This window comes from Cupriavidus sp. UYPR2.512 (genome assembly GCF_000379565.1).
GTDB lineage: Bacteria > Pseudomonadota > Gammaproteobacteria > Burkholderiales > Burkholderiaceae > Cupriavidus.
In genome coordinates this window covers 56,434-112,514 of sequence record NZ_KB902876.1, presented here as the reverse complement: position 1 = coordinate 112,514, position 56,081 = coordinate 56,434, and the positions used below count along the sequence as shown (strand labels likewise).

The 56,081-nt window shown below is 68.3% G+C and carries 53 protein-coding genes and 2 tRNA genes (2 of these 55 only partly in view); 34 read left to right on the top strand and 21 right to left on the bottom strand.

Annotation, left to right across the window (positions count from 1 at the left end):
- On the bottom strand, nt 1-874 hold the 5' portion of the coding sequence (locus A3A5_RS0107480; RefSeq protein ID WP_018309985.1) for a serine hydrolase. 677 nt of this gene lie to the left of the window's left edge; only the first 874 of its 1,551 coding nucleotides appear in the window; its start codon is at nt 872-874; the stop codon falls past the left edge of the window.
- 88 nt (nt 875-962) lie between these two features.
- On the opposite strand from A3A5_RS0107480, the gene A3A5_RS43055 reads away from it, so the two are divergent.
- On the top strand, nt 963-1,145 hold the full coding sequence (locus A3A5_RS43055; RefSeq protein WP_232431285.1) for a DUF1484 family protein: 183 nt from the start codon (nt 963-965) through the stop codon (nt 1,143-1,145).
- Nucleotides 1,146-1,206: 61 nt separating this feature from the next.
- Here A3A5_RS43055 and A3A5_RS0107475 read toward each other — a convergent pair.
- The 4 genes from A3A5_RS0107475 to A3A5_RS0107460 form a co-directional block, all read right to left on the bottom strand.
- Nucleotides 1,207-1,293 (bottom strand) — tRNA-Leu (locus A3A5_RS0107475).
- 126 nt (nt 1,294-1,419) lie between these two features.
- Nucleotides 1,420-2,232, bottom strand: coding sequence for a MetQ/NlpA family ABC transporter substrate-binding protein (locus tag A3A5_RS0107470; protein ID WP_018309984.1), 813 nt, complete (start codon nt 2,230-2,232; stop codon nt 1,420-1,422).
- A 241-nt stretch (nt 2,233-2,473) separates the two neighbouring features.
- Nucleotides 2,474-2,881, bottom strand: coding sequence for a VOC family protein (locus tag A3A5_RS0107465; RefSeq protein WP_018309983.1), 408 nt, complete (start codon nt 2,879-2,881; stop codon nt 2,474-2,476).
- 117 nt (nt 2,882-2,998) lie between these two features.
- Nucleotides 2,999-3,673, bottom strand: a complete 675-nt coding sequence (locus tag A3A5_RS0107460; RefSeq protein ID WP_018309982.1) for an SGNH/GDSL hydrolase family protein — start codon at nt 3,671-3,673, stop codon at nt 2,999-3,001.
- A gap of 135 nt (nt 3,674-3,808) precedes the next feature.
- Here A3A5_RS0107460 and A3A5_RS0107455 point away from each other — a divergent pair, with 135 nt between their 5' ends.
- Entirely contained in the window at nt 3,809-4,285 is a 477-nt protein-coding gene (locus tag A3A5_RS0107455; protein WP_018309981.1) for an SRPBCC family protein, read from the top strand.
- Complete coding sequence (locus tag A3A5_RS0107450; protein ID WP_018309980.1) at nt 4,282-5,763, top strand: DHA2 family efflux MFS transporter permease subunit; 1,482 nt, start codon at nt 4,282-4,284, stop codon at nt 5,761-5,763. The genes A3A5_RS0107455 and A3A5_RS0107450 overlap by 4 nt, the downstream gene beginning before the upstream one ends.
- Before the next feature lie 25 nt (nt 5,764-5,788).
- On the opposite strand, the gene A3A5_RS0107445 is transcribed toward A3A5_RS0107450, so the two are convergent.
- Nucleotides 5,789-6,058, bottom strand: coding sequence for an acyl-CoA-binding protein (locus A3A5_RS0107445; RefSeq protein ID WP_018309979.1), 270 nt, complete (start codon nt 6,056-6,058; stop codon nt 5,789-5,791).
- A 129-nt stretch (nt 6,059-6,187) separates the two neighbouring features.
- Between A3A5_RS0107445 and tsaB the strand changes: the two genes are divergently transcribed.
- Genes tsaB through A3A5_RS0107425 form a run of 4 tightly spaced genes read left to right on the top strand, consistent with a single transcriptional unit; the run spans nt 6,188 to nt 9,471 of the window.
- Complete coding sequence (tsaB, locus tag A3A5_RS0107440; RefSeq protein WP_026200547.1) at nt 6,188-6,946, top strand: tRNA (adenosine(37)-N6)-threonylcarbamoyltransferase complex dimerization subunit type 1 TsaB; 759 nt, start codon at nt 6,188-6,190, stop codon at nt 6,944-6,946.
- The gene (rimI, locus tag A3A5_RS0107435) at nt 6,943-7,503 is read left to right on the top strand and encodes a ribosomal protein S18-alanine N-acetyltransferase (RefSeq protein WP_018309977.1); all 561 of its coding nucleotides are present in this window, start codon (nt 6,943-6,945) and stop codon (nt 7,501-7,503) included. Before tsaB ends, rimI begins: the two co-directional genes overlap by 4 nt.
- A complete protein-coding gene (locus tag A3A5_RS0107430) occupies nt 7,500-8,357 on the top strand; it encodes a uracil-DNA glycosylase family protein (protein ID WP_018309976.1) in 858 nt (285 codons plus the stop codon). Before rimI ends, A3A5_RS0107430 begins: the two co-directional genes overlap by 4 nt.
- Nucleotides 8,332-9,471 carry a DUF1853 family protein gene (locus A3A5_RS0107425; RefSeq protein WP_018309975.1) on the top strand — a complete coding sequence of 380 codons (1,140 nt, stop codon included), beginning with the start codon at nt 8,332-8,334 and terminating at the stop codon, nt 9,469-9,471. Before A3A5_RS0107430 ends, A3A5_RS0107425 begins: the two co-directional genes overlap by 26 nt.
- 44 nt (nt 9,472-9,515) lie before the next feature.
- Here the strand turns inward: A3A5_RS0107425 and lplT are convergent, their stop codons facing one another.
- A complete protein-coding gene (lplT, locus tag A3A5_RS0107420; protein WP_018309974.1) occupies nt 9,516-10,835 on the bottom strand; it encodes a lysophospholipid transporter LplT in 1,320 nt (439 codons plus the stop codon).
- 591 nt (nt 10,836-11,426) lie between these two features.
- Between lplT and alr the strand changes: the two genes are divergently transcribed.
- From alr to A3A5_RS0107400, 4 genes are all read left to right on the top strand, one after another.
- Complete coding sequence (alr, locus tag A3A5_RS0107415) at nt 11,427-12,548, top strand: alanine racemase (protein WP_018309973.1); 1,122 nt, start codon at nt 11,427-11,429, stop codon at nt 12,546-12,548.
- Nucleotides 12,549-12,643: 95 nt separating this feature from the next.
- A complete protein-coding gene (gene radA, locus A3A5_RS0107410) occupies nt 12,644-14,005 on the top strand; it encodes a DNA repair protein RadA (RefSeq protein ID WP_026200546.1) in 1,362 nt (453 codons plus the stop codon).
- 3 nt (nt 14,006-14,008) lie between these two features.
- Complete coding sequence (locus tag A3A5_RS0107405) at nt 14,009-14,575, top strand: GNAT family N-acetyltransferase (RefSeq protein ID WP_018309971.1); 567 nt, start codon at nt 14,009-14,011, stop codon at nt 14,573-14,575.
- Between the two features lie 144 nt (nt 14,576-14,719).
- On the top strand, nt 14,720-15,205 hold the full coding sequence (locus A3A5_RS0107400; RefSeq protein ID WP_018309970.1) for a disulfide bond formation protein B: 486 nt from the start codon (nt 14,720-14,722) through the stop codon (nt 15,203-15,205).
- Between the two features lie 87 nt (nt 15,206-15,292).
- Here A3A5_RS0107400 and A3A5_RS0107395 read toward each other — a convergent pair whose 3' ends face one another.
- Complete coding sequence (locus A3A5_RS0107395; protein WP_018309969.1) at nt 15,293-17,227, bottom strand: ATP-binding cassette domain-containing protein; 1,935 nt, start codon at nt 17,225-17,227, stop codon at nt 15,293-15,295.
- Between the two features lie 284 nt (nt 17,228-17,511).
- Between A3A5_RS0107395 and A3A5_RS0107390 the strand changes: the two genes are divergently transcribed.
- The 16 genes from A3A5_RS0107390 (at nt 17,512) to A3A5_RS0107315 (ending at nt 34,872) form a co-directional block, all read left to right on the top strand.
- On the top strand, nt 17,512-18,474 hold the full coding sequence (locus A3A5_RS0107390) for a MurR/RpiR family transcriptional regulator (protein ID WP_018309968.1): 963 nt from the start codon (nt 17,512-17,514) through the stop codon (nt 18,472-18,474).
- Between the two features lie 8 nt (nt 18,475-18,482).
- Nucleotides 18,483-19,457, top strand: a complete 975-nt coding sequence (locus A3A5_RS0107385; protein ID WP_018309967.1) for an isoaspartyl peptidase/L-asparaginase family protein — start codon at nt 18,483-18,485, stop codon at nt 19,455-19,457.
- 55 nt (nt 19,458-19,512) lie between these two features.
- Nucleotides 19,513-21,396 carry a dipeptide ABC transporter ATP-binding protein gene (locus tag A3A5_RS0107380; RefSeq protein ID WP_018309966.1) on the top strand — a complete coding sequence of 628 codons (1,884 nt, stop codon included), beginning with the start codon at nt 19,513-19,515 and terminating at the stop codon, nt 21,394-21,396.
- A gap of 50 nt (nt 21,397-21,446) precedes the next feature.
- The gene (gsiB, locus tag A3A5_RS0107375; protein WP_018309965.1) at nt 21,447-22,991 is read left to right on the top strand and encodes a glutathione ABC transporter substrate-binding protein GsiB; all 1,545 of its coding nucleotides are present in this window, start codon (nt 21,447-21,449) and stop codon (nt 22,989-22,991) included.
- Nucleotides 22,992-23,148: 157 nt separating this feature from the next.
- The gene (gsiC, locus tag A3A5_RS0107370) at nt 23,149-24,069 is read left to right on the top strand and encodes a glutathione ABC transporter permease GsiC (RefSeq protein ID WP_018309964.1); all 921 of its coding nucleotides are present in this window, start codon (nt 23,149-23,151) and stop codon (nt 24,067-24,069) included.
- 7 nt (nt 24,070-24,076) lie between these two features.
- Nucleotides 24,077-24,991, top strand: coding sequence for a glutathione ABC transporter permease GsiD (gene gsiD, locus A3A5_RS0107365; protein WP_013956996.1), 915 nt, complete (start codon nt 24,077-24,079; stop codon nt 24,989-24,991).
- A 2-nt stretch (nt 24,992-24,993) separates the two neighbouring features.
- Nucleotides 24,994-26,040, top strand: a complete 1,047-nt coding sequence (locus A3A5_RS0107360) for a P1 family peptidase (RefSeq protein ID WP_018309963.1) — start codon at nt 24,994-24,996, stop codon at nt 26,038-26,040.
- Nucleotides 26,040-26,858 carry a M55 family metallopeptidase gene (locus A3A5_RS0107355; RefSeq protein WP_018309962.1) on the top strand — a complete coding sequence of 273 codons (819 nt, stop codon included), beginning with the start codon at nt 26,040-26,042 and terminating at the stop codon, nt 26,856-26,858. The genes A3A5_RS0107360 and A3A5_RS0107355 overlap by 1 nt, the downstream gene beginning before the upstream one ends.
- A 79-nt stretch (nt 26,859-26,937) precedes the next feature.
- On the top strand, nt 26,938-27,702 hold the full coding sequence (locus A3A5_RS0107350; RefSeq protein ID WP_018309961.1) for a hypothetical protein: 765 nt from the start codon (nt 26,938-26,940) through the stop codon (nt 27,700-27,702).
- Nucleotides 27,703-27,765: 63 nt separating this feature from the next.
- Entirely contained in the window at nt 27,766-28,836 is a 1,071-nt protein-coding gene (locus A3A5_RS0107345) for a M14 family metallopeptidase (protein ID WP_018309960.1), read from the top strand.
- Between the two features lie 234 nt (nt 28,837-29,070).
- The gene (locus tag A3A5_RS0107340; RefSeq protein WP_026200544.1) at nt 29,071-29,697 is read left to right on the top strand and encodes a CDP-alcohol phosphatidyltransferase family protein; all 627 of its coding nucleotides are present in this window, start codon (nt 29,071-29,073) and stop codon (nt 29,695-29,697) included.
- A 4-nt stretch (nt 29,698-29,701) separates the two neighbouring features.
- Complete coding sequence (locus A3A5_RS0107335) at nt 29,702-31,471, top strand: bifunctional alpha/beta hydrolase/class I SAM-dependent methyltransferase (protein WP_018309958.1); 1,770 nt, start codon at nt 29,702-29,704, stop codon at nt 31,469-31,471.
- A complete protein-coding gene (locus tag A3A5_RS0107330) occupies nt 31,468-32,859 on the top strand; it encodes a phosphatase PAP2/dual specificity phosphatase family protein (RefSeq protein ID WP_018309957.1) in 1,392 nt (463 codons plus the stop codon). Before A3A5_RS0107335 ends, A3A5_RS0107330 begins: the two co-directional genes overlap by 4 nt.
- Nucleotides 32,846-33,280, top strand: coding sequence for a hypothetical protein (locus A3A5_RS0107325; protein ID WP_232431284.1), 435 nt, complete (start codon nt 32,846-32,848; stop codon nt 33,278-33,280). Before A3A5_RS0107330 ends, A3A5_RS0107325 begins: the two co-directional genes overlap by 14 nt.
- A gap of 6 nt (nt 33,281-33,286) precedes the next feature.
- Nucleotides 33,287-33,913, top strand: a complete 627-nt coding sequence (locus A3A5_RS0107320; protein WP_018309955.1) for a 1-acyl-sn-glycerol-3-phosphate acyltransferase — start codon at nt 33,287-33,289, stop codon at nt 33,911-33,913.
- Nucleotides 33,910-34,872, top strand: a complete 963-nt coding sequence (locus tag A3A5_RS0107315) for a phosphatidate cytidylyltransferase (RefSeq protein WP_018309954.1) — start codon at nt 33,910-33,912, stop codon at nt 34,870-34,872. Before A3A5_RS0107320 ends, A3A5_RS0107315 begins: the two co-directional genes overlap by 4 nt.
- A gap of 12 nt (nt 34,873-34,884) precedes the next feature.
- Here A3A5_RS0107315 and A3A5_RS0107310 read toward each other — a convergent pair whose 3' ends face one another.
- Both A3A5_RS0107310 and A3A5_RS37835 read right to left on the bottom strand, forming a co-directional pair.
- Entirely contained in the window at nt 34,885-35,784 is a 900-nt protein-coding gene (locus A3A5_RS0107310) for a LysR family transcriptional regulator (protein WP_018309953.1), read from the bottom strand.
- Between the two features lie 60 nt (nt 35,785-35,844).
- Nucleotides 35,845-36,099 carry a MarR family winged helix-turn-helix transcriptional regulator gene (locus A3A5_RS37835; RefSeq protein ID WP_018309952.1) on the bottom strand — a complete coding sequence of 85 codons (255 nt, stop codon included), beginning with the start codon at nt 36,097-36,099 and terminating at the stop codon, nt 35,845-35,847.
- Nucleotides 36,100-36,234: 135 nt separating this feature from the next.
- Between A3A5_RS37835 and A3A5_RS0107300 the strand changes: the two genes are divergently transcribed.
- Genes A3A5_RS0107300 through A3A5_RS0107290 form a run of 3 tightly spaced genes read left to right on the top strand, consistent with a single transcriptional unit; the run spans nt 36,235 to nt 39,420 of the window.
- A complete protein-coding gene (locus tag A3A5_RS0107300) occupies nt 36,235-37,233 on the top strand; it encodes a tripartite tricarboxylate transporter substrate binding protein (RefSeq protein WP_018309951.1) in 999 nt (332 codons plus the stop codon).
- Nucleotides 37,234-37,244: 11 nt separating this feature from the next.
- A complete protein-coding gene (locus tag A3A5_RS0107295) occupies nt 37,245-38,258 on the top strand; it encodes an NADPH:quinone oxidoreductase family protein (RefSeq protein WP_018309950.1) in 1,014 nt (337 codons plus the stop codon).
- A gap of 13 nt (nt 38,259-38,271) precedes the next feature.
- Complete coding sequence (locus A3A5_RS0107290) at nt 38,272-39,420, top strand: CaiB/BaiF CoA-transferase family protein (protein ID WP_018309949.1); 1,149 nt, start codon at nt 38,272-38,274, stop codon at nt 39,418-39,420.
- A 64-nt stretch (nt 39,421-39,484) separates the two neighbouring features.
- Here the strand turns inward: A3A5_RS0107290 and A3A5_RS0107285 are convergent.
- The 3 genes from A3A5_RS0107285 to A3A5_RS0107275 all read right to left on the bottom strand — a co-directional run bounded on the left by A3A5_RS0107285 (nt 39,485) and on the right by A3A5_RS0107275 (nt 42,274).
- Nucleotides 39,485-39,561, bottom strand: a tRNA-Val gene (locus tag A3A5_RS0107285).
- Between the two features lie 98 nt (nt 39,562-39,659).
- Nucleotides 39,660-41,210 carry a class I adenylate-forming enzyme family protein gene (locus tag A3A5_RS0107280; protein ID WP_018309948.1) on the bottom strand — a complete coding sequence of 517 codons (1,551 nt, stop codon included), beginning with the start codon at nt 41,208-41,210 and terminating at the stop codon, nt 39,660-39,662.
- Between the two features lie 65 nt (nt 41,211-41,275).
- A complete protein-coding gene (locus A3A5_RS0107275) occupies nt 41,276-42,274 on the bottom strand; it encodes a tripartite tricarboxylate transporter substrate binding protein (protein ID WP_018309947.1) in 999 nt (332 codons plus the stop codon).
- A gap of 315 nt (nt 42,275-42,589) precedes the next feature.
- On the opposite strand from A3A5_RS0107275, the gene A3A5_RS0107270 reads away from it, so the two are divergent.
- Together A3A5_RS0107270 and A3A5_RS0107265 are read left to right on the top strand one after the other, a co-directional pair.
- The gene (locus A3A5_RS0107270; protein WP_018309946.1) at nt 42,590-42,907 is read left to right on the top strand and encodes a helix-turn-helix domain-containing protein; all 318 of its coding nucleotides are present in this window, start codon (nt 42,590-42,592) and stop codon (nt 42,905-42,907) included.
- On the top strand, nt 42,900-44,222 hold the full coding sequence (locus A3A5_RS0107265; RefSeq protein WP_018309945.1) for a HipA domain-containing protein: 1,323 nt from the start codon (nt 42,900-42,902) through the stop codon (nt 44,220-44,222). The genes A3A5_RS0107270 and A3A5_RS0107265 overlap by 8 nt, the downstream gene beginning before the upstream one ends.
- Before the next feature lie 6 nt (nt 44,223-44,228).
- On the opposite strand, the gene A3A5_RS0107260 is transcribed toward A3A5_RS0107265, so the two are convergent.
- The 7 genes from A3A5_RS0107260 to dapC form a co-directional block, all read right to left on the bottom strand.
- Entirely contained in the window at nt 44,229-45,491 is a 1,263-nt protein-coding gene (locus A3A5_RS0107260) for an MFS transporter (protein ID WP_018309944.1), read from the bottom strand.
- Between the two features lie 233 nt (nt 45,492-45,724).
- A complete protein-coding gene (gene prmB / locus A3A5_RS0107255; protein WP_026200543.1) occupies nt 45,725-46,618 on the bottom strand; it encodes a 50S ribosomal protein L3 N(5)-glutamine methyltransferase in 894 nt (297 codons plus the stop codon).
- Nucleotides 46,619-46,644: 26 nt separating this feature from the next.
- Nucleotides 46,645-47,796, bottom strand: coding sequence for a succinyl-diaminopimelate desuccinylase (gene dapE, locus A3A5_RS0107250; RefSeq protein ID WP_018309942.1), 1,152 nt, complete (start codon nt 47,794-47,796; stop codon nt 46,645-46,647).
- A gap of 19 nt (nt 47,797-47,815) precedes the next feature.
- Nucleotides 47,816-48,163 carry an ArsC family reductase gene (locus tag A3A5_RS0107245; RefSeq protein ID WP_018309941.1) on the bottom strand — a complete coding sequence of 116 codons (348 nt, stop codon included), beginning with the start codon at nt 48,161-48,163 and terminating at the stop codon, nt 47,816-47,818.
- Nucleotides 48,164-48,185: 22 nt separating this feature from the next.
- The gene (locus A3A5_RS0107240; RefSeq protein ID WP_011615476.1) at nt 48,186-48,569 is read right to left on the bottom strand and encodes a hypothetical protein; all 384 of its coding nucleotides are present in this window, start codon (nt 48,567-48,569) and stop codon (nt 48,186-48,188) included.
- 91 nt (nt 48,570-48,660) lie between these two features.
- Entirely contained in the window at nt 48,661-49,488 is an 828-nt protein-coding gene (gene dapD / locus A3A5_RS0107235; protein WP_018309940.1) for a 2,3,4,5-tetrahydropyridine-2,6-dicarboxylate N-succinyltransferase, read from the bottom strand.
- Nucleotides 49,489-49,557: 69 nt separating this feature from the next.
- Nucleotides 49,558-50,757 carry a succinyldiaminopimelate transaminase gene (gene dapC / locus A3A5_RS0107230; protein WP_018309939.1) on the bottom strand — a complete coding sequence of 400 codons (1,200 nt, stop codon included), beginning with the start codon at nt 50,755-50,757 and terminating at the stop codon, nt 49,558-49,560.
- 193 nt (nt 50,758-50,950) lie between these two features.
- Between dapC and A3A5_RS0107225 the strand changes: the two genes are divergently transcribed.
- Nucleotides 50,951-51,919 carry a DMT family transporter gene (locus A3A5_RS0107225; RefSeq protein ID WP_018309938.1) on the top strand — a complete coding sequence of 323 codons (969 nt, stop codon included), beginning with the start codon at nt 50,951-50,953 and terminating at the stop codon, nt 51,917-51,919.
- A 13-nt stretch (nt 51,920-51,932) separates the two neighbouring features.
- Here the strand turns inward: A3A5_RS0107225 and A3A5_RS0107220 are convergent, their stop codons facing one another.
- Nucleotides 51,933-52,760, bottom strand: coding sequence for a ferritin (locus A3A5_RS0107220; protein WP_018309937.1), 828 nt, complete (start codon nt 52,758-52,760; stop codon nt 51,933-51,935).
- A gap of 437 nt (nt 52,761-53,197) precedes the next feature.
- On the opposite strand from A3A5_RS0107220, the gene smc reads away from it, so the two are divergent.
- Nucleotides 53,198-56,081: the 5' portion of a chromosome segregation protein SMC gene (gene smc, locus A3A5_RS0107215; RefSeq protein WP_018309936.1), read on the top strand. Its footprint extends 632 nt past the window's final position; the window shows 2,884 of its 3,516 coding nt (coding positions 1-2,884); the start codon lies at nt 53,198-53,200; its stop codon lies beyond the right edge, outside the window.

Sequence of the window (56,081 nt, the reverse complement as noted above, 5' to 3'; positions counted from 1 at the left end):
CTTTGGCGAGCAGCATCGCCAGCCAATTCGCCATGTCGTTGACGGACGAGCTGACGCCGCCGGCGGGCGATTGCGCATCCGGCATCGTGCCCAGGCCTTGCACCCAGCTGCCGTTGAGCTTGACATGACCCACCGCGCGGTTGTCGCGCGCGGCAAAATCGGCGTAGCGCGAACTGGTGCGCGTCATGCCCAGCGGCTGGTAGATGGCCCGGTCGGACAGCGTGGCCCAGTCGATGCCGGCGGCGGTGGCCACGGCCTCGGCGGCGGCGGTCATGCCGAAGTTGGTGTAGGCATAGGCCGCCCGGAACGGATGCAGCGGCAGGTAGCGCAGGCGCGTCAGCACTTGCTGGCGGTTGTAGCCCATGTCTTCCAGGCGGTCGCCGGCATGGTCGGGCAGGCCGGAGCGATGCGCGTAGAGGTCGCCAATGGTGATGGCTTCCGTGACCTCCGCATCCGAGAGCGTGAACCAGGGCAGGTGCCTGCGCACGGGCGTATCCCAACTGATGCCGCCGCGGCCGACCTGGCGCGCCACCACGGTCGCGCCGATGGGTTTTGACACCGACGCAAGCTGGAACACAGTGTCGGCATCGACAGGCGCGGGGTCGGTCACCAGCCGGCGGCCGAAGCCTTTGGCGAAAACGGTTTGATTGCCGCGCACCACGGCAACGGCCATGCCCGGCACGCCGGAGCTGGCCATCAGGCCGGCGGCCAGCTTGTCGACCTGGGCGATGGCCAGGGTGATCTGGGCTTCGGGAACGGGATCGGGCGGTGGGTTTGGATTGTCGTCATCGCCACCGCAGGCGGGCAGAGCGGGGGCGAGCAGGCCGCCCAGCGCGGCTCCCAGGAAACGGCGACGGTCTTGCAGTTTGCCCACGGTGGTTCTCCGCAGTTCTTTAGTCAGGCGTCAGACGGCGCCTCCGCGCCCTTGGATAGGGATACTGTAGGCGATCAGTGGCGGAGTGGTGAATGCGAAACGTCTTATCGCCGCCCGATGGCGGGAGCGGGAAGCCGGGCTCAGTGCCATCCTGTTGTTGGCTGAAATCGAGAGCGAGCGTGCGGAAGGTTGCCGCAACGTGTATTCGCTGCTGGCAATGGCAAAGGCGCAACTGGACCAGACGGCAGCAAGGCTGTGTCCGGATGAATGAGGAGTCCGTCTCGGCAAAACAAAAAGCCCGCACTTTCGTGCGGGCTTTTTGCCTGAAACTCTGGTGCCCAGGAGAGGACTCGAACCTCCACAGTGTTGCCACCGCTAGGACCTGAACCTAGTGCGTCTACCAATTCCGCCACCTGGGCCGGTGGTGAGCCGCGAATTCTACCGAAGGCGGCGGAATTTGCAAGCCCCTGTGAGGGCCTCACGCAAAAAATTTTGCCGGACCGATGTCAGCAGCGATCCGGTCGCGTCATCCGCGCCATCGGCAATCAGAACGACGGCACCATCGCGCCCTTGTACTGGGCCTTCATGAACTGGCGCACGTCTTCAGACTGGTACGCTGCCACCAGCTTCTTGATCCACGGCTTGTCCTTGTCCTGCGTGCGCACGACGATGATGTTGGCGTACGGGCTGTGGATGTCTTCCAGCGCGATGGCGTCCTTGGTCGGCTGCAGGCCGGCGGCGAGCGCGTAGTTGGTGTTGATCACGGCGGCGCTGACATCGGGCAGGGCGCGGGCCAACTGGGCTGCATCCAGTTCCACGAGCTTCAGCTTCCTGGGGTTCTCGGCCACGTCCAGCGGGGTGGCGTTGACACCGTTGGTGCCGGCGCCTGCCTTCAGCTTGATCACGCCTTGCGACTGGAGCAGCAGCAGGGCGCGGTTCTCATTGGACGGATCGTTGGGCACGGCCACCTTGGCGCCTTGCGGCAGGTCCTTCGGCGACTTCAGGTTCTTCGCATAGATACCCAGCGGCGAAATATAGGTGTAGCCCACGCTCTGCATCTTGTAGCCGCGCTGCTTCACCTGGCTGTCCAGGTAGGGCTGGTGCTGGAAGCTGTTGGCGTCCAGGTCGCCAGCATCCAGTGCGGCGTTGGGCTGCACGTAGTCGTTGAACTCCACGACCTTCACGTTCAGGCCATTGCGCTTGGCCACCTTCTGGACGACTTGCCAGACCTCGGCATCAGGGCCGCTGACGGTGCCGACGCGGATAGTCTGTTCCTGGGCCGAGGCGCTGCTGGCGGCGATTAAACCAAGGGCGGACACTGCGACCGCCAGACGCTTGATGAGAGACGTGCTGCGCATAGGAGTTCTGGAGATATTCTGGTTATGTGGCGAGTGAGACAGTCGCCTGGGCAGGGATCGCCTGACCGGGGCGAGGGCCACAGATTAACGCAATTGCGTCCAGATGGCGCAGCGGGAATGAATCTGGCGTCTATTTCTTTTTCATATGCTTATGAATCCAGGCGAGACCAGAATAACGGCATTTAAATGCTTTTGTGTCCCGGCTCAGTCTGCAAAGAGACGCACTGCCGGCGCCACTGGCTCAGCCGGCCACCGCCCCATACCCCTGACTCTTCCACTCGACAAAACACAACCCATGCCCGAACGGGTCCGACAGCGTTGCCTGCCGCCCCCAGTCAAAGTCCTGCGGCCAGTCTTCGATCTCTGCGCCGGCTTCCAGCGCGCGTTCGATGGCCTGTTCCAGGTTGGCGACGACAAAGTCGAGGTGGACCGGGGTCCAGTGGCGGCGGTAGTCGCGCCGGGTGCCGGCGCGGGTGGTGGGGCGGGTGCCGGCGGGCTTGGCGAGCAGGTAGATCGGGGTATTGCCGCCCAGCATTTCGGCGACGGTGCCGTCGAACAGCTTGCGGTTCAGCCTCAGCCCAAGCCCCTGCGCGTAGAAGTCGATGCCGCGCGGCAGATCGTCGACATCGATATTGATCAGCAACTCCATGACAGCCTCCTGGCGGCGTTCCGTGTGAGAGCGGCCGCATTGTGCGCCGGGTCTCCTGACACCTGCTGTCAGGAGTGATGTTTCAGCCGGCCGCAGGCAGGTGTCAGGAACGGCGCGCTAGCCGCGCAACAGCTGCCGCACGACCGGGCGCAGCGCGTCGCCGAGTGCCAGGTGCGCGTCGGCATCCAGGTGCACGCCGTCGACCTCGCTGCTCTGGATCACGGCGCCGGCGTCGAACAGTGGACAGCCCAGTTGCGTGCAGACCTCGGCCACAGCTTGAGGCAGGCCCGTCCACTTATGTTCGCCGCCAGCAAACTTGGGCGCCAGCGGCCCGCACGGGGTGCGGATCGGGGGTGGGGTCACGACCAGCACCGGCGGCACCGGCATGCCCGGCTCGATCGGCGCGCTACGGATGGCCTGCACCAGCGTGGCGATGCCCTGGGCGGCGTGCCAGGCGTTGTGCGGGTGCATCGACTGGAAATCGTTGTTGCCCAGCATCAGGACCACCAGTGCCAGCGGCGAGTGGATCTCAATGCGCTGCGCCAGCCCGTGCAGGCCGTTGCGGCCGGGTTTGAAGGGATCGTCCCAGACCGTGCGGCGGCCGTTCAGGCAGTCTTCGATGATGCGCGCCGGGGTGCCGCCGTCGGCGTTCAGGCCCAGCTCCAGGCGGCCGGGCCAGCGCACCGGGAACGGCAGGCGCCGGCGCGTGCCGGGCACGATGCCCCATGACAGCGAGTCGGCGTAGACAAGGATCTGCAGGGGATCGGCTTCGGCGAGCGGCGCGGCGGTCATGCGGGGCTCCAGTTGGCGTGGATATTGGTCGATAAAGGGCAATGGCCCGTGTCAAGCCATGTTGCACCGCGCAGACAAAAAGGCCTCCCGGACACGCGGAGACTTCATAATATCGACTTACTGCAGACAGGGAGAATGAAGTTGCGTTTCGAGCACTTGGTTGAGATCAACGATCCGGGCAATCCTCAACTGGATCCGCTGACGCCTGACCAGCTGTGGCAAGGGCTGGTGCTGCGCGCCGAGTCGCCCGAACTCTTCGTGCTGGGCCTGGACCGCGCCGAGGTAGTCGGCCGCGGCGACTACTGGATTGATCGCGTGCTGCATTTTGGCAAGGCATCGATCCAGGATCATGTGGTGTTCGAGCCGCGCCGGCAGGTGCGCTATGAAACCGCGGCCACGGCCGAGCATGCCGGCGGCACGCTGACCATGGCGATCGAGACCCCGGCCCCGGGCGCGCTGCTGCTGCGCTTTGTCTACGACACCACCATGCCGGCGGTCGACGCCAGCGGCGATGACCGCTACGCCGAGATCGTCAAATCCGCCTATCACGAGGCCGATATCGACACCGTCCGCAAGATCCGCGAGATCGCTGACACCGGACGGCTGGGGTGAGCGAGGGCCCCGTCACGCCGGAGGGTTCCGGCCAGCGGCCGGGTCTGCCGACCCGGCTGGCGCTGCGCGCACGCTACGGCGAACGGCTGCGCTGGCTGGTGCTGGTGACGCTGATGCTGGGCACGATCTCGTCGATCGTCTCGTCCACCATCATCAACGTAGCGATTCCGGACCTGAGCCGGCACTTCGTGCTGGGGCAGGAGCGCGCGCAATGGGTGGCGGCCAGCTTCATGGTTGCGATGACGCTGTCGATGCTGCTGACGCCCTGGCTGCTGAATCGCTACGGGCTGCGCCGCACCTTCCTGGGGGCCTCGCTGCTGCTGGGCGCGGGCGGGCTCTTTGGCGGCTTTTCACCGACCTATGGCGTGATGATCGCGATGCGCGTGGCCGAAGGCATCGCCGCGGGCATCATGCAGCCGCTGCCCAATATCCTGATCCTGCGCGTCTTCGAAGAGCGTGAGCAGGGCAAGGCGATCAGCATGTTCGGCTTTGGCGTGGTGCTGGCGCCCGCGCTGGGGCCCAGCCTGGGCGGCTTCCTGGTCGAGGCCTTCGGCTGGCGCTCGATCTTTTTCGTGGTGGTGCCGCTGACGCTGATCGGCGTGCTGATGGCGCGGCGCTTCATGGCGGTGGACTCGATCATGATGGGCGAGCGCCAGCCGCTGGACTGGCGCGGGCTGGGCCTGGCCGGCATTGCCACGGTAAGCCTGCTCAACGGCGTGGTCGAGATGCGCAACAGCGTGCCCGCGGGCCTGGCGCTGTCGGGCTTCGGCGTGCTGATGCTGGCGGCGTTCGTGCTGTGGCAGCTGCGCGCGGCGCATCCGCTGATGAATCTGCGGCTCTACAGCTACCGGCAGTTCGCGGCCGGGGCAGTGGTGGCCTTTATCTACGGTGCCGGGCTGTTCGGCTCGACCTACCTGCTGCCGGTCTATATGCAGATGGCGCTGGAATACACGCCGTCGCGCGCGGGCCTGGTGCTGTTCCCGGCGGGCGTGGTGCTGGCGCTGACGATTGCCGTATCGGGGCGCTTCACGCACCGGATCGCGCCGCATATCCAGGTGTCGTTCGGGCTGTCGCTGCTGTCGCTGTCGTTCCTGCTGATGGCCCTGGGCTCGCGCTCCACGCCTTATCTGGCGCTGGTGGCGCTGGCGGTGCTGGGGCGGATCGGGCTGGGCTGCATCCTGCCGTCGCTGACGCTGGGGGCAATGCGGGGGGTGGACTTCACGCTGATCGCGCAGGGCTCAAGCTGCATCAACTTCCTGCGCCAGCTGGGCGGCGCCATCGGTGTGAGCCTGGCGGGCGTGGGGCTGCAATGGCGTCTGGCGGAGCACGGCGCGGTGCTGGGCCAGGCCGGCGACGCCGCCGTGCAGGCGGCGCGTATCCGTGCCTTCGATGAAACCTTCCTGGCGGTCGGCATGGTGATCGCCAGTGCGATGTTCGCGGCGTGGCGGATCCGGCCGCGGCCGGTGCCGGCGGCCTGAAGCCGCCAGGCCTGGCTGCGCTGGCTTAGCTGGCTGCGCCGCTGCGCAGTTCTTCCACCAGCGCGATGTACTGCTCCATCGCCTGTTCTTGCGCGGTGCCGCGCAGGGCTTCCCAGGCTTCAAACTTGTAGCGGCCGACAAAGTCGGTCATGCCGGGCTTGTCGCCGTGGGCATCGCCTTCGCTGCCTTGCTTGAACAGGGCGTACAGGCGCAGCAGGGACATGTTGCTGGGGCGCTCGCTCAGTTGCTTGACGTCGATCTGGGCCTGTTCGAAGCGTGCCTGCAGGTCGCTCATGGGGTTCCTCCGTGTGTGCAGTCTGGATTGCGAAAGTGCAGGCCGATGATAGCCGCCCGGCGGCGCCGCGCCGTCCGTATAAAACCGAAGAAGCCCTCGATTCCGGGCGCCACCGGATACAATCGCGCCATGTCCTGGATTCTTGCTGTTGAAACTTCTACAGAGTGGTGCTCGGTCGCGCTCGGACGTGCCGTGCCGGGTGCCGGAGTCGAGTGCCTGGTGCGCCATGAGCACACTGGTGCACGCTCGTCGGCACGCGTGCTGCCGGCTGCCGGCGAGCTGCTGGCCGAAGCCGGCATCGCGCTGGCGGACTGTGCTGCCATTGCCTTTGGCGCCGGCCCGGGCTCGTTCACCGGCCTGCGCACCGCCTGCGGCGTGGCACAGGGGCTGGCCTTCGGCGCCGGGTTGCCGGTCGTTCCGGTCAATACCCTGATGACCTGCGCCGAGCGCGCGCGTGCCGCCACCCCGGCGCTGCCGGACGACACCGCGGTGCTGGTGGCGCTGGATGCGCGCATGGATGAATCCTATTGCGCGGCTTTCCGCTGGCATGCCAGCGTGCAGGAATGGGCAGAAATCACCCCGATGCAGGTCAGCGCGCCGGAAACCGTGCCGCTGCCCGACGGCGATTTCTGGCTGGCCGGCAACGCAGCCACCGTCTTCGGCGAGCGGCTGGCGGGCCTGGCGCGCGCCGCGCGCGTGCTGCCGGAGGCGATGCCCCATGCGCAGCCGATGGTCGCCATTGCACTGCGCGCACTGGCGCGTGGCGAGGCCATCGACGCCGACCAGGCCATGCCGATCTACCTGCGCGACAAGGTCGCGCAGACCATCGCCGAACGCGAAGCCGCCGCTGCCGCCCGTGCCGCGGCCCAGGCCGGGAGCACATCGTGAGCGCAGCCTATCCGCTCGATGACCGCAACCACTGGCCGGCCGTGCCGGCCATGCCGGCGCTGCCGGACGGCTGGGCACTGGGCCGCATGAGCGCGCTCGACCTGCAGGCCGTGGCGGGCATCGAGGCACGTGCCTATAGCCATCCGTGGACCCGCGGCAATTTCGAGAACTCGGTCAAGTCCGGCCATCTCGGCCTGACGCTGCGCGACCCGGCCGGCACGCTGGTGGCCTACGCCGTGCTGATGCCGGTGGTGGATGAAATGCACCTGCTCAATATCACCGTCGAGCCGCAACGCCAGCGCCAGGGGCTGGGGCGGCTGATGCTGGCGGTGGTGCTGGCGACCTCGCACGCGCACCGCATCCATACCATGCTGCTGGAAGTGCGGCCGTCCAATACCGGCGCGATCGCGCTGTACCAGGCGGCGGGGTTTGCCGAGATCGGGCGCCGCAAGGGCTATTACCCGGCCCTGGGCAGCAAGCGCGAGGACGCGCTGGTGCTGCGCCGCAGCTGGCCGGCGGAGTCCGCCGCCAATGAAGGCACGGAGGGCAGGGCATGAACCGCCGCGCACAGTTCCTGGAAGTCCTGGGCATTCCGACCGAATGGGTGCCGCGCGAGCGCGCGGATGCGCAGGCAGAAGCCGCGCCGGAGGCGGCCGTGGCGCAGGCAGCGATGCCTGTCGCCGAGGTGACTGTGGCGGAGGTTGCCGCAGTGGTCGCGGAACCCGCCGTGCCGGTGCCGGCGCCAGTGGCGCCGCCTGTCTCCAGGGCACCGGTTGCACCGCCGCTGGTCCCCGCCGGCCCGGAACCCGGCCTGGCGCAAGCGGGGCGCGAAGCTGCCATCGCCAGCATGGAATGGCCGGCGCTGGACGCCGCCGTGGCAAGCTGCACCGCCTGCGGCTTGTGCCAGGGCCGCACCAATACCGTATTCGCCGTGGGCGACCGCCAGGCCGAATGGATGCTGGTGGGCGAAGCCCCCGGCGAGAATGAAGACCAGCAGGGCGAGCCCTTCGTGGGCCAGGCCGGCAAGCTGCTCGACAATATGCTCGGCTCGCTCGGGCTGGCGCGCGGGCGCAATGTGTTTATCGCCAACGTGCTCAAGTGCCGCCCGCCCGGCAACCGCAACCCGGAGCCCGAGGAGGTGGCGCAGTGCGAGCCGTTCCTGCGCCGCCAGATCGCGCTGGTGAAGCCCAGGGTGATCGTGGTGCTGGGCCGCTTTGCGGCGCAGTCGCTGCTGCGCACCACCACGCCGATCGGCAAGCTGCGCGGCACCGTACATAGCTATGAAGGCATCCCCGTGGTGGTGACCTACCATCCGGCTTACCTGCTGCGCACCCTGACCGACAAGGCGCGCGCCTGGGAAGACCTGTGCCTGGCCAGGGAGGTCCATGACCGTGCGGGAGCTGGGGCCTGATCTCTCACTGACCCGCGGCGGCGACGGCAACAGGCCGTCGGGCCTGCCGCTGTGGCGCCGCGCCGCGTCGGCGCGCACGCGCGACCTGGCCTGGGCCACGCTCTCGCCGCCGCTGCTGGCGGCGGTGCCGGGCGCGGCCCCGGCGCGCTGGCCCGCCGGCACGCTGGCCGCCTGGCAGCGCTGGCTGGAAGCCGCGGATCCCGCCACGCTGCCCGCCACCATCGACGAACTGGCCGACGGCAACGCCGCCCCCTCCGCTGGCGATCCCGACCAGGACCCCGCCAGCCGCAGCCTGCGCCTGGGCCGCCATGCCGAGCGGTTGCTGCATTTTGCGCTGCGCCATATGCAGGGGCTGTCGCTGCTGGCTGCCAACGTTCCGGTGCGGCGCGCAGGGCGGCAGGGTATCCGCACGCTGGGCGAGCTGGATTTTGTCTGGCGCGAGCAGGCGTCGGGCGCAGTGGTCCACTGGGAGATGGCGGCCAAGTTCTACCTGATGGCGCCTGGCGATAGCCAGGTGCCGCGGGCGCAGGATTTCGTCGGCCCGAACCTGGTCGATCGACTTGGCGACAAGCTGGGCCACATCGTGCACCGCCAGCTCCCCCTGGGCTGCACCGCGGAGGCACAGGCCTTGCTGGGACATACGGTGGATCGCAGCGAGGTCTACCTGCTGGGCTGGCTGTTCTATCGCGATGGCCGGGTGCCGCCGGGGCTGGATGCGCTTGGCATCGCGCCAGACCATCTGCACGGCTGGTGGTCCACGCTCGACGGCTGGGCTGCCCGCGCTGCCGCGCGGCCCGGCTTGCGCTGGTGCCGCCTGCCGCGTACCGGGTGGTTGTCGGGCGCGCTGGTGCCCGAATCCGGCACGGAGGATGTCGGCGCGCTGCACGCGATGCTGACGCAGCGCTTTGCCGACCCGCGCCATGATCACGGCTGGCGGCGCGAATCGCCGGTGATGCTGTGCGAACTGGAACCGGCCGGGCCAGAGGCGCCGGGCTGGTGGCGCGAATGCTCGCGCGGGTTCGTGGTGCCGCCGGGGTGGGAGGAACGGGCGCTGGCGCGGGCAGCCGAGCCGTCCAGGCCAGGGCAGCAGGCGGCGCCGGGCGACACGGCCTGAGCATCCCGCGCCGGCTGCACCAGGGCGCGGGACAGGGGGCAGGACTAGTGGTGCTTGTCCTCGCCGATCATCGCCAGCGAGTTGAAGGTGCGCGCGTTGTACTTGTGCAGCTTGAGCACCAGCGCCATGGTCACGCAGATAAACAGGCCCAGCGCGACGATGACCACGCCGATCGGCACGTTCAGCTTGATCAGCAGCGCATACAGGCACAGCATCAGCAGCACCGAGACGTTCTCATTGAAGTTCTGCACCGCGATGGAGTGGCCGGCCGACAGCAGCACGTGCCCGCGGTGCTGCAGCAGCGCATTCATGGGCACTACGAAGTAGCCCGACATGGCGCCCACCACCATCAGGAAGACATAGGCGATGGCCATGTACAGCGGCATATGCATGCCCAGCACGTCAAGCGCGACATGGGGCATCGCATCCTTGGTGTAGAACGCCATGATCATCACGGTGGCGCCCATCGCCACGCCAAAGGGCAGTACCGACAGCGACTTGCGCAGCGGGATACGCGCCGCGGCCAGGATCGCGCCCACGGCCACGCCCACGGCCACCACGGCTTGCAGCAGCGCGCCCTGCGACAGGTTCAGGCCCAGCGATTTCTCGGCCCACTTCAGCACGATGAACTGCAGCGTGGCGCCCACGCCCCAGAACAGCGTGGTCACCGCCAGCGAGATCTGGCCCAGCTTGTCGCGCCACAGCGCCACGAAGCAGTCGCCGAACTCTGCGATCAGCTTGATCGGGTTCTTTTCCTGCTGCGGGTAGCGCGCGCCGGTTTCGGGGATGAACAGGTTGAAGACCGAGGCGATCACGTAGAACAGCATGATCACCACCATCGCGGCTTCGGCCGGGGTATCGATGCCGGTGTTCACGTAGGGGAGGTCGAACCGCAGCAGGATCTGCGACACGTGCACGGAAATCAGTGCGCCCCCCACCACGGTACCCAGGATGATCGAGCCCACCGTCAGCCCCTCGATCCAGCCGTTGGCCATCACCAGTTTCTCGGGCGGCAGCAGTTCGGTCAGGATGCCGTACTTGGCCGGCGAGTAGGCCGCCGCGCCGAATCCCACTATGCCATACGCCAGCAACGGGTGCAGCCCGAACATCATGATGGCGCAGCCGACCACCTTGATGGCGTTGGTGATGAGCATCACCCGCCCCTTGGGCATGGAGTCGGCAAAGGCGCCGACGAAGGCGGCGAGGACGACGTAGGAAAGTACGAAGAACAGCTTGAGCAGCGGGGTCATCCACTGCGGGGAATGCAATTCGGTGAGAAGGGCGATCGCGGCGATCAGTAAGGCGTTGTCGGCCAGCGAAGAAAAAAACTGCGCGGCCATGATGGTGTAAAAACCCTTCTTCATGCTGTCGACTTTTTCTCCATCGCGAACTCCGCTCAGTCCATCGCGAACTCCGCTCAGGCTGGCCAGGCTAGCGCCCACCGGGGAGGCCATGGTTTGCAGGGAACCTTGTGCCGCGGCCGTGTCGAATTGTGTCTGTGGTGCTGCGCTGCGGCGCCTTGAGGCTTGCCTGACAGTCATTGACATAATGCTTCGCTTTTAGAACATAGCCGGAGCGTCCGGCTTTATATCACGAAAACATGACATTCCCGAACCCCGGCAAGGGCTCTTTTTGAAAGCAGATTGCCGTGCCGATTCCCTAATGACCCCCGGTAATGGCATCTGAATGTGTTCAAATAACGACTGCGATCGCGACCAGCCGACCGGGTCTTCCCTGATCTGGTGCGTGGTCGAACCGATATGGTGACTGGGATACATGGGCGTGCCAATTCCGCACATTCCCGCATGCCAGTCGCCGCAACATGCAGCTGCACACCGACAGGTGACGTTTGCGCCATCGATACTGAGACAGAGCCGTCCTTCCAGCACCCGCGCCGGCCGCCCATGCCGCCAGCGCCGCCTGCCTGCTCGTCCGCTTTCTGAGATGTGACTCCCATGCCAAGACCCATCCACGCAGTCATCCATCAACCCGCCCTGGCCAACAATCTCGACATCATCCGCCGCAAAGCGCCGAATTCGCGCATCTGGGCGGTGGTCAAGGCCAATGCCTACGGCCACGGCATCCGCCGCGTCTTTGCCGCGCTGCGGGTGGCCGACGGCTTCGGCCTGCTGGACCTCAATGAGGCCGTGCTGCTGCGTGACCTTGGCTGGCAGGGCCCGATCCTGCTGCTGGAGGGCTTCTTCCAGCCGCAGGATGTTGCCGTCATCGAACAATACCGCCTGACGACCGCGATCCATTGCGACGAGCAGCTGCGCATGCTGGAAAGCGCACGTGCCAAGGGGCCGCTGGCAATCCAGCTCAAGCTCAACACCGGCATGAACCGGCTGGGCTTCCATCCCGCGGATTACCGTACCGCCTGGGAGCGGGCCCGCGCCATGCCCTGTGTGGGCAGTATCGTCCATATGACGCATTTTTCGGATGCGGACAGTCCCCGCGGCGTCGCCCACCAGATCGAGGCCTTCGACGCCGCCACGGCCAACCTGCCGGGCGAGGCCAGCCTGTCGAACTCAGCCGCGGTGCTGTGGCACCCGCAGGCGCACCGCGCCTGGGTGCGCCCCGGCATCATCCTGTACGGCGCCTCGCCCACCGGGCGCGATGCCGATATTGCCGGCACCGGCCTGCAGCCGGCGATGTCGCTGCACAGCGAACTGATCTCAGTGCAGGACCTGCAGCAGGGCGATACCGTCGGCTACGGCTCCTTGTTCACCGCCGAGCGGCCGATGCGCATTGGCGTGGTGGCGTGCGGATATGCCGACGGCTACCCGCGCCATGCGTCGGGCTGGGGCGAGCAGCGCGCGCCGGTGCTGGTCGATGGCGTGCGCACCGAGCTGGTCGGGCGCGTGTCGATGGACATGCTGTGCGTGGACCTGACCCCGTGCCCGAAGGCCAAGGTCGGCAGCCCGGTCACGCTGTGGGGCCAGGGCCTGCCGATCGACGAGGTGGCGCAGGCCAGCGGCACGGTGGGCTATGAGCTGATGTGCGCGCTGGCGCCGCGCGTGCCGGCCTCGGTGGCGACGATCACGGCTTCGGACAGCGCCGCGCCTGCCGTGGCCTGATCCGGGGCGCTGGTGCGGGCGCAGGCCCGCGCACTAACCATCTGCCGGCCGGGCCACTTGTGGGCCCGGCTCGTTTTTTCCTGCAAGGACATCCGTTGGCCAAGACCAAGACTGTCTATACGTGTACTGAATGCGGCGGCACCACGCCGCGCTGGGCCGGCCAGTGCCCGCATTGCCAGCAGTGGAACACGCTGGTGGAGACGGTGGCCGAGTCCGCCGCGAACAAGCGCTTCCAGCCGCTGGCCGCCTCGGCCACGGTGCGCAAGCTGTCGGAGATCGATGCCGCCGACGTGCCGCGCTTCTCCAGCGGCATCGATGAATTCGACCGCGTGCTGGGCGGCGGCCTGGTGTCGGGCGGGGTGGTGCTGATCGGCGGCGATCCCGGCATCGGCAAGTCCACGCTGCTGCTGCAGGCCCTGGCCAACCTTGCGGGCCAGCGCCGCGTGCTCTATGTGAGCGGCGAAGAATCCGGTGCGCAGATCGCGCTGCGCGCGCAGCGACTGGGCGTGGAAAGCCCGTCGCTGGGGCTGCTTGCCGAAATCCAGCTGGAGAAGATCCAGGCCACGCTGGAAGTGGACAAGCCCGAAGTCGCGGTGATCGACTCGATCCAGACGCTGTACTCCGAGGCGTTGACCTCCGCACCGGGCTCGGTCGCGCAGGTGCGCGAATGCGCGGCGCAGCTGACGCGCATTGCCAAGAGCAGCGGCATCACCATCATCCTGGTCGGCCATGTGACCAAGGAAGGCAGCCTGGCGGGTCCGCGCGTGCTGGAGCATATCGTCGATACGGTGCTGTATTTCGAGGGCGATACCCATTCGTCGCACCGGCTGATCCGCGCCTTCAAGAACCGCTTCGGCGCGGTCAATGAGCTGGGCGTGTTTGCCATGACTGAGCGCGGCCTGCGCGGCATCAGCAATCCGTCGGCGCTGTTCCTGTCGCAGCATGAGGAAACCGTGCCGGGCTCATGCGTGCTGGTGACGCAGGAGGGCACGCGTCCGCTGCTGGTCGAGATCCAGGCGCTGGTCGATACCGCGCATGTGCCCAACCCGCGCCGGCTGGCGGTGGGGCTTGAGCAGAACCGGCTGGCGCTGCTGCTGGCGGTGCTGCACCGGCACGCGGGCATTGCCTGCTTTGACCAGGACGTGTTCCTGAATGCGGTGGGCGGGGTCAAGATCACCGAGCCGGCCGCTGACCTTGCGGTGCTGCTGTCGATCCATTCATCGATGCGCAACAAGCCGCTGCCGCGCGGCCTGGTGGTGTTTGGCGAAGTCGGCCTGGCCGGCGAGATCCGGCCCAGCCCGCGCGGGCAGGAGCGCCTGAAGGAAGCCGCCAAGCTGGGCTTCACGGTGGCGGTGATCCCCAAGGCCAACGCGCCCAAGCAGAAGATCGACGGGTTGGAAGTGATTGCGGTGGAGCGCATCGAGCAGGCGATCGACCGCGTGCGGCACCTGGACTGAGGCATGGAAGCTGACGATATCGCCTTCGAGACGGAACGCCTGCGGCTGCGCCAGTGGCGCGAGGCGGACTATGCGCCGTTTGCCGCGCTCAATGCCGATGCGCAGGTGATACGCTATTTCCCTGCGCCGCTGACGCGTGTTGAAAGCGATGCGATGGCCGACCACTGCCGCAGCCTGATCGCAATGAAGGGATGGGGCGTCTGGGTAGCCGAGCGCAAGGCGGACGGTGTTTTCCTGGGGTTTGTCGGACTGCACGAGCCCACCGCGGCGCTGCCGTTCGCGCCTTGCGTGGAGATCGCCTGGCGCCTGGCGCAGCACGCCTGGGGCAGCGGCTACGCGACCGAGGCGGCACGCGGCGCGCTTGCCTGGGGATTTGAGCGGCTGAGGCTGGATGAGATCGTGTCCTTCACGACACTCGCCAATGTCCGCTCGCGGGCGGTCATGGAGAGGCTCGGCATGCGCGAGGATGCCGTGGGCTTCGAGCATCCCGCCTTGCCGCCAGGGCATCCGTTGCGGCCCCATTGCCTGTACCGTTTGCCGCGCACGGCGTGGCTGGCAGCCGGCGCATAGCACCCCTGCGTCAATCCGCCACAGGGCAGGTGGCTTGCGCTGCGTGTGACGCCAACTGCAAGCGCTGCAAAATAGGTAATAATGCGCAGCAATGCCGCGCCATCCACTGACGGCACCGCTTACCGGTTTACCTGATCACCCACTATGCAAGCCAACTCACGCGCCTATTTCCTGCTGATCGCCCTCGTTTCCTTTGGCCTGGTCGGCGTTGCGCTCTACCTGCAGTTTGAAAAGGGCTACCAGCCGTGCCCGCTCTGCGTGATGCAGCGCTTTGCCTTTATCGGCATCGGCATTTTCTCACTGCTGGCCGTGGTGGCGCAGAACACGCGCTCGCTGTGGCAGGGCCTGGGCATGCTGTCCGGCATTGCGGGCATCGCAGTGGCGGTCTACCACGTGTCGCTGCTGCTCAACCCCAAGGCCAGTTGCGGCATCGATCCGCTGGAAAACTGGGTCAACGCGCTGCCGACTGCCAAGGTGCTGCCGCAGGTGTTCTACGCGGATGGCCTGTGCACCGCGCCGCTGCCGCCGGTGCTGGGGCTGTCGGTGCCGGCATGGTCGCTGATCTGGCTGTTTATCCTGACGCTGACGCTGGCGGTGGGGTTGATCCGGCGCGAGAAGAATTTCCGCTGAGTCGGGAGCAAGCCATCGACATAAGAAACGGCGCCATTGGCGCCGTTTCTTGTTTGCGGTGGTGCGAGGGAGGGGACGCGAACCAGACTACGCAATCTGCTCGATCTGCTCCTGCAACTCCAGCCACTTCTCCTCCAGCGTCTCCAGCTCGCCGTTGACCTCGCCCTGGCGCTTGAGCATCTCCATCAGCCTGGTCTTGTTGGCTTCGGCATAGCTGCTTTCATCGGCCATGAACCGGTCGATCTCCTCTTTGGCGGTTTGCAGCACCGCCATGCGCTTTTCCACCTTTTCCAGTTCCTTCGTCAACGGCTTGCGCAGTGCTGACAGCCGCTGGCGCTCGTCGGCCTCCGCGCGGCGCTGGTCCTTGCGGTTGACCGCCGCCGCGGCATCGCCGGCGTTCTCTGCCAGGTGCGCGGCGGTGGCGGCATTGCGCTTGGCCGCGGCCTGTTGCAGCAGCCAGTCGCGGTAGTCGTCCAGGTCGCCATCGAAGGGCTTGATGGTGCCGTCGGCCACCAGCATGAACTGGTCGGCGGTGGCGCGCAGCAGGTGGCGGTCGTGCGAGACCAGGATCAGCGTGCCTTCGAACTGCGCCAGCGCCATGGTCAGCGCCTCGCGGGTATCGAGGTCCAGGTGGTTGGTCGGCTCGTCCAGCAGCAGCAGGTTGGGCTTCTGCCAGACGATCAGCGCCAGGGCCAGACGGGCCTTCTCGCCGCCGGAGAAGGGCTCGATCGGCGCGGTGGCCATGTCGCCGCGGAAGTTGAAGCTGCCGAGGAAGTCGCGCAGCTCCTGTTCGCGGGTGTCGGGCGCCAGGCGTGCCAGGTGCTGCAGCGGCGAGTCGTGGTCGCGCAGCGTCTCCAGCTGGTGCTGGGCGAAGTAGCCGATCTGCAGGCCCTTGCCCAGGCGCAGCTTGCCAGTAAGCGGATCTTGCGTGCCGGCCAGGGTCTTGACCAGCGTGGACTTGCCCTGGCCGTTGGCGCCCAGCAGGCCGATGCGCTGGCCGTTCTGGATCGACAGCGCCAGGTTGTGCAGGATGGTGACGGGCGGCTCGGCCTCGGCATAACCGCAGTCGACGCCGTCGAGCACCATCATCGGGTTGGGCGCGGCGTCGGGTTCGCGGAACTCGAAGGCGAAGCCGGCGGCCACGTGCACCGGCGCCAGCCGTTCCATCTTTTCCAGCGCCTTGACGCGGCTCTGTGCCTGGCGCGCCTTGGTCGCCTTGGCCTTGAAGCGCGTGATGAACGATTCCAGGTGCGCGATTTCCTTCTGCTGGCGCACGTAGGCGGATTGCTGCTGCGCCATCTGCTGCAGGCGCAGGGTCTCGAACAGCGTGTAGTTGCCGCCATAGCGGCGCAGCTGCTGGTTCTCGATATGCACGGTGACGTTGCAGATCGCGTCGAGGAATTCGCGGTCGTGCGAAATCATCACCAGCGTGCCGGGGTAGCGCGCCAGCCAGTCCTCCAGCCAGACGATGGCGTCCAGGTCCAGGTGGTTGGTCGGTTCGTCGAGCAGCAGCAGGTCGGACGGGCACATCAGCGCCTGCGCCAGGTTCAGGCGCATGCGCCAGCCGCCGGAGAACGAGGCCACCGGCTGCGACACCTGCGCCAGCGTGAAGCCCAGGCCCAGCAGCAGGGCCTCGGCGCGCGCCGGGGCGGTGTAGCCGTCGGCGTCGGCAAAGGCGGCGTGGGCTTCGCCCTCGGCGCTGCCGTCGCCGCTGGCCTGCGCGGCGGCTATGGCGGTTTCGATCTCGCGCAGGCGGGTGTCGCCATCGATCACGTAATCCACGGCGGTGCGGCTGACCGCAGGCGTTTCCTGCGCCACGTGCGCGACGCGCCACTGCGCCGGCACGATGACATCGCCCCCGTCCGGATGCAGTTCGCCGCGCAGCAGCGCGAACAGCGTCGACTTGCCGCTGCCGTTGGCGCCGACAAGGCCCACGCGCTCGCCCGGGTTGAGCGTCACGCTGGTGTGGTCGAACAGCACCTTGGTGCCGCGCTGGAGGACTAGCTGGTCGATTCGGATCACGAGAGGGGGAAATGCCTGAGTGAAAAACAGAAAAAGCGCTGAGAAAGCTGGCAACCGCCGGGTCTGGTGCGCTGGCCGGCATTGTAGCGTTTCCGGTGCGCCGCACGCCTTGGCGGTGCAAAACAGCCGGCCTACGTGCACCGCCAATGTGCCTTCATTTCTCGTGGATTCAGGGATTACCCTTGGTTTGGTAAAACTCTATTTTCTTGTTTGTGAGTTGCGTGTAAATTCATTTTCACGCAAACGACGTCCATCAGACGACGTCCAGACCAACCGCTTCCATCATGCCCAAAGGCCATTCGATCTCAGACCGCATTGCGCGCAGCTTGCCGACGCTGACGCCGGCACACCGCCGCATGGCGGAATACGTGCTGGCCAATCTGTTCCGCGCGGCGACCATGCGCATCGACGAATTTGCCGCGGCGGTGGAGGTGTCGGTGGCCACGGCGAACCGCTTTGCGCGGGCGCTGGGGTTCGACGGTTATCCGCAGTTCCGGGCCGAACTGGTGCGCGGCTTCGAAGCCACGCTGGCTCCGGTGGAGCGGCTGCGCAGCGAGCTGGAGCGGCCCGCGACCGTGGCCGAAGTCTTCGCCGCCTCGCTGGAAGATGCCGCGGCCAATGCGGAAGCCACGCGGCGCGGCATCGACCCGGAGGCCTGCGAGCGCGCGGTCTCGGCGATCCTGGCGGCGCAGCGGGTCTACGTGGCCGGCTTCGGCGCCAGCGGTTTCCTGGCGGGCCTGCTGCAGCACGGGCTGGAAATGCACTGTCGCATGGTGACCTCGGTGGCAGGCGCCGGCGGCGCCTCGCATGCGGCGCGGCAGCTGTTCAAGCAGCAGCCGAGCGACCTGCTGATCGTGATTGCCTTCCCGCGCTACGTCACAGACACCATCGAACTGGCTGAGCGGGCCAAGTCGCACGGCGGCCAGGTGCTGGCGCTGACTGACGGGCCGACCTCGCCGCTGGCGCCGCTGGCCGATATCGCGCTCTACGCGCAGGCCGGTAACCGGCTGTCGGCCAACTCCGATGCCACCGTGCTGGCGCTGATCGAGGCGCTGTGCGGCGCGGTGGCGCACCGGGCCGAGCGCCCGGTCAAGGCCGCCGCCGAAATGACTGAATTCCTGCTGCCGTGGCTGTACGGCACGCCGGCTGCGGAGTCCGCCGGCCGTGCCGCGCCCGGCACCCCGCAGTCCACCGAACCCACGGCTGGCGCCAGGCGCGGCCGATCCTCCAACACCCGGAAGTCCTGAGCATCCACATGCAACCAGCAGTCATTGCCATCCACGGCGGCGCCGGCACCATCACCCGCGCGGCGATGGACGCCGCCCGCGAACGCGAATACATCGAAGCGCTGCAACACGTGCTGCAAGCCGGCCAGCGCATCCTGGCCGAGGGCGGCAGCGCGCTCGATGCGGTCACCGAGGCCGTGCGCCTGCTGGAAGAGTGCCCGCTGTTCAACGCCGGCAAGGGCGCCGTGCTGACCCATGCCGGCACCTATGAGCTCGATGCCGCGGTGATGGACGGCGCCACGCTGGAAGCCGGCGCCGTGGCCTGCGTCACGCGCCTGCGCAACCCGGTGCTGGCCGCGCGCGCCGTGCTGGACCACAGCGAACACGTGCTCTTTGCCGGCGCCGGCGCCGAAGCCTTTGCGCAGTCGCAAGGGCTGGAACTGGTGAGCCCGGACTACTACTTCACGCAGGCCCGCCATGACCAGTGGCAGCGTGCGCTAGGCAACGCCGGCATGGCGCTGCTGGACCACGATGCCGCTGCGCTGGTGGCGCAAGGCAAGCCGCAGGCGGGCGACCCGATCGATCCGGACAGCAAGTTCGGCACCGTCGGCGCGGTGGCCTGCGACGGGCGCGGCAACCTGGCTGCGGCCACCTCCACCGGCGGCGTGACCAACAAGCGGGTGGGGCGCGTGGGCGATACCCCGGTGATCGGCGCGGGCTGCTATGCGGACGACGTGGCGGCCGTGTCCGCCACCGGCACCGGCGAGATGTTTATCCGCACCGTGGCGGCGCACGACGTGGCCGCACAGATGCGCTATGCGGGCCTGTCGCTCGAGGAATCGGCGCGGCGCGTGGTGATGGAGAAGCTGCCGGCCATCAACGGCCGCGGCGGCCTGATCGCGGTGGACCGCGCCGGCAACGTCACGCTGCCGTTCAACACCGACGGCATGTACCGCGGTTTCGCCCGGGTGGGCGAGGCCGTGAACGTGTCGATCTACGGCTGACGCCATCCCCCTGCATCACCCGGCAATACAAGGAGTTCCAGTGGCCACTTCCCCTATGCAAGCCTCCCAGTCCGGCATCGTACTGCCACCGCAGCGGGTAGTCTCGGTAAACGGGCTGTCCGTGCGCTTTGCTACGTCCGAGCGTACCGTCGAGGCCGTGCGCAACCTGTCCTTCCATGTCGAGCGCGGCGAGACGCTGGCGGTGGTGGGTGAGTCGGGATCGGGCAAGTCGGTGACGTCGCTCGCGCTGATGCGGCTGGTGGAGCATGGCGGCGGCAAGATTGTTGCCGGCAGCATGGCGCTGCGCCGGCGCGGCGGCGAGGTGCTCGACCTGGCGCGCGCGGATAACGCCACGCTGCGCAGCGTGCGCGGCGCCGACGTGGCGATGATCTTCCAGGAGCCGATGACCTCGCTCAACCCGGTGTTCCCGGTGGGCGAGCAGATCGCGGAATCGATCCGCCTGCACCAGGGCAAGAGCCGCGCGGCGGCGCGTGCCGAAGCGCTGCGCATGCTGGAGCTGGTGCGCATCCCCGAGGCGCGCCGCGTGCTGGAGCGCTATCCGCACCAGCTCTCCGGCGGCATGCGCCAGCGCGTGATGATTGCCATGGCGCTGTCGTGCAAGCCGGCGCTGCTGATTGCCGACGAGCCCACCACGGCGCTGGACGTGACCATCCAGGCCGAGATCCTGCAGCTGATCCGCGGCCTGCAGGCCGAGATGCACATGGGCGTGGTCTTTATCACCCACGACATGGGCGTGGTGGCCGAGGTCGCCGACCGCGTGCTGGTGATGTACCGCGGCGAGAAGGTGGAAGAGGGCACCTCGGACGATGTGTTCCGTGCCCCCGCCCATCCGTACACGCGCGCGCTGCTGTCGGCGGTGCCGCGCCTTGGCGCCATGAGCGGCACCGACCTGCCGGCCAAGTTCCCGTTGCTGCAGCTGGACAGCGCCAACCCCGAGCCAGTCGCGCCGCAGGACACCGTTACCCCGGGCGTTGCTCCCATCCTGCGCGTGCAGGACCTGGTGACGCGCTTCGACGTGCCCGGCGGCCTGTTCGGCCGCGTCACGCGGCGCGTGCATGCGGTCGAGCAAGTCAGCTTCGACCTCTATCCCGGCGAGACCCTGGCGCTGGTGGGCGAGTCCGGCTGCGGCAAGTCCACCACGGGCCGCTCGCTGCTGCGCCTGGTGGAAAGCCAGAGCGGCACCATCGAGTTCGCCGGGCAGAACATCAGCAAGATGGAAGGGCCGGCGCTGCAGACCCTGCGCCGCAATATCCAGTTCATCTTCCAGGATCCGTTCGCCTCGCTCGATCCGCGCGTGCCGGTGGGCTATTCGATCATGGAGCCGCTGCTGGTGCACAAGGTCGCCGGCGGCAAGGAGGCCGAGCAGCGCGTGGCCTGGCTGCTCGACAAGGTGGGGCTGGACGCAGCGCACGCGGCGCGCTACCCGCATGAGTTCTCCGGCGGCCAGCGCCAGCGCATCTGCATTGCGCGCGCGCTGGCGCTGAATCCCAAGGTGGTGGTGGCCGATGAATCGGTCTCCGCGCTGGATGTGTCGATCCAGGCGCAGATCGTCAACCTGATGCTGGATCTGCAGCGCGAGCTTGGCATCGCCTTCCTGTTCATCTCGCACGACATGGCGGTGGTGGAGCGCGTGAGCCATCGCGTGGCGGTGATGTACCTGGGCCAGATCGTCGAGATCGGGCCGCGCCGCGCGATCTTCGAAAACCCCCAGCACCCCTACACGAAGAAGCTGATGTCGGCGGTGCCGATCGCCGACCCGGCGCGGCGCCACCTGCGGCGCGAGCCGCTCAACGACGAGATCCCCAGCCCGATCCGCGCGGTCGGCGACGAACCGGTGGTGCTGCCGCTGGTCCAGGTCGCCGGCAGCGGGTCGCTCGGCCATTATGTCGCCCGGCATGCCGTCGGCGGCGCTTATTGAAGTCCTCGAAATCAAGAAGTTACCAAGGAGATTCGACGATGTCTGCACGTATGGTTTCGCCCCGATGGATGGCCGGTGCCTTTGCCGCCGGCGCGCTGGGCATGTTGGCTTCGGCCCCGGCCTTCGCGGCCAAGGATGCCGTGATGGCGGTGTATTCCACCTTCACCTCGCTCGATCCGTACGACTCGAACGACACGCTGTCGCAGGCGGCCAGCAAGTCCTTCTACCAGGGGCTGTTCGGCCTGGACAAGGACATGAAGCTGGTCAACATGCTGGCCGACAGCTACGAGGTCAGCAAGGATGGCCTGACCTACACCTTCAAGCTGAAGAAGGGCATCAAGTTCCACGACGGCACCACGTTCGATGCCGCCGCCGTCAAGGCCAACCTGGACCGCGTCACCAACCCGGCCAACAAGCTCAAGCGCTACACGCTGTTCAATCGCGTCGCCAAGACCGACGTAGTCGATGCCAATACCGTCAAGGTCACGCTGAAAGAGCCGTTCTCGCCGTTCATCAACGTGCTGGCGCACCCGTCGGCGGTGATGATCTCGCCGGCCGCGCTGCAGAAGTACGGCAAGGACATTGCCTTCCACCCGGTGGGGACCGGCCCGTTCGAGTTCGTTGAATGGAAGCAGCCCGACCACCTGAAGGGCAAGAAGTTCGCCGGCTACTGGAAGGCCGGCTACCCGAAGATCGACACCATCACATGGAAGCCGGTGGTCGACAACAACACGCGCGCGGCGATCATGCAGACCGGCGAGGCTGATTTTGCCTTCAGCATCCCGTTCGAGCAGGCCGCGGTGCTGAAGAACAGCCCGAAGGTTGAACTGATCTCGGCGCCGTCGATCATCCAGCGCTACCTGTCCATGAACACCATGGTCAAGCCGTTCAACGATCCCAAGGTGCGCCAGGCCATCAACTACGCGATCAACAAGGATGCGCTGGCCAAGGTCGCCTTTGCCGGCTACGCCGTGCCGTCCGAGGGCGTGGTGCCGCCGGGCGTGGACTTTGCGGAGAAGCTGGGCCCGTGGCCGTATGACCCGGCCAAGGCGCGCGCGCTGCTGAAGGAAGCCGGCTACCCGAACGGCTTCGAGACCACGCTGTGGTCGGCCTACAACCACACCACCGCGCAGAAGGTGATCCAGTTCGTGCAGCAGCAGCTGCAGCAGGTCGGTATCAAGGCCTCGGTGCAGGCGCTCGAAGCTGGCCAGCGCGTGGAGAAGGTCGAGAGCGTGCAGAAGCCGGAAGACGCCGGCGTGCGCATCTACTACGTGGGCTGGTCGTCGTCGACCGGTGAATCGGACTGGGCGCTGCGTCCGCTGCTGGCTTCCGAGTCGATGCCGCCCAAGTTGCTGAACACCGCGTACTACAAGAACGACCAGGTCGACGCCGATATCGCCGGCGCGCTGCGCACCACCGATCGTGGCGAGAAGGCGCGCCTGTACAAGGACGCCCAGGAACGCATCTGGAAGGATGCGCCGTGGGCCTTCCTGGTGACCGAGAAGGTGCTGTTCGCGCGCAGCAAGCGGCTGACCGGTGCCTATGTGATGCCGGACGGCTCGTTCAATTTCGACGAGATCGATATCAAGCAGTAATGGGTAGATGGTCGGGCGCCGGCAGTACCCAGGCGCCCGATCCACGCTATCCCATCCCAGAGCAGTAAGCAGTAAAGCAGTAAGCCGACAGATGGCCGCCTGCCCGCGACGCGGGGTTCGCAGGCGGGCGGCCCGCGGCCTTTCCTCTTGGTGTGTCATGCTGAATTACTTCCTCAAACGTGTGCTGGGCGTGATCCCCACGCTGCTGATCGTGGCAGTGCTGGTGTTCCTGTTCGTCCACCTGCTGCCGGGCGATCCCGCGCGGCTGGCGGCGGGCCCGGAGGCCGACTCGGCCACGGTCGAACTGGTGCGCAAGGACCTTGGGCTGGACCGGCCCATGCACGAGCAGTTCGTCAACTTCTTCTCCAATGCGGTCCGCGGCGAGTTCGGCCATTCGCTGCGAACCAAGCGTCCGGTGAGCGAGGAGATCGGCGACCGCTTCATGCCCACGCTGCTGCTGACAGTGGCGTCGATGGCCTGGGCGGTGGTGTTCGGCATGGTGATCGGCATCGGCTCGGCCGTGTGGCGCAACCGCTGGCCGGACCGGCTCGGCATGACGCTGGCGGTGTCGGGCATCTCGTTCCCCGCCTTCGCGCTGGGCATGCTGCTGATGGAGGTGTTCTCGGTGCAACTGGGCTGGCTGCCGTCGATCGGCGCCGACACCTGGAAGCACTACGTGTTGCCGTCCATCACGCTGGGCGCGGCGGTGGCCGCGGTGATGGCGCGCTTTACCCGGGCCTCGTTCGTCGAGGTCTTGCAGGAAGACTTTATCCGCACCGCCCGTGCCAAGGGCGTGCGCGAGACGCTGGTGGTGACCAAGCATGGCCTGCGCAACGCCATGATCCCGGTGGTGACGATGATGGGCCTGCAGTTCGGCTTCCTGCTGGGCGGCTCGATCGTGGTCGAGAAGGTGTTCAACTGGCCGGGCCTGGGGCGCCTGCTGGTCGATGCCGTCGAGATGCGCGACTACCCGGTGATCCAGGCCGAGGTGCTGCTGTTCTCGCTCGAATTCATCCTGATCAACCTGGTGGTGGACATGCTCTACACCGTGATCAACCCAACCATCCGCTACAAGTGAGGCCGGCATGACTGAGCTTTCCACGCCCGCCGCAAGTGAAGCGGCACCCGCCACCGCCCCCGTGCCGGAGGCCGTGCGCACGCCCTGGACCGAGTTCTGGCGCAAATTCCGCAAGCAGCACCTGGCGCTTGGCGCCGGCGCGTTCGTGCTGGTGCTGGTGGTGATTGCCATCGTGGCGCCGCATATCGTGCCGTACGACCCGGAGAACTTCTTCGACTACGACGCGCTCAACGCCGGCCCGTCGGCCGCGCACTGGATGGGAGTCGATTCGCTCGGACGCGATATCTTCAGCCGCATTCTGGCCGGCGCGCGCATCTCGCTGGCAGCGGGCTTCCTGTCGGTGATCATCGGCGCGCTGATCGGCACCGTGCTGGGCCTGCTGGCGGGCTACTACGAAGGCTGGTGGGACCGCATCGTGATGCGCATTTCCGACGTGCTCTTCGCCTTCCCGGGCATCCTGCTGGCGATCGGCATCGTGGCGATCCTCGGCAACGGCATGACCAACGTGATCTTCGCCGTGGCCATCTTCAGCATCCCCGCGTTCGCGCGGCTGGTGCGCGGCAATACGCTGATGCTCAAGCGGCTGACCTACATCGAGGCTGCGCGCAGCATCGGCGCGTCGGACTGGACCATCCTGATGCGGCATATCCTGCCGGGCACGGTGTCGTCGATCGTGGTGTATTTCTCGATGCGCATCGGCACCTCGATCATTACCGCGGCCAGCCTGTCGTTCCTGGGGCTGGGTGCGCAGCCGCCGACGCCGGAGTGGGGCGCGATGCTCAACGAAGCCCGCGCCGACATGGTGACCGCGCCGCACGTGGCGATCTTCCCGAGCCTGGCTATCTTCCTGACCGTGCTGGCCTTCAACCTCCTGGGCGACGGCCTGCGCGACGCGCTCGACCCCAAGATCGACCGCCGCTGAACATGACCGGATCGACAACGGGCGTGCCGCGTGTCGGCAACCTGCCGGCAGGTCCGCTGGACAGCATTGCCGACGTGGCCGGCGTGACGGTCGGCCATTGCACGCTGGCGGATGGCGCCGTGCAGACCGGCGTCACCGTGATCCGTGCGCATGGCGGCGATCCCTACCGTGACAAGGTGCCCGCCGCGGCCACCGTGCTCAACGGCTTTGGCAAGAGCATCGGACTGGTGCAGGTGGACGAACTGGGCGTGCTGGAAACGCCGCTGGCGCTGACCAATACCTTTTCGGTCGGCGCGGTGGCGCAGGCGCAGATCCGCGCGGCGGTGGCGGCCAATCCGGAGATCGGCCGCGCGCTGCCGACAGTCAATCCGCTGGTGTTCGAGTGCAATGACGGCTACCTGAACGATATCCAGCGCATGGCGGTGGAGGGCAGCCACTATGAGGCGGCCCTGGCCGCTGCCGGCCATGACGTTGCGCAGGGCGCGGTCGGCGCCGGGCGCGGCATGTCGGCATTCGGCGTCAAGGGCGGTATCGGCGCCGCTTCACGCCTGGCCGGTGGCTATCGCGTGAGCGCGCTGGTGCTGGCCAATTTTGGCACGCCGGAATCGTTGACCGTGGCTGGCCGGCTGGTCGGTCCGGAACTGGTGCAGCGCCTGGCGCAGCCCGACGCGGCGGCGCAACCGGAAAAAGGATCGATCATCATGATCGTCGCCACTGACGCTGCGCTGGACGCGCGCCAGCTGCGCCGGCTGTCGCTGCGCGCCGGCGCCGGGCTGGCGCGTACCGGCTCGGTGTTCGGGCATGGCTCGGGCGATATCGCACTCGCGTTCTCGACCGCGTATACCGTGCCCCACGACGCCGCCCGGCCGATGCCCGCCGTCGCCATGCTGCATGAAACCCGACTCGACCCGCTGTTCCGCGCCGCGGCCGACAGCGTCGAGCAAGCTATCCTGCATGCCCTGTGGCATGCCGCACCGGTGCAGGGCCGCGATGGCCACGGCCGGCGCGCACTGCTGGACGTGATGCCCGAACTGGGCCGGACCGCCTGATGAAGATCCTTGTTTCCACTGATATCGAAGGCGTGGCTGGCGTCTTCCACGCCGAACAGACGCGCCCCGGCAACGGCGAATACGAACGCGCCCGGGCCTGGATGACCGGCGAAGCCAATGCTGCGGTCGAAGGCGCCTTTGCCGGCGGGGCCACCGAGGTGCTGGTCAACGATTCGCACGGCGGCTTCCGCAACCTGTTGCCGGACCAGCTCGATCCGCGCGCGCGGGTGGTACTGGGCAAGCCGCGCTACCTTGGCATGATGGCCGGGGTAGAGGCCGGTGTCGAAGGCGTGCTGATGATCGGCTACCACGGCCGCGCCCAGAGCCGCGGCGTGCTGGCGCACACCATCAACAGCGGCGCCTTTGCGCGGGTCTGGCTCAACGGCAAGGAACTGGGCGAGGCGGGCCTGTACGCCGCGCTGGCCGGCGAGTTTGGTGCGCCGGTGCTGATGGCCAGCGGCGATGATGTCTTCGTGCAGGAAACCCATGCGCTGATGCCGTGGGTGCGCTATGTCGAGACCAAATCCGCGGGCGGTTTCGGCAGCGGCACCTCGCTGTCGCCGGCGGCGGCGCGCGAGGCCATTGCCGCGGCGGCGGCAGCCGCGGTGCGCGAACGCGCGCAGGCGCAATGCCTGCGCATCGCCGCACCGGTGACTTGCACCCTGCAGACCCTGACGCCCGCGCACGCAGACCTCTTCTGCCAGTGGCCGACGCTGGAGCGCCGCGACGGCGTGGCGCTGTCCTTCCAGGCCGACTCGGTCCAGGCCGCGGTGCGCATGCTGAACTGCCTGTCGGCGATGTCGTTCATGCTGAAGTAGGGCAGGGCAGATTGACCGGGGCGATCGCGCAGATCGGCGACAATGGCGGGTCTAGCAATACAGGCATGACCCGCATCGCATGACCCAGGCAAACAACGGGGGCTGGATCCCCTTGCGCAAGGACTTCGTCGACCCCGCCACGCGCTGCCATGCGCGGGGCGCGAGCCGCCGCCACCATGGCTTTCCGGCCGGCCAGGCTTATATCCTGCGCGACGCCGCAGGGCATGAATATCCCTTTGGCGACGACTGCGCGCGCGCCGCGGTGCCGCATCCGGGCCTGCTGCTGCAGGTGCCGGACTACACCGAGCGCGATGTGGTGCCGCGCATGGCCTTGCCCGAGGCAGCGCCCCCCGCCCGCCGGCGCGATCCCGCCCAGGCGCTGGCCGCCGAGCGTGCCGCCGCGATCCGCTACCTGGTGCTGCGCATGGAGAAGGTGGCCGCAGTGCCGCGCGTGCAGCCGACAGTGCGCTTCCCGGCGCTTGAGGGCGTCTACGAGCAGTACCAGCGCACCGGCGACATCGGCATGGCGCAGGTGCGCCGCATCCTGGCGATCGAGCGCAGCCCGGCCACGCCGCCGCGGCTGCGCGTCACCAACCTGCTGGACGTCTATACCGCGCATGTCAAGCTGGAATGGCTGATCGCGGGGTCCAACAGCGTCGACAACATCCGCTTCCTGCGCAGCCTGCACGACTGGCTGGCCCGTCACCTGGTGCTGACCGCCGGCCAGCTGGCCGCGGCCGGGATCGAGATGCATCCGCAGGCGTTCACCTCGCCCGGCATCTGGGGCCCAGGGACGGAGCCCGCGCCGGCATCGCCCGGGTATTCATCCGGATCGGTGTTCTAGCGGCGGGTGGCAAGACCTGCGGATTTGGCGTCTAATGCCTGCATCGCATCCGCCGGTCACGCCATGAGCCATTTTTCTCGCAGCTACGCCGAAGCCCGCCAGAAGTTCCTTGACGCCGCGCGCACGGCGGGGGCCGCGCTGGCGCAGTTCCCGCATCCGACCAAGCGCGGCAGTGCCGGCGAGGACCTGGCGATCGACGTGGCGCTGGCCGGCCCGGCCGACGCCCGCCGCTGCCTGATGGTGACCTCGGGCACGCACGGCGCCGAGGGCTTTGCCGGCTCCGGCGCGCAGGTGACGATGCTGCACGACGCCGCGCTGCTTGCCGATTGCGCCGCCGCCGACACCAGCCTGCTGCTGGTGCATGCGGTCAATCCTTACGGTTTTTCCCACCTGCGCCGGGTCAACGAGGACAACGTCGACCTGAACCGCAATTTCATGGACTTCACGCAGCCGCTGCCGCACAACGAGGCCTATGCCGAGATCGCGCCGCTGCTGGTGCCGGCGCAATGGCCGCCGTCCGACGCCGACCAGGCGCAGCTGATGAAGGCCGTGGCCGAGCGCGGCATGCCGTGGTACCAGGCCGCGGTCAGCCGCGGCCAGTACCAGGACCCGGGCGGCATGTTCTACGGCGGCGACAAGGCCACCTGGAGCAACTACACGCTGTGCCGCATCCTGGCGCGCTTCGGCGCCGGGCGCGAGGCGCTGCGCTGGATCGACGTCCATACCGGGCTGGGCCCCTGGGGCTATGGCGAGCCCATCCACATGGGCCCGGACACGCCGCAGTCGCTCACGCGCACGCGCGCGATCTGGGGCGGGCGGGTGACCTCGATCTACGATGGCTCGTCGACCTCGGCCAACCTCACCGGGCTGGCCTGGCACGCGGTGCTGCAGACCCTGCCCACGACGGACTATGCCGGCATCGCGCTTGAGTTCGGCACGCTGCCGGTGGGCGAGGTGCTGGAGGCGCTGCGCGGCGACCACTGGCTGCACCAGCACCCGGAAGCCGACGAAAACCAGCGCGCGCTGGTCCGCCAGGCGATGTGGCGTGCCTTCTACGGTGATGCCGACGACTGGCGCGACGGCGTGGTGGCGCAGGTGACCGACGCAGTGCGGGACACCATTGCCTCCGCCTAGCCGGCGCTGGCAGCAAGCGCCTTCTGGTAATGTCTCGAGGTTGGCGCTAGAGTGCTGAGCCAGGCACTGGCGCCATGCCTTGGCCGGCACGTGCAGCAGCCGGGCCGCAGTCAGAAAATAACCAAGAACAAGACGGAAGAGGTCGGGGCGGGCCGGGGCGCATGATCCTGCGCGTCGCCGCGGCCTGGCGCACGGCGTCGCTTCCGGCATCAGCTCGGCAGGGAGGCCGGTGCGATGACCCTCTATGAACTGAAGCCCAGGTTCCAAACCTGGTTGCGCCCCATGGTGCTAGACCTGGCGCAGCGCGGCGTGACTGCCAACCAGGTGACGCTGGCCGCCACGGCCGGCTCCCTGGCGGTGGGCGTGCTGGCCACGCTGGGCATGCTGGTGGCCCAGACCCCGGCGCTGTACCTGCTGTTTCCCCTGTGGTTGTTCCTGCGCATGGCGCTCAACGCCGTCGACGGCATGCTGGCGCGCGAGCACGGCCAGCAGAGCGTGCTGGGTGCCTACCTGAACGAGCTTGGCGACATTGCCTCGGACCTGGCGCTGATCCTGCCGCTGGCCGCGCTGCCGGGCTTCAGCCTGGGCCAGGTCGGCACCTTCGCGCTGCTGGCGGTGATCGTCGAGGCCGCCGGGCTGATCGGCCCGCAGGCCGGGGCCAGCCGGCGCTACGACGGCCCGCTGGGCAAGAGCGACCGCGCCTTCGCGGTCGGCGCGGTCGCGCTGTGGGCCGGTGTTGGCCTGGGCTTTGGCGCGGCCGGCAGCTGGCTGTGGCTGGTGCTGTCGCTGCTGTCGCTGTTCACGATTGCCAACCGGGTGCGCCGCGGTGTCGCCGAGGCCCAGTCCCGCACTGCGGAGTAGCGAGATGGACCGGCCGTCGACCCGCCAGCCGCAAGCGCGGCACTTCGAGACCCACGACCGCCAGACGCTGTTCTATCGGCACTGGCCGGCCGTGGAGGGCCCGGCGCGCGGCGCCGTGGTGTTGTTCCATCGCGGCCATGAGCATTCCGGCCGGGTCGCCCACCTGGCCGACGAGCTGAACCTGCCCGGCTACGACATCTTTGCCTGGGATGCGCGCGGGCACGGCAATTCGCCCGGCGAGCGCGGCTACAGCCCCAGCCTGGCTGACTCGGTGCGCGATATCCAGACCTTCACCACCCATATCGCCGAGGTCCACGGCATCCCGCCGGAACGCACTGCAGTGATCGCGCAGAGCGTGGGCGCGGTGCTGGCCGCCACCTGGGTGCACGACTACGCGCCGCCGATCCGCGCGCTGGTGCTTGCTTCGCCGGCGTTCAAGGTCAAGCTCTATGTACCGTTTGCGCGGCCGGGGCTGAAGCTGATGCAGCGCCTGCGCGGCAAGTTCTTCGTCAACAGCTACGTCAAGGCCAGATTCCTCACGCACGATCCAGAGCGGATCGCCAGCTACGACAGCGATCCGCTGATCACGCGCGCGATCGCGGTCAATATCCTGCTGGACCTGTACCAGACCGCGGAGCGCATCGTGGCCGATGCCGCGGCGATCACGGTGCCGACGCAGCTGCTGATCTCCGGCGCCGACTGGGTCGTGCATCGCGGGCCGCAGGACCGCTTCTATGAGCGCCTGGGTTCGCGCACCAAGGAGCGCATCGTGCTGGACGGCTTCTATCACGACACGCTCGGCGAGCGTGACCGCAAGTTGGCGGTCGACGCCGCGCGCCGCTTTATCCTGCGCGAATTCGACACGCCGTCGGCACCACGCTCGCTGCTGGATGCCGACCAGATCGGCCCGTTCCGCGAGGAATCCGACCGCCTGGCGTCGGCGCCGGCCGGGCTGGCCGCCTGGTACTGGCGCGCGGCGCGGGCTAACCTGAAGCTGGGCGGGATGCTGTCGGACGGGGTGCGGCTGGGCCACCAGACCGGCTTCGATTCGGGCTCGACGCTCGACTACGTTTACCGCAACACGCCGTCGGGCCGCGGCACGCTCGGCCGGCTGGCCGACCGGCAGTACCTGGACGCGATCGGCTGGCGCGGCATCCGCCAGCGCAAGGTGCACGCCGAGGCGTTGATCGCGGAGGCCGTGCGGCGGCTGCGGGCGGCCGGCATGCCGGTGCGCATGGTCGATATCGCCGCCGGGCACGGGCGCTACGTGCTTGAGGCCCTGGGCGCGCTGGATGGCGGCGCGGCCGCGGTCGAGTCGATCCTGTTGCGCGACTACAGCCCGCTGAACGTCGAGCAGGGCCGCGCCCTGATCGCCGCCAAGGGCCTGGCGGACGTGGCCCGCTTCGAGCAGGGCGATGCCTTCGACGGCGACAGCCTGGCGGCGCTGGCACCGGCGCCGACACTGGCGGTGGTCTCCGGCCTGTACGAACTGTTCCCCGACAACGCGATGGTGCGGCGCTCGCTCGATGGCCTGGCGCGCGCGGTGCCGCCCGGCGGCTACCTGGTCTACACCGGCCAGCCCTGGCATCCGCAGCTCGAATTCATTGCGCGCGCGCTCACCAGCCACCGCGCCGGCGCCGCCTGGGTGATGCGCCGCCGCTCGCAGGCCGAGATGGACGAACTGGTGCGGGCCGCGGGCTTCGACAAGGTGACCCAGCGCATCGACCCGTGGGGCATCTTCACCGTCAGCCTGGCGCGCAGGCGCGGCGCATGAGCACAGTGCCGACGGAGGTTGGCGCCGGGGCGCGTCCGGACCCGCCGGCGGGGCAGCGGCCCTGCGGGCTGGCTTGCCTGCTGCTGGCGCTGGCCGGCGCGTTCTTTTTCTCCAGCTACGGCTTTGCCAACTGGCTGGCGAGCCAGCGCGCCAACGTGCCGGCGGTCTATTTCGAATGGGAGCGGGGGATTCCGTTCCTGCCGTGGACCATCCTGCCGTACTGGTCGATCGACCTGCTGTACGGCATCTCCTTTTTCCTGTGGCGCACGCGCGCGACGCTGCTCACGCACGTCAGGCGGCTGGTGCTGGCGCAGCTGGTGTCGGTGGCATGCTTTATCGCCTTCCCGTTGCGCTTCAGCTTTGCCCGGCCTGAGGCCGACGGCCTGCCGGGCCAGCTGTTCACGCTGCTGGGCGGTTTCGACTTGCCGTTCAACCAGGCGCCGTCGCTGCATATCAGCCTGCTGGTGATCCTGTGGGTCGCCTTTGCGGCGCACCTGCGCGGCGGCTGGCGCTGGCTGCTGCACGGCTGGTTTGCGCTGATCGGGGTCTCGGTGCTGACCACCTGGCAGCACCACCTGATCGATGTGCCCACCGGCGCGCTGGTGGGCTGGCTGTGCGTTTACCTGTTCCCGAGGCAACTGCCCGCGGCCGCGGCCGGCGCGCCGGATGCGCGCACGCGCCGGCTGTCACGCCGCTATACCGCGGGCGCGCTGGTGGCGTTGCTGTGCGCGGTGCTGGCGGTAGGTGCGTCGGTGACGCTGGCGTTCCTGCTGCTGTGGGCCGCGCTGGCGCTGGCTTGCGTCGCCCGGATCTACGCGCTGGCCGCGCCGGCGTGGTTCCAGAAGGACCGCGACGGGTCGATAGCGCCGGGCGCGCGCTGGGTGCTGGCGCCTTACCTGCTGGGTGCCTTCCTCAATTCGCGCTGGTGGACGCGGCGCGCGCCGCAGCCCAGTGCCATAGCAGACGGCATCTGGGTTGGCCGCTTCCCGACCCGCGCCGAACTACGCATGATCGGGGCGGACGCAGTGCTCGACCTGACGGCTGAACTGCCGCGCGCAGCCTGTGACCCGTCGCTTGTGTATCGTTGCGTGCCGGTGCTGGACCTGACCGTGCCGACGCCGCAGCAGTTGGACCAGGCCGTGGCTCAACTCGACGCCTGGCACCGGCAGGGCCGCCGCGTGCTGGTCAGCTGCGCGCTCGGCTATTCGCGCAGCGCGTTGGTTGCCGCCGCATGGCTGGCGCGCCGGCAGGGACTGCGCGACGCCGGCGCTGCGCTGGCGGCACTGCGCCAGCATCGCCCGGCGGTGGTGCTCGGGCGCCAACATGCCGAGGCACTGCAACGCTGCCTGGACCGCTCTGCCATGCCGGAGCCCGATGATGGACGCTGAGTTCACGCAACGCACTGATGCCTGGATCGCGCACGCCGTCGCCGGCGCGCTGTCGGGCGCGGTGTGGATCGGCGGGGCCGGGCTGGCTTTCGCCGTAGCCACGGCATGGGCGGGGGTGGCCACGCCGGTCCCGCGCGTGCTCGCGGCCGCGTCGTTGCTGCTGGCGCTGCCCCAGCTCTGGCTGCTGCTGCGCGTTGCCATCGACCGCCGGCTGTTCGATGCGCTCGCGGCCGCGCAGCAAGGCCAGCCCGACCTGGCGGGATTGGATGGCGCGCTGCGCGAACTGGGCTGGATGCCAGCGCAACGCGCCGGCCGCCCGTTGCCGGACCGCGCCCGCGGCGCGCTGCGCCTGGTGCGCGCCAGTGCCGCGCTGACGTTATGCCAGCTGGCCCTGGCCTTGCTGACCCTGATCCTGAGGTAACCAACCATGTGGCTTGCCCGCGCGACCGCGCGCGCCATCATCGTCTTCGCCCGGCTGCTGACCGGCATGCGCGCCAACTGGCAGGGCTGCATCCCCGCCGCGGTGCAGCGCGTCTACTTTGCCAACCACAGCAGCCACGGCGATTTCGTGCTGATCTGGGGCTGCCTGCCGCCCGACCTGCGCACCGTCACGCGCCCGGTGGCCGGTGCCGACTACTGGGAGCGCTCGCCGCTGCGGCGCTTTATCGGCCGCGACGTATTCCACGCGCTGCTGATCGACCGCACCCGCAGCGATCCGGGCAGCGATCCGGTGGCGCTGATGCGCGGCGCGCTGGAGTCCGGCGACTCGCTGATCCTGTTTCCCGAAGGCACGCGCAATACCACTGACGCGCGCCTGTTGCCGTTCAAGAGCGGCATCTACCACCTGGCGCGGGCCTGCCCCGGGCTGGAGTTCGTGCCGGTGTGGATCGACAATCTCAATCGCGTGATGCCCAAGGGCGAAGTCGTGCCGGTGCCGCTGCTGTGCACCGTGACCTTTGGCCAGCCGGTGCTGCTGGCCGCTGAGGACAGCAAGGAAGCCTTCCTTGCCCGCTGCCGCGACGGCCTGATCGCGCTTGCCCCGGAGCTGGAATGACCGCCATGCCCACTTTGCACTGGAGCCCCGAGACCTGGCTGTTGTTCGGCGGCCTGTTCGGCGTGCTGCTGCTGGCCTCCACCGTGACCGCGCTGCTGCGCTGGCGGGTGGCCGGCGGCGGCCAGCACGCGGTGATCGACAACCTGGCGCAGCGCGTCTGGGCCTGGTGGTGGATGATCGGCATCATGGGCGTGGCCTTTGCGCTGGGGCGCACCGCGGTGATCGTGCTGTTCTGGCTGCTGTCGTTCTTCGCGCTGCGCGAGTTCGTTACCATCATCACCACGCGGCGCGGCGACCATCACGCCATCGTCGCCGCCTTCTTCGTGTTCCTGCCGCTGCAGTACGTGCTGGTCTATATCGGCTGGTACGGCATGTTCTCGATCCTGATCCCGGTCTATGCCTTCCTGATCCTGCCGATCCTGGCGGCGCTGTCGTCCGAGACCACGCGCTTCCTGGAGCGCTGCGCCGGGGTGCAGTGGGCGGTGATGGTCTGCGTGTTCTGCATCTCGCATGTGCCGGCACTGCTGACGCTGCCGATCCCGGGCTTCGAAGGCCGCAACCTGCTGCTGATCGCCTTCCTGGTGATCGTGGTGCAGGGCAGCGACGTGCTGCAGTACGTGTGGGGCAAGTTGTGCGGCAGGCACAAGATCGCGCCGCTGCTGTCGCCGTCCAAGACCGTCGAGGGGTTTGTCGGCGGCGTGGCCAGCGCCACCGCGCTGGGCGCGGCGCTGTGGTGGATCACGCCGTTCTCGCCGTGGCAGGCCGGCGCGATTGCGCTGGTGATTGCGCTGATGGGCTTCCTGGGCGGGTTGGTGATGTCGGCGATCAAGCGCGACCGCGGCATCAAGGACTGGGGCCACATGATCCAGGGCCACGGCGGCATGCTGGACCGGCTGGATTCAGTGGTGTTCGCGGCGCCGGTGTTCTTCCATATCACGCGCTACTGGTGGGTGCCCTGAGACCCCCGGCACTCACAACTCCATTTCTTCGCACCACGTCACCACCGCATCGCGGAAGTCCTGGCAGATCGGCGACAGGTAGCCATCGGCGCGCCACAGCACGGCCAGCTCATGCTGCCACGACATGCCCGGCGCCTCGATCGCGGCCAGCCCCTGGCCCTCGGCCTGGCGCAGCATGCGCGGCGGCATGATGCCAAGCAGGTCAGAATGCCGCAGCAGCTCGCCGAAGGCCACCGGCGACGCCGTGCTTTCCACCGCCACGCGCGGCGGCGGCAGCCCGACCGAGGTAAACCGTTCCTCCAGCCACTGGCGCAGGTAGAGCGAGCTGGCCGGCACCACCCAGCGCTCGCCGCTCAGGTCGGCCAGCGTGCGGAAGCTCTCGCGGCGCGGATGCGCGCTGCGGGACACGATCTGCATGCTGAGCGGCCCGAGCGGCAGCCAGGCGATGTCCGGCGGCAGGGTGGACGGGCGAGCGGCCAGGATCAGGTCGGCTTCGCCGTTGTGCAGCATCGCCATCAGGCGCGCGCTCAGGTGGGTCTCGATCGAGAACGTGGCCAGCGGCCGGCTCAGGAAGAAGCGGGCCAGCAGCGGCGACAGCAGCGACGGCAGCAGGTAGGGGATGGCGCCCAGGCGCACCGTGCCGGCGCGCGCCGCGCGTTGCTCGGCCAGTTCGTTGCGCATGTCGCCCGCGGCCAGCGAGATCCGGCGTGCATGGGCGGCCAGGGTGCGGCCCACGCTGGTCGGCACCAGTCCGCGCGGGGTACGCTCGAACAAAGGCATGCCGGCTTCGCCTTCCAGCCGCGCCAGCGTCTTGGACAGGCCGGACTGGGTCATGGCCAGGGTGTCGGCGGCGCGGTGCAGGTTGCCCTGTTCGATGACAACCAGGAAGGCTTCTAAATCCTCGAATCGCATTGGGGGCGTGACGGCGCTGGGGAGGTGCGGGCCATTGTAGCGCCGCGCCACCTGCTCCGGTCACGCGGGTCTTACTGCGGCTCGGGCTGGCGTCAGGCAGTGCAGGAACCCCGCTTCCAGCTCGATGCCGAGCGGCTCGGCGCGCCGCACCAGGTCGACGCCGGCCTCGGTCAGGAACAGGCACACCTGGCGCGCGTCTTCCGTGCTGATCTCGCGCTGCACCAGGTCGCGCTTGACCAGCGCCCCGACCAGCTTGGACGCCAGCGAAGCGCGGGCTGGGGATGAGGGATTTCCCGGGGTAGGGCAATGCGGCACTGCGCCATGCCCGGCAGGACTTGGCCGGCGCCGCGCGGGAATCACGCCGGCCCGGGCGCTGGCCTAGACTGCATTGCATCCCTCGCGCGCCGCACCTGCGGCACCACAGAAGGGAGCCAGCACAGGAGACAAACGATGCAACACCGTTGCGCACGGCTGCGCGCCGCCGTGGCCGCCGTGGCCGCCATGCTGCTGGCGGCCATTCCTGCGGCCGCCGCCGATCCCGCCTCTGCCGAGCCTTACCCGTCGCGGCCGCTGACCATCGTAGTGCCATCGGTGGCGGGCAACGTGAACGACGCCGTGGCGCGGCTGATCGGGCAAGAGCTGACCAAAAGCTGGGGCCAGCCGGTCATCGTCGACAACAAGCCCGGCGCGGGCGCCACCACGGGGACCAAATACGTGGCCAGGGCCGCGAAGGACGGCTACACCGTGCTGCTGACCTTCACCGCGCACGTGCAGAACCCGTCGCTGTACCGCGGCATCGGCTATGACCCGATCACGGACTTCGCGCCGGTGAGCGAGGTGGCGGTCTCGTCGACCATCCTGGCGGTGTCGCCGGACTTCCCGGCGCGCACGCTGCCGGAGGTGGTGGCGCTGCTCAAGGCCAATCCCGGCAAGTACCCGTACGGCTCCTATGGCGCCGGCACGACCGGCCATATTTTGGGCGAGCTGCTCAAGCGCGATGCCGGCCTGCAGGCGGAGCACGTTGCCTACAAGGGCGGCGCGCCGCTGGCTACCGACCTGGCGGCCGGCCATGTGAAGCTGGGCTTTATTGCCGTAGGCACGGCCATGCCGCTGCTGCAGGGTGGCAAGCTGGTGCCGGTGGCGATCGCAGGCACGGAGCGCTCGGCCTTGCTGCCGAAGGTGCCGACCTTCCGCGAATCTGGCTACCAGGGCTTCGAGCCGGATGCGTGGATGGGCCTGCTGTTCCCGGCCGGCGTGCCCAAGGCGCGGGTCGATGCCTTGTCGCGCGAGGTGGCGCGCATCGTGCGCCTGCCGGAGATCGCGAAGAAGATGCAGGACCTGAACCTGGTGCCGATCGGCGGCACGCCGGAGGCCTTCGCCACGGTCATGAAAAACGACCGCGACAAATGGCGCCGCATCATCAGCGATGTCGGCATCACGCTCGAATGACAGGATTGGCGATGCAAGCAGACGATTACCTGGGGCTGGTCTGTTCCCGCTGGTGCCACTGGAGCGAGCTGGCGCTGCAACGCATCCCGCGCCGGCCGCTGGCGCCCGGCCAGGTGCGCATCCGCGTGCGGCACGCTGGCGTGGGGTTTGCGCTGAGCCTGTTCGTGTCCGGCAAGTACCAGCGCAAGCCGCCGCTGCCGTTCACGCCCGGCACCGAGGCCGCGGGCGAAATCATCGAAGTGGCGGCCGGCGTCACGCAACTGCGCCCGGGCCAGCGCGTGGCCGCGGCGCTGGACTGGGGCGGCTTTGCCGAGGAGGTGGTAGCGGCCGCCGATACGGTCTACCCGGTCCCTGAGGGTCTGGACCTGGCGCACGCAGCCGCGCTGCCCGTCACCTACGGCACGGTCTGGGGCGCGCTGGCCTGGCGGGCCGCACTGCAGCCCGGCGACACCATGCTGGTCCATGGCGCCAGCGGCGCGCTCGGCACGGCCGCGGTGCAGGTCGGCCGCCTCATGGGCGCGCGCGTGATCGCCACGGCCAGTACGGAGGCCAAGCGCGAGGCGGCGCTGCGCAATGGCGCGGCGCATGCGTTGCCGTCCGACGCGGCCACGCTGGCTGCATCGGTCAAGGCGCTGTGTCCGGGGGGCGGGGCCGACGTGGTGTTCGACCCGGTCGGCGGCGATCTCTTTGACGCTTCGCTGCGTTGTGCCGCGCCCGGTGCGCGGCTGCTGTCGATCGGCTATGCCAGCGGGCGCATCCCGGAGGTGCCTGCCAACCTGCTGCTGGTGAAAAACCTGGCGCTGATCGGCTTCAACTATGGCTACTACATCGGCTGGGGCCTGACCGACGAACGCCGGCGCTTTGCACCTCGGGTGCAGGCCATGGTGGGCGAGATCATGCAGGCGGCAGCCAGCGGCAGGCTGGCGCCGCCGGTGCTGCAGCACTTCCCGTTGAGCGACTGGCTGAACGCGGTCGACACCACCATGTCGCGCCGCGCCATCGGCAAGGTCATGCTGGATATCTGAATGGAGCGAACCAATGCACCACGCACAAGCGGCGATGGACGATGCCATGCTCGATGGCCTGACCGTGCTGGACTTGAGCCAGGGCATCGCGGGCCCGTACTGCGGACTGATCCTGCGCCAGCAGGGCGCGCGCGTGATCAAGGTGGAGCCGCCGGGCGGCGACTGGTCGCGGCAGATGGGGCGCATCCGGGCGGGCCAGACCGCGATCGCGGTCGCCTGCAACGCGGGCAAGGAGAGCGTGCTGCTTGACGCGCGCAGCGACAGTGGCCGGGCCGCCATCGCCAGCCTGGCAGAGCAGGCCGACGTGGTGATCCAGAACTTCCGCCCCGGCGTGGCCGAACGCATGGGGGTTGGCTATGAGGCCCTGGCCGCGCGCAACCCGGCGCTGGTCTATGTCTCGATCTCGGGCTACGGCCATGCCGGTCCGATGGCGAACATGCCGGCCGTGGACACCACCATGCAGGCCTTCAGCGGGCTGATGCACCTGAACCGCGACGCCGCCGGGCAGCCGCGGCGCATTGCCTTCTACATGGTCGACCTGAGCACCGGGCTCTATGCAGCCCAGCATGCGTCGGCAGCGTTGTACAAGGCGGCGCGCCACGGCCGCGGCCGGCATGTGCGGCTGTCGCTGCTGGAGACCAGCGCCGCATTGCAGTCTTACCTGATGGTGGACCACGCCATGTTCCCCGACGCGGAGCTGGCCGTGGCCAACGCGCCGACCGGGCTGTTCGAGGCGGCCGATGGCCGGCTGTACCTGAGCATGCTCAACGACGCCATGTTCGTGCGCCTGGCAAGGCTGCTGGGCTTCGACGACTGGCTGGCCGATCCGGCGCTGCACACCAGCGCCGGCCGTTTGCCGCGCGCGGCGGAGCTGGGCCGGCGCGTGGCGCAGGCCATTGCCGCACAGCCGCTGGCGCACTGGGAGGCGTTGCTGACCGAGCAAGATGTGCTGTTCGCGCGCGTGGGCCATGCGCGCGACCTGCTGGAGAGCGCGCAATGCGCGCAGGCGGGCGTGTTCGGGCGGCTGCCGCTGGCAGGGATCGGCGAAGTGCCGTGGGCCAACCTGCCAGGCATGGCAGGATCGGAGCGGCCGGCAGGGAATGCGCCGGTGCTGGGCCAGCATACCGAAGCGGTGCTGGCGGAGTTCGGTATCGGCACCTGAAACCGGCGCCGGCAAAGAAAAACGGACGGTGCGCGATGCGTACCGTCCGTGTTCCGTTGTGCGTTGGTAGGCTCGATTGGACTCGAACCAACGACCCCCACCATGTCAAGGTGGTGCTCTAACCAGCTGAGCTACGAGCCTAGCGAAGGCGCGAATTATAGAGACGCGTTTTCGATTGCGCAAGCACCCCCACGAACTTTTTGCGTGGATGCCTGTGTGCGTGTGCCGTGCGCAGCGCGTCAGGCGCCGCTAATGCGGTCGCGCAGTTCGCGCTTGAGCACCTTGCCGATGGCGCTGCGCGGCAGGCTCTCCACCTCATGGATCGCGGCCAGCCGCTGGGTCTTGCCCAGGTGCTCGTTGGCCCAGGCCAGCACGTCCTGCGCCGTGGCGCCGCCGCCGGGGCGCAGCGCGACAAAGGCCACCGGGGTCTCGCCCCAGCGCTCCGACGGCACGCCCACCACCGACACGTCGGCCACCGCCGGGTGTTCGCGCACCACTGCCTCGAGATCGCTTGGGTAGATGTTGAAGCCGCCGGAGATGATCATGTCCTTCTTGCGGTCCATCAGCACCAGGAAGCCGTCTTCGTCAAAGCGGCCGATATCGCCGGTGCGGATAAAGCGCTGGCCCTGCGCGTCGTGCCATTCGGTCTCGGCCGTCTTCCCGGGCTGGTTGTGGTAGCCGTTCATCATCGCGGCCGAGCGGCCCACCACTTCGCCGGTGCTGCCGGGCGGCAGCTCGCGGCCCTCGTCGTCGATGATGCGAACGTCGGCGCCGGTGGCGGGGCGCCCGACGGTATGCAGCTTGTCCGGGAACTGGTCGGCGAACAGCAGGCAGCCGCCGCCGCCTTCGGTCATGCCGTACAACTCCGTCAGCGCACCCGGCCAGCGCCGCAGCACTTCAGCCTTCAGGGCCGGGCTGAATGGCGCGCTGGTGCAGAATTTCTGCCGGAAGGACGACAGGTCATGGCGGTCGAACTCCGGATGCGCCAGCAGCCGCTGGTACTGCACCGGCACCAGCATGGTGTGCGTGACGCGATGCTGCTGCGCCAGTGCCAGATACTGGCCGGCATCGAACCTGGACATCAGGATCGCCGTGCCGCCCAGGCCGATGGTCGGGAAGAAGCTGGCCAGCGTGGTGTTGGAATACAGCGGCGTCGACAGCAGCGTGACCGCATGCGTGCCGTAGCCGGTGGCGGCGCCGCGCGACACATGGGCCCAACGCATGCCGTGCGACTGCACGATGCCCTTGGGGGTGCCGGTGGTGCCGGAGGAATAGATGATGTTGAGCGGCATCTCCGGGCGGATACCGGGCTCCGCCACCGGCGTGCCGGCGGGTGTCAGCCAGGCCTGGTACGGCTGGCCTGCGTCGCTGTCGTCCAGCGTGACGATGGGCGTGGCGGCCAGCCTGTCGCGCACGGGCTGCAGCACGTCGGCCACGGTGGCATCCGTGAACAGGATGCGCGCGCCCGCGTCGGCAACCATGCCGGCCAGGCTGTCCGGCGTGGATGACGGCGCCAGCGGCGCCACCACCACGCCTGCGCGCACCGCGCCCAGGTACACCGCGGCGTATTCGATCGAGGACGACGCGCAGATGGCGATGGCTTCGCCGGGGCGCACGCCGTCGCGGGCCAGCGCCGCGGCAATGCGGTCCATGGCGGCATCGAGACCGGCATAGTCGAGCACGCGCTCGCCATGCATCAGGGCGCGCTGCGCGGGGCGCTGCGTGGCGTGCTCGCGCACGAGCACGGACATGGTGGTGAAGGGGCGTTGGAGCGGGGTCGGTTGGGTCATGTTCGGCAAGGGAATGCGGGTGCCGGCGTGGCGCACCCGAAAAGCAATGATGGATCGAAGCAGACTTACTGGATCTGTGCGCCGGAGTCCTTCACCACCTTGCTCCAGCGGTTGATCTCGGCATCGATATGGGTGCGCAGCGCGGCGGGCGTCGAGCCCACCGGCTCATAGCCGTTGGCGGCCAGCGTGGCCTTCAGTTCGGGCTGGCGCAGCACCGTGGCAATTTCGGTGCTGAGCCGGTCGATCACCGGCTGCGGCGTGCCGGCCGGTGCCAGCACCGCGTACCAGCCGGTGATGCTGATGCCCGGCACGCCGGCCTCGGCCAGCGTCGGCACCTCGGGCGCGACCGCGGCCCGCTGGCTGCCGGTCACGGCCAGTGCGCGCAGCTTGCCGCTCTTTACATGCGGCAGGGTCGTGGAGATGCTGTCGAAGGTCAGCTGGACCTCGCCCGACAGCATCGCCGTCACCACCTGCGCGCTGCCCTTGTAGGGCACGTGGGTCATCTTGATGCCCGCCACGGAATCGAACAACTCGCCCGCCAGGTGGCCGGTATTGCCGTTGCCGGCCGAGGCGAAGGTCAGCTTGCCGGGCGCGGCCTTGGCCTCGGCGATCAGCTCCTTCACATTGGTGGCCTGCAGCGACGGGCTGCCGGCCAGGATCATCGGCAGGTTGGCCACCAGCGACACCGGCGCGAAATCCTTGCGCGTGTCATAGGGCAGCTTGGGGTAGAGGCTGGCATTGATGGCATGGGCGGCCAGCACCATGATCAGCGTGTAGCCGTCGGGCTTGGCCCGCGCCAGCGCCTGGCTGGCAATGGTGCCGCCGGCGCCGGGGCGGTAGTCCAGCACCACTGGCTGGCCCAGGCGCTCCTGCAGCCTGGCTGCGGCGGGGCGCGCCAGCAGGTCGGCGCTGCCGCCCGGCGGATAGGGGATCAACAGCTGGATCGGGCGCGCCGGCCAGCTCTCGGCGCGGGCGCCGGACGGCAAGGCAGGTGCGGCGGCCGTGGCGACCATGGCCGCCAGCCATGCGCGGCGGCCCCAGGCGGGGCGCAATAGGAATGCCATCAGGTCGTCTCCTCGTTATGCCGGCCGCAGGCGCGGCGGTGTCCCTTGTCGCCCGGCGGGCTGGGACGTTGGTGCCACAAACGGTAACGGCGTAAGCCCGCCAGCGGAATTCTTAAATCGATAAGTCTGGCTTTTTGCCGGCGAAGCGGTAAAAGCGGCATCGGTGCGTCGAACCCGTAACCATGGTCAAAATCGTTGTGAACGAGGAGATTTTCGCGCCGGGCCGCGCTTGGAAGCTAAAATCTTTGCAATCAGGGAGATTTATTGATTTTCCAGCCCGCAGACACTAAAGTCTTTGCATTCAAGGAGATTTCTGTGCAACTGACCCTCACCGAACCCGGCGAAATCGGCGCCTTCGTGCGCGCGGCCCGAAAGGCGCAGGGCCTGCGCCAGGACGATGCCGCAGGCGCCATCGGCGTCAGCGAAAACTTCATGGTGCGCGTCGAGAACGGGGCCGAAGGCATTCAGTGGGGCAAGCTGTTCCAGGTGCTGGACGGGCTTGGTCTGCGCGTGGTGGTCGACATGCCCGAGGCCGCGGCCCCGCTGGTGGAGGCCGAACGCGCCAAGCTCGGCCAGCGCCAGGCGCGCAGCCGCAACCGGCGCGCCGCCACGGGAGGTGGCGAGCATGGCTGAGCGGGTCTTGGTGGCCAGTATCAACGGCACGCCGGTGGGCGAACTGCACGAGGCCAGCGATGCCTGGTCGTTCCGCTATGACGCAGCGTGGCTCGGCGATCCGCACGCCTTCGCCCTGAGCCCGGCGCTGCCGCTGCAGACAGGTGCGCTTGTCGATGGCAGCACGCTGCGGCCGGTGCAGTGGTACTTCGACAACCTGTTGCCCGAGGACGGCCAGCGCGCGCTGCTGGCCCGCGATGCCAGCATCCGCAACGAGGCCGATGCCTTTGCCTTGCTGGCGCACTACGGGGCTGAGTCTGCCGGCTCGCTGACGCTGCTGCCGCGCGGCCGCGAGCCGGCCACGGCGCCAGCGCTGCGCCCCTTGAGCGACGCCGCGCTCGACGCCCGCATCCACAGCCTGCCCAGCGTGCCGCTCACGCATGGGGCGGTCAAGCGCATGTCGCTGGCCGGCGCCCAGCACAAGCTCGCGGTGGTGCTGCAGGACGGCGCGCTGTTCGAGCCTGGCGCGGATACGCCATCCACGCACATCCTGAAGCCGACGCACCAGATGCAGGAGATCTATCCGCATTCGGTCATCAACGAGTGGTTCGTGATGTCGCTGGCCGCGCGGCTGAAGCTTGTCGTGCCTTCGGTGCACCGGCGCTATGTGCCGTCGCCGGTTTACCTGGTCGACCGCTTCGACCGCCACCTCACGCCGCAAGGGCAGTGGCAGAGGCTGCATGCGATCGATGCCTGCCAGTTGCTGAACCTGCCGCGCACCTTCAAGTACGACCAGGGCAGCATCGAGCGGCTCGCCGAGCTGGCAACGCTGTGCCGTGCCCCCGCGGTGGCGCGGGCGCGGCTGTTCGACTGGCTGGTGTTCAACATCCTGGTTGGCAACTCCGACGCGCACCTGAAGAACCTGAGCTTCCTGGTGTCCGATGCCGGCATTGCGCTGGCGCCGTTCTATGACCTGCTCAGCGAGGCCGCCTACGCCACCCGCACCTGCGACAAGACCGGCTGGCCGCAGGCGCACCGCTTTGCCTGGCCGGTGCTGGGCGTCGAGTTCTATGGCGATTTCTCGCGGGCGCTGGTGCTCGAGTCAGGGCGCGCGCTGGGTATGACCAGCGTGACCGCCGGGCGGCGGCTGGATGCGATGCTGCGCGGCGTCGGGCCGGCAGCGCAGGCGCTCTACGAACAGGCCGAGCAGCAGAACGCCGCCATGGCGCGCGAGCGCCCGGCGCTGACCGGCGGGTTTGCCGGCGAACTGGCTTGCCTGCGCGTGATCCGCTTCACCATCATTGCCGATATGGTGCGGGCGCTGTCCGGTGCCTGAAGCCAGCTATCGGCTGGTGGGATGCGGCGGGCTGAAGAAGTAGGGCACCAGCGCGGCGGCGATCAGCACGGCCGCCGACAGGAAGATCGCCGCATAGGTGGACGGCAGCGGCCAGCCGCGCATATGGCCGGCATTGGCGATCAAGCCAAAAGCCCATGACGTCAGCGCCGATCCCAGGAACACGAAGGTATTGAGCAGACCCAGCCCGCGCCCGCGCTGCGACGGGGGGATCAGCCCGCGGCCCTGTGCCATCACCAGCGGGTGCAGCATGCCGATGGTCGACAGCAGCGCCATCATCGCCACGCCATAGCCGATGCCGTTGTCCGGCCACAGCGCCAGCAAGATCGCACCTGCCATGGCAAAGCACGACCAGCCGGCGATGGTGCCCTTGAGCGTACTGCGCCGGACCAGTACCGGCAGCAGGAAGGCGGTCAGGAAGCCGGCCACGCTGAGCAGCGTCAGGGCCACGCCGCGCGGCGCCGAGCCCAGGCCGAACACGTCGGCCAGATAGGGTCCGCTCCAGGCGTTGCGGAAGGCGGTGCCGGCGGCCATTGCCGCGCACATCGGGATCAGCGTCCACAGCGGCGCCAGCTTCAGCAGTTGCGTGCTTTCCGACAGCATTGACGGCCACGACGCGCTGCGCGCCTCGGCATGGCCCTGGTCGCGCACGAAGCGCCACACGCCATAGCAGGCCGCCACCATGCCCAGCGCCGATACCGCCATCGACGGGCGCCAGCCGATCAGCGAGATGGCCCAGCCCAGCGGCGCCGTGGCGCACAGCGCGCCGATCATGCCCATGGCATTGGAGCGGCTGACCACGCGGGTGTAGTCGCGCTCGGACAATTGCTCGGAGGCGAAATGCAGCAGGCCCATGAACACCGGCGCGCACGCCAGCCCCAGTCCCACCTGCGCCAGCGTGGCCGCCGCGCCGTTGGGCGCCAGCACGAACAGGATCGACGACACCGCGCCCACCGCCAGCAGCAGCGCGGTAGGCCGGCCCACGCCGTATCGGTCGAAGGCAATACCCACCGGGATTTGCGCCACCGCAAAGGCGAGGAAGAACGACGAAGACAGCGCCCCGAAGCCCGCCGGCGACAGCCCGAAATCATGCTGCAGCTCGGGCACCATCACCGCGAGGCACGAGCGGAAGAACTGGCTGAGGGCAAAAGCGAACGTCAGCAGGGCGATGCCGCGCGCGGCGTGCGCTGCCGGAGCATGGGCGGGCAGGGCGTCGGGCGATGCGGGGAGGCGGGTGTTGCTGGGGGTCACGGCTTCAGGGTTCGCCGCCGCAATGGCTGCGGGGCGAAGGCGCTGTGGTTGGCGGGTATCTGCAGCGAGTGTAGAGCGGGCGCGGTATTCATGGCCGGGGGATGGCCGGTGTTCGCCCAGTTTGCGCGTGGTGGCAGTTGAATGGTTTGTCCAAGGCGGCGTGGCATCACAGACCAGAGGCCGGCTCCCTCTCACCTCAGTGGGAGAGGGGAGCAAACAATGGCCCGGATCAATTACCCCGGCAGCGCGTCGTACGTCAGCAAAAACACCTGCTCATCCCCCGCGCTGACCGGCAGCCAGACGATTTCCAGCTCCGGGAACGCCGCTTCCACGTTGGCGTGCTCGTTGCCGATCTCCACCACCAGCACGCCGCCCGGGTTCAGGTGCGCCTTGGCGCCGGCGATGATCCGCCGCACCACGTCCATGCCGTCGTCGCCGCCGGCCAGGGCGATGCGCGGCTCGGCCAGGTATTCCGGCGGCAGCGCCTGCATCGAGCCTTCGTTGACGTAGGGCGGATTGGTCAGGATCACGTCGTAGGTGGCGCCATGCGGCAGCGGCGCGTACAGGTCGCCCTCATACAGCCGGATGCGGTCGTCCATCTTGTAGTCGGCCACGTTGCGGCGGGCCACGGCGAGCGCGTCGGGCGAGATGTCTACGGCGTCGATCTTCGCGTTCGGCCAGACGTGCGCGGCCACGATCGGCAGGCAGCCGGAACCGGTGCACAGCTCCAGCACCTGACCGATGCTGTCGGTCTCGCCGACCCAGGGCTCCAGCCCGTCCTGCAGCAGTTCGCCGATAAAGCTGCGCGGCACGATCACGCGTGAATCGACGTAGAAGCGCAGGCCGTGCATGAAGGCCTCGTGCGTGATGTAGGCGGCCGGCACGCGCTCATTGACGCGGCGGTCGATGACCTTGAGCACGGCATCGACTTCCTCGGGCAGCAGGCGCGCGTCCAGGAAGGGATCGAGCGTGTCGAGCGGCAGGCTCAGCGTATGCAGCACCAGGTAGGCGGCTTCGTCATAGGCATTGGCGCTGCCGTGGCCGAAGGACAGGCGCGCGGCGGTAAAGCGCGAGACTGCGAGACGCAGCAGGTCGCGCACGGTGCGCAGGGGAGAGGGCGTTGCCATGTATGGGTGTCTTTCGGCGAAAAAAATCAGGCGACGAGACGTTCCAGCACGCCGCGGTAAACGTTCTTCAGCGGCTCGATGAAGCGCACTTCAACGTGCTCGTCGATCTTGTGGATGCTGGCGTTGGGCGGGCCGAACTCGATCACCTGCGGGCAGATCCTGGCGATAAAGCGTCCGTCGGAAGTGCCGCCGGTGGTCGACAGCTCGGTCTTGACGCCGGTCTCGGCCTCGATCGCCGACGACAGTGCGTCGGACAGCTCGCCGCGCGGGGTCAGGAAGGGTTCGCCGCCCAGGGTCCAGTCCAGCGCGTATTCCAGCTGGTGGCGGTCCAGGATTGCATGCACGCGCGCCTTCAGGCCTTCAGGCGTGCTGGCGGTCGAGAAGCGGAAGTTGAAGTCGATGGTGACGTGGCCCGGGATCACGTTGGTGGCGCCGGTGCCGCCGTGGATGTTTGACATCTGCCAGCTGGTCGGCGGGAAGTACTCGTTGCCCTGGTCCCAGACCTCGGCGGCCAGCTCGGCCAGCGCCGGCGCGGCTTCATGGATCGGGTTGCGGCCCAGGTGCGGGTAGGCGATATGGCACTGGATGCCCTTGACCGTGAGCTTGCCCGACAGCGAGCCGCGGCGGCCGTTCTTGACCATGTCGCCAAGCGTGTCGACCGAGGTCGGCTCGCCGATCACGCAGTAGTCCAGGCGTTCGCCGCGCGCGGACAGCGCCTCGACTACCTTGATGGTACCGTCATGCGCGGGGCCTTCTTCATCGCTGGTGATCAGGAAGCCGATCGAGCCGGCATGCGCGGGGTGCGCCTTGACGAACTCTTCCACCGCCACCACGAAGCCGGCGATCGAGGTCTTCATGTCGGCGGCGCCGCGGCCGTACAGCTTGCCGTCGCGGTGCGTCGGCGCAAACGGGTCCGAATGCCACTGCTCCAGCGGGCCGGTCGGCACCACGTCGGTATGGCCGGCAAAGACCAGCAGCTTGCCGTCCTTGCCCTGCGTGCCGCGCCTGACCGCCCACAGGTTGGTCACGCGGAAATCGTCGGGGCCGCTGACGAGCGCTTCGCAGTCGAAGCCGAGCGCCTTCAGGCGGGTTTCCAGGATGGCCTGGCAGCCTTCGTCGGCGGGCGTGACGGAGCGGCGGCGGATCAGGTCTTCGGTGAGGGCGAGGGTGGCGGTCATCGGACTACGTGAGTGGAAATCAGAACTGGCCGGCGTACTGGTCGGCGGAGAAACCGACCATCACCTTGCCATCGTGGGCCAGCACCGGGCGCTTGATCAGCGACGGGCTTTGCTGCATCAGCGCGATCGCGCCGGCTTCCTGCTCGGCGCGGGTCTTGTCGGCGTCCGACAGCGCGCGCCAGGTGGTGCCCTTGCGGTTGAGCAGCGTGGCCAGCGGCACATGCCTGAGCCAGCCGCGCAGCATGGCTTCATCCACGCCCTGCTTCTTGAAGTCGTGGAAGGTGTACGCCACGCCGTTGGCATCCAGCCAGGTGCGGGCTTTCTTGACGGTATCGCAGTTGGGAATGCCGTATAGCAGGACGGTCATGGCTAGTCTTGATGGATTGGATTCAGCGGAACAGCAGGTTCAGCGCGATCACGAGGCCGCCCAGTCCAAGCGCCACGCCGCCCATTGCCACCGCGGTCATCAGGCGCAGGCGGCGGTCCAGCCGTGCGGCTTCCTTGCGCAGCGCGTCGATGGTGATGGCATGTTGCTCGGCCAGCAGCTTGACGGCCTCGGCCTGCTGCACGGCAGCGGCTTCCAGCTCGGCAATGCGGGCCGCGGGATCGCGCGTGTCGGCCACCGCGCCTTCCGGCGTTCCATCCTTGCGCTTGTTCTTCTTCAGTTTCTCGATGGTCTTGTTGGCCTGCTCGAGAATGGTGGGCAGCAGGGAGAGCACGGTACTGACGGTGGTGGGATCCAGGGCCATGAGTCGCTTGCGGAGGGAAGGCATGTTCAGCCTGGCCAGGCGGGGTGACAACGGAAATACTGCCCCGGGGCCGGGCCCGGGGCGGCGCAGCCGTTGCGGGCTGCGCCAGGCGCGGTCAGTCGCCGCGCAGCAGGTCGTTCAGGCTGGTCTTGGCGCGGGTCTGCGCGTCGACCTTCTTCACGATCACGGCGCAGTACAGGCTGTACTTGCCATCCTTGGACGGCAGGTTGCCCGCCACCACCACCGAGCCCGCCGGCACGCGGCCATAGTGGATCTCGCCGGTCTCGCGGTCATAGATCTTGGTCGACTGGCCCAGGTACACGCCCATCGAGATCACCGAGTTTTCTTCCACGATCACGCCTTCGACCACTTCCGAGCGCGCGCCGATAAAGCAGTTGTCTTCGATGATGACCGGGTTGGCCTGCAGCGGCTCCAGCACGCCGCCGATGCCCACGCCGCCCGACAGGTGGACGTTCTTGCCGATCTGCGCGCACGAACCGACCGTGGCCCAGGTGTCGACCATGGTGCCTTCGTCGACGTAGGCGCCGATATTGACGTACGACGGCATCAGCACGGCATTCTTCGCGATAAACGAACCGCGGCGGGCCACGGCCGGCGGCACCACGCGGAAGCCGGCGCGGGCGAAGTCGTCGGCGCTCCAGTTGGCGAACTTGGTCGGCACCTTGTCGTAGAACTGGGCAAAGCCGCCGGCGCTCATCGGCGCGTTGTCTTCCAGGCGGAACGACAGCAGCACGGCCTTCTTGACCCACTGGTTGACGATCCAGTCCTGGCCTTGCTTCTCGGCCACGCGCAGCGCGCCGGAATCCAGCTGGCTGATGACGTTGGCGACGGCCTCGCGGATGTCGTTGGGGGCGGACTTGGGCGACAGGCTGGTGCGGTCTTCCCAGGCCTGGTCGATCAGGGCTTGCAGAGCTTGCGTCATATGCGTTTCTTCAGTGGTTATCGGATAAAGGCGCAGCGGTCAGGCTGCGCCACGGTCATGGGTTGGCGCTCAGCCGAGCGCGCGGCAGAACTCAACGATCCGGCGCGCGCCTTCCAGGCATTCCTCCGGCGTCGCCACCAGCGCCATGCGCACGCGGTTGGCGCCGGGGTTGATGCCGTCGGCTTCGCGCGCCAGGTAGCTGCCGGGCAGCACGGTCACGTTCTGGCCGGCCAGCAGGCGCGCGGCGAATTCGGTATCGGTGAGGCCGGTGCGCGAGACATCCGCCCACAGGTAGAAGCCGGCATCGGGCAGCGCCACGTCCAGCACCTCGGCCAGCATCGGCGTGACTTCGCTGAACTTGCGCACGTAGGCGGCGCGGTTTTCGCGCACATGGGCCTCGTCGTTCCAGGCCGCGATGCTGGCGGACTGCACCGCGGGGTTCATGGCGCCGCCGTGGTAGGTACGGTATAGCAGGAATTTCTTCAGCAGCGCGGCATCGCCGGCCACGAAGCCCGAGCGCAGGCCCGGCACGTTGGAGCGCTTGGACAGGCTGGAGAACATCACCAGCCGTTCAAAGCCGCGGCCGAGCTTGTGCGCGGCTTCCAGCGCACCCAGCGGCGCGCGGCCTTCGTCGAAATAGATCTCTGAGTAGCACTCGTCCGAGGCGATCACGAAGCCGTAGCGGTCCGACAGCGCAAACAGCTGCTTCCAGTCTTCCAGCGACAGCACCGCGCCGGTCGGGTTGCCGGGCGTGCACACGAACAGCAACTGCACGTTCTGCCAGACATCGTCGGCGATGCGGTCGAAGGCCGGAGCGAAGTTGCGCGCCGGGTCACTGTTGGCGAATACCGGGGTGGCGCCGGCCAGCAGCGCCGCGCCTTCATAGATCTGGTAGAACGGGTTGGGGCACAGCACCAGCGCGCCCGGGCGGGTGCCGTCGACCACGGTCTGGGCAAAGGCGAACAGCGCCTCGCGCGAGCCGGTCACCGGCAGAACTTCGGTGGCGGCGTTGACCTTGGGCAGGCCGTAGCGGCGTTCCAGCCAACCGGCGATGCACTGCCGTAGTGCATCGGAACCTGCCGTTGTGGGATAATTCGCCAGCCCCGCGAGCGACTCTGCCAGCGCTTGCTTGATGAATTCAGGCGTCGGATGCTTGGGTTCGCCGATGCCGAAGCTGATGGCTGGCTTGTCGGCAGGCTTTACCTGCGCAAAGAGCGCCCGCAGTTTCTCGAACGGGTAGGGCTGAAGCTGGTCGAGGCGCGGATTCACAGTGTCAGTCGGGGCCGGTTAAAACGACGCATTATAGAGGAACGGCGCGGGTTTCCGTGCGCCGGCCCGGCCCGCGCGGCCGGCCATGGGCACGGATGGCGGGCATCACGCCCTGGTGATGCCGCCGGCGCCGTCCGGACGCCGCCCGCCTGTCACCGGCCGGCGGCCTGGCTCGCCTCGCACGGATTCCCTTATGAGCACAAGTACTGTTGCAGCGCAGCATGCGCCGGCCGACCGCAATGCGGTCAAGGCATCGCTTTCCATCCTGATCGGCGCCTCGGTCTGGGGCATCGCCTGGTTCCCGTACCGCGTGCTGGCGGGCTGGGGCCTGGGCGGCATGCACGCCGCGGCGCTGGTCAGCTCGGTCGCGGCCGTGCTGTCGCTGCTGGCCTTCCGCCGGCACCTGGCCGGCCTGCGCCCGCACTGGCTGTTCGTCGCCATCGGGCTGGCGGCGGGCGTGACCAACGCCGGCTTTGTCTGGGGCAGTGTCAACGGCCATGTGATGCGCGTGCTGTTGCTGTTCTATCTGACCCCGGTCTGGACCGCGCTGTTTGCCCGGCTGTTCCTGGGCGAGCGGCTGTCGGCGGCAGGGCTGTCGCTGGTGGCGCTGGCCCTCTTCGGCGCCGGGCTGATGCTGTGGACGCCTGAGGTCGGCGTGCCGCTGCCAGGCTCTGCCGCGGAATGGTCCGGTCTGATCGGCGGCATGGGCTTTGCCGTCAACAATGTGCTGTCGCGCCGCGCCGGCCAGCGCTTCCCGGACATGGACGCACGGGTGCGCACGGTGGTGGTCTACCTGGGCTGCACGGTGGTGGGGGTGCCGGCCGCGCTGCTGCTGGATGGCCCGTCGGTGACCATCGTCCAGGGCGCGCAGGTGAGCGTGGGCATGCTGGTGCTCGGCCTGGCGGCGGTGCTGGTGGTCAGCAACTCGGTGGTGCAATACGGGCTGCAGCGGCTGCCGGCCAATCGCGTGTCGCTGCTGATGCTGTTCGAAATCGTCATCGCGGCGCTGTCGTCGTGGTGGCTGGCGACCGAGGTGCTGAGCTGGAAGGAAGCGGCCGGCGGCCTGTGCATTATCGCCGCCGGCGCCTTGTCGGGGCTGGTGCACCGCAGCCGCGCGCCGGCGCCGGCCGCCGCAGGTGCCGAGGCAGCAGCATGTCACTGAACCGGTGCGCGGCTCAGTGCAGCATGACCCGCGACACCACTGCCACCAGCGGCGCTCGCACCGCGCGCTCCAGGCCGCGGTGCAAGTGCAGCGGCCGCAGCAGCATCTTCACGGTCATTTCGATGGGGATGTTGCGCCGGATCACGCCGGACACGCGCGTATTGAGCGCGCGCACCTCGGCTTCCGGCACCGCTTCCACGCCGCGCTCCATGCGCAGCACGTTTCGCAGCGCGATTGCGGTATCCTCGTTCTTGATCTCCAGCAGCCGGCGCGCCAGCGCACCCAGCACCCGCAGCCGGCCTAGCCGCTCAGATTCGGCGAAGCGGTTGAAGAAGTGATAGAAGTGCTTGTAGTGCCGCACTTCGTCGTTGGAGATGCGCCGCGTCAGGTCGCGCAGCACCGGTTCGTCGCTGGCCTGTTCCAGCGCGCGGTAGTAGGCGGCGGTGCCGGTTTCCACCACGCAGCGGGCTGCCATTTCCAGGCCCTCGGTCGGCTCGAACTGGTCGATCGAGCAGGTCTTGCTGTACTCGTCGAAGAAGCGTGCATAGCCGCGCTCCCAGTCGAATTCCGGCCAGACATGCTCGACATAGCGCCGCAGCGCCAGCCCGTGCTGCAGTTCCTCGGCTTCCCAGCGCTCGGAAAGCCAGTCGGCGGCGTCGGGCACACGGGCGTAATAGGTGGCAAGGTTGCCGGCGTAGGTGTCGGACCCGCTCTCGATGAACGAGGCTGACACCAGCAGGTAGAACAGGTCGCGGTCGCCGCGTACGCGTTTCACGTCGATCGCCTGGTAGTTGATGTCGCTGACAGACCACGGCCGGGCGGCCGCTGACGGTTCACTCATGCTCTGTCCTCCTGGTTGGTCACGGGCTGCGAGGGGCGCGTTCATGGGTGCGCGACCCCCCGGAGGGCATCCGGGGTCACGCCGACAGATGAAAGACTAGCATTTACCCTAATTAGTTTCCCGAACGATTGGCCGCCACGGACGGCTGACAGCGCCCGCGGCACCTGTCAAAGTGCATGCGGAATCGCTTGTAAGGGGCGGAACAGCAAGGGAAATCGGTCATGGGATATGACGCCGGGGCGACTGCCAAACGGGCCGGCGAAGGCATCTGCGATGGTATGATTAGCCCCAATTCTCGGGCCCGAGGGGTATTTTGAGGTGCTGGCGTCACGCCGCGCCGGCTCCCGCGCAGCCCGGCTTTCTGAACAGTGCAATAGCCCCGATACCAGGCCGACCCCGGTTCCCATACCGGAGTGGCCGATACCACACGAGAAACCGTGCGACTATCCTCGATCAAGCTGGCGGGCTTCAAGTCATTTGTCGATCCCACCAATTTTCAAGTGCCCGGCCAGCTGGTCGGCATCGTAGGTCCCAACGGCTGCGGCAAATCGAACATCATCGATGCGGTGCGCTGGGTGCTGGGTGAGTCACGTGCGTCAGAGCTGCGTGGCGAATCCATGCAGGACGTCATCTTCAACGGCTCCACCGCGCGCAAGCAGGCCGGCCGGGCGAGTGTCGAACTGGTGTTCGACAATGCCGAGGGCCGCGCTGCCGGCCAGTGGAGCCAGTACGCCGAAGTCGCGGTCAAGCGCGTGCTGACCCGCGACGGCACTTCGTCCTACTACATCAACAACCAGCCGGTGCGCCGGCGCGACATCCAGGACATCTTCCTGGGCACGGGCCTGGGGCCCCGCGCCTACGCCATCATCGGGCAGGGCATGATCTCGCGCATCATCGAGGCCAAGCCCGATGACATGCGCATCTTCCTGGAAGAGGCCGCGGGCGTGTCCAAGTACAAGGAACGCCGCCGCGAGACCGAAAACCGCCTGTCCGATACGCGCGAGAACCTGACCCGCGTTGAGGACATCCTGCGCGAACTCGGCAGCAACCTCGAGAAACTGGAAGGCCAGGCCGAGGTGGCGCAGCGCTTCAAGACGCTGCACGCAGATGGCGAAGAAAAGCAGCACCTGCTGTGGCTGCTGCGCAAGCGCGAGGCCCAGCAAGAGCAGGAACGCCACCAGCGTGCCATCGAGCAGGCCCAGATCGACCTGGAGGCGCAGACCGCGCAGCTGCGCCATGTCGAAGCCGAGCTCGAAACCATGCGCGCCGCGCACTACGCGGCGTCCGATGGCATGCACGCCGCGCAGGGCAAGCTGTATGAGGCCAATGCCGAAGTCAGCAAGCTGGAAGCCGAGATCCGCTACGTGGTCGAATCGCGCAACCGTGTGCAGGCCCAGATCGCCGCGCTGACCGGACAGCGCGAGCAGTGGCAGGGCAAGGCCGAACAGGCCACCGACGAACTCGCGCAGGCCGAAGAAAACCTGGCCGTGGCCGAAGGCCGCACGGTCGAGGCGCAGGAAGCCGTCGCCCACAAGAACGACGAGCTGCCGACGCTGGAAGCGCAATGGCGCGACGCCCAGCAACTGCTCAACGAGCAGCGCACCGGCATCATGCAAGCTGAGCAGGCCCTGAAGCTCGAAGCCGCGCAGCAGCGCAGCGCCGACCAGATGCTGCAGCAGCTGGAACAGCGCCGCGAACGCCTGTCGGCAGAAGAAAAGGGCCTGGACCGCCCCGACGAGACCCGCCTTGAGCAGGCCCGCGCCGAGCTGGCCGAGCAGGAAGCGCTGGTCGAGGAAGCCCAGGCCGTGCTGGCCGACGCCGAAGAGAGCGTGCCGCGCCTGGACGAAGCGCGCCGCGCCGCGCAGGCGCGCGTGCACAGCGAAGCCGCCGCCATTGCCACGCTGGAAGCGCGCCTGTCGGCGCTGCGCCAGCTGCAGGAGAACGTGCAGACCGACGGCAAGGTGCAGCCGTGGCTGGCCCGGCATGAGCTGGCCGAGCTGCCGCGCCTGTGGAAGAAGGTCCATATCGAGCCGGGCTGGGAAAACGCGCTCGAATCCGTGCTGCGCGAGAAGCTGGCCGCGCTGGAAGTGTCGAACCTGGACTGGGTCAAGGCCTTCCTGTCCGACGCGCCGCCGGCCAAGCTGGCGTTTTACTCGCCGCCGGCCGCCGCCCGCCCGCTGGAAACGCCTGCCGGCCTGCGCCCGCTGATGTCGCTGGTGCAGATCACCGAGCCCGGCATCCGCGCCGTGATGCAGGACTGGCTGGCCGATGTCTATGTCGCCACCGACATGGCGCAGGCGCTGGCCGCGCGCAACACGCTGCCGGATGGCGCGTCGTTCGTGGTGGCCGAGGGCCATCTGGTGGGCCGCAACGCCATCCAGATCTACGCCGCCGATTCCGAGCAGGCCGGCATGCTGGCACGCGAGCAGGAAATCGAAAACCTGCAGAAGCAGGCGCGCGCGCAGCTGCTGCTGTCCGACGAAGCCAAGACCCAGGCGGTGCGTGCCGAAGCGGCCTACACCCAGGCCAGCCAGGGGCTGGGCGATGCCCGCGCGCGCGCCGAGCAGGCTACCCGCCGCGTGCACGCGTTGCAGATGGATGTGCTCAAGCTGTCGCAGGCGATGGAACGCTATTCCGCCCGCAGCGGCCAGATCCGCGAGGAACTGGACGAGATCCACGCGCAGATCGAAGAGCAGCGCGCCATCCGCGCCGAATCCGAAGCCAGCTTCGAGCAGCACGACGCCGCGCTGGCCGAGATGCAGGCCACGCATGAAGACCAGCAGATGGCCTTCGAGGCGCTGGACAGCAAGCTTTCGGGCGCGCGCCACCAGCTGCGCGACTTCGAGCGCGCCGCACAGGAAGCCCTCTTTGCCGAGCGCAACCTGACCAGCCGCATCGACGAGCTGCGCCGCAATATCCAGGTGGCCGCCGACCAGGCCGAACGCATTGCCGAATCCCTGGAAAACGCCCGCGCCGAGCTGGAGACCATCAACGAGCAGACCGCGCACACCGGCTTGCAGGAAGCGCTGGAGCGCCGCGCCGAGAAGGAAGAAAAGCTCACCATCGCGCGCACCGAGCTGGATGCGCTGTCGGCACAGCTGCGCCAGTTCGACGAACAGCGCCTGGCCGCCGAACGCAGCCTGCAGCCGCTGCGCGACCGCATCACTGAACTGCAGCTCAAGGAACAGGCCGCGCGCCTGAATCAGGAGCAATTCAGCGAGCAGCTGACCACGGCCGAGGTGGACGAGGCCGCGCTGGCCGACAAGCTGACCGGCGACCTGAAGCCGTCGTACCTGCAGGGCGAAGTCACGCGCATCAACA

Coding starts and splice junctions, on each gene's coding strand:
- A3A5_RS0107470 (WP_018309984.1), bottom strand. CDS start 2,232: ATGCGCAGCACGTCTCTCATCAAGCGTCTGGCGGTCGCAGTGTCCGCC.
- A3A5_RS0107465 (WP_018309983.1), bottom strand. CDS start 2,881: ATGGAGTTGCTGATCAATATCGATGTCGACGATCTGCCGCGCGGCATC.
- A3A5_RS0107460 (WP_018309982.1), bottom strand. CDS start 3,673: ATGACCGCCGCGCCGCTCGCCGAAGCCGATCCCCTGCAGATCCTTGTC.
- A3A5_RS0107455 (WP_018309981.1), top strand. CDS start 3,809: ATGAAGTTGCGTTTCGAGCACTTGGTTGAGATCAACGATCCGGGCAAT.
- A3A5_RS0107445 (WP_018309979.1), bottom strand. CDS start 6,058: ATGAGCGACCTGCAGGCACGCTTCGAACAGGCCCAGATCGACGTCAAG.
- tsaB (WP_026200547.1), top strand. CDS start 6,188: ATGTCCTGGATTCTTGCTGTTGAAACTTCTACAGAGTGGTGCTCGGTC.
- A3A5_RS0107430 (WP_018309976.1), top strand. CDS start 7,500: ATGAACCGCCGCGCACAGTTCCTGGAAGTCCTGGGCATTCCGACCGAA.
- A3A5_RS0107425 (WP_018309975.1), top strand. CDS start 8,332: ATGACCGTGCGGGAGCTGGGGCCTGATCTCTCACTGACCCGCGGCGGC.
- lplT (WP_018309974.1), bottom strand. CDS start 10,835: ATGAAGAAGGGTTTTTACACCATCATGGCCGCGCAGTTTTTTTCTTCG.
- alr (WP_018309973.1), top strand. CDS start 11,427: ATGCCAAGACCCATCCACGCAGTCATCCATCAACCCGCCCTGGCCAAC.
- A3A5_RS0107405 (WP_018309971.1), top strand. CDS start 14,009: ATGGAAGCTGACGATATCGCCTTCGAGACGGAACGCCTGCGGCTGCGC.
- A3A5_RS0107400 (WP_018309970.1), top strand. CDS start 14,720: ATGCAAGCCAACTCACGCGCCTATTTCCTGCTGATCGCCCTCGTTTCC.
- A3A5_RS0107390 (WP_018309968.1), top strand. CDS start 17,512: ATGCCCAAAGGCCATTCGATCTCAGACCGCATTGCGCGCAGCTTGCCG.
- A3A5_RS0107385 (WP_018309967.1), top strand. CDS start 18,483: ATGCAACCAGCAGTCATTGCCATCCACGGCGGCGCCGGCACCATCACC.
- A3A5_RS0107380 (WP_018309966.1), top strand. CDS start 19,513: ATGCAAGCCTCCCAGTCCGGCATCGTACTGCCACCGCAGCGGGTAGTC.
- gsiB (WP_018309965.1), top strand. CDS start 21,447: ATGGTTTCGCCCCGATGGATGGCCGGTGCCTTTGCCGCCGGCGCGCTG.
- gsiC (WP_018309964.1), top strand. CDS start 23,149: ATGCTGAATTACTTCCTCAAACGTGTGCTGGGCGTGATCCCCACGCTG.
- gsiD (WP_013956996.1), top strand. CDS start 24,077: ATGACTGAGCTTTCCACGCCCGCCGCAAGTGAAGCGGCACCCGCCACC.
- A3A5_RS0107360 (WP_018309963.1), top strand. CDS start 24,994: ATGACCGGATCGACAACGGGCGTGCCGCGTGTCGGCAACCTGCCGGCA.
- A3A5_RS0107355 (WP_018309962.1), top strand. CDS start 26,040: ATGAAGATCCTTGTTTCCACTGATATCGAAGGCGTGGCTGGCGTCTTC.
- A3A5_RS0107350 (WP_018309961.1), top strand. CDS start 26,938: ATGACCCAGGCAAACAACGGGGGCTGGATCCCCTTGCGCAAGGACTTC.
- A3A5_RS0107345 (WP_018309960.1), top strand. CDS start 27,766: ATGAGCCATTTTTCTCGCAGCTACGCCGAAGCCCGCCAGAAGTTCCTT.
- A3A5_RS0107340 (WP_026200544.1), top strand. CDS start 29,071: ATGACCCTCTATGAACTGAAGCCCAGGTTCCAAACCTGGTTGCGCCCC.
- A3A5_RS0107335 (WP_018309958.1), top strand. CDS start 29,702: ATGGACCGGCCGTCGACCCGCCAGCCGCAAGCGCGGCACTTCGAGACC.
- A3A5_RS0107330 (WP_018309957.1), top strand. CDS start 31,468: ATGAGCACAGTGCCGACGGAGGTTGGCGCCGGGGCGCGTCCGGACCCG.
- A3A5_RS0107325 (WP_232431284.1), top strand. CDS start 32,846: ATGATGGACGCTGAGTTCACGCAACGCACTGATGCCTGGATCGCGCAC.
- A3A5_RS0107320 (WP_018309955.1), top strand. CDS start 33,287: ATGTGGCTTGCCCGCGCGACCGCGCGCGCCATCATCGTCTTCGCCCGG.
- A3A5_RS0107315 (WP_018309954.1), top strand. CDS start 33,910: ATGACCGCCATGCCCACTTTGCACTGGAGCCCCGAGACCTGGCTGTTG.
- A3A5_RS0107310 (WP_018309953.1), bottom strand. CDS start 35,784: ATGCGATTCGAGGATTTAGAAGCCTTCCTGGTTGTCATCGAACAGGGC.
- A3A5_RS0107300 (WP_018309951.1), top strand. CDS start 36,235: ATGCAACACCGTTGCGCACGGCTGCGCGCCGCCGTGGCCGCCGTGGCC.
- A3A5_RS0107295 (WP_018309950.1), top strand. CDS start 37,245: ATGCAAGCAGACGATTACCTGGGGCTGGTCTGTTCCCGCTGGTGCCAC.
- A3A5_RS0107290 (WP_018309949.1), top strand. CDS start 38,272: ATGCACCACGCACAAGCGGCGATGGACGATGCCATGCTCGATGGCCTG.
- A3A5_RS0107280 (WP_018309948.1), bottom strand. CDS start 41,210: ATGACCCAACCGACCCCGCTCCAACGCCCCTTCACCACCATGTCCGTG.
- A3A5_RS0107275 (WP_018309947.1), bottom strand. CDS start 42,274: ATGGCATTCCTATTGCGCCCCGCCTGGGGCCGCCGCGCATGGCTGGCG.
- A3A5_RS0107265 (WP_018309945.1), top strand. CDS start 42,900: ATGGCTGAGCGGGTCTTGGTGGCCAGTATCAACGGCACGCCGGTGGGC.
- prmB (WP_026200543.1), bottom strand. CDS start 46,618: ATGGCAACGCCCTCTCCCCTGCGCACCGTGCGCGACCTGCTGCGTCTC.
- dapE (WP_018309942.1), bottom strand. CDS start 47,796: ATGACCGCCACCCTCGCCCTCACCGAAGACCTGATCCGCCGCCGCTCC.
- A3A5_RS0107245 (WP_018309941.1), bottom strand. CDS start 48,163: ATGACCGTCCTGCTATACGGCATTCCCAACTGCGATACCGTCAAGAAA.
- A3A5_RS0107240 (WP_011615476.1), bottom strand. CDS start 48,569: ATGCCTTCCCTCCGCAAGCGACTCATGGCCCTGGATCCCACCACCGTC.
- dapD (WP_018309940.1), bottom strand. CDS start 49,488: ATGACGCAAGCTCTGCAAGCCCTGATCGACCAGGCCTGGGAAGACCGC.
- A3A5_RS0107225 (WP_018309938.1), top strand. CDS start 50,951: ATGAGCACAAGTACTGTTGCAGCGCAGCATGCGCCGGCCGACCGCAAT.
- A3A5_RS0107220 (WP_018309937.1), bottom strand. CDS start 52,760: ATGAGTGAACCGTCAGCGGCCGCCCGGCCGTGGTCTGTCAGCGACATC.